General features: G+C 68.5%; 46 protein-coding genes (1 of these 46 running past the window's edge). 19 read left to right on the forward strand and 27 right to left on the reverse strand.

Features of this window, described 5'->3' with window-relative positions:
- From WS89_RS02135 to WS89_RS02155, 5 genes are all read left to right on the forward strand, one after another.
- Nucleotides 1-3132: transglutaminase family protein (locus WS89_RS02135; RefSeq protein ID WP_059789356.1), on the forward strand; the 3132-nt coding region annotated here is incomplete at its 5' end.
- A 202-nt stretch (nt 3133-3334) separates the two neighbouring features.
- Nucleotides 3335-5941: a circularly permuted type 2 ATP-grasp protein gene (locus tag WS89_RS02140; protein ID WP_059789357.1), complete on the forward strand. Its 2607-nt coding sequence runs from the start codon at nt 3335-3337 to the stop codon at nt 5939-5941.
- Nucleotides 5935-7023: a transglutaminase family protein gene (locus WS89_RS02145; protein ID WP_059789358.1), complete on the forward strand. Its 1089-nt coding sequence runs from the start codon at nt 5935-5937 to the stop codon at nt 7021-7023. The genes WS89_RS02140 and WS89_RS02145 overlap by 7 nt, the downstream gene beginning before the upstream one ends.
- A 177-nt stretch (nt 7024-7200) precedes the next feature.
- Nucleotides 7201-7473, forward strand: coding sequence for a hypothetical protein (locus tag WS89_RS02150; protein WP_059500877.1), 273 nt, complete (start codon nt 7201-7203; stop codon nt 7471-7473).
- Nucleotides 7474-7547: 74 nt separating this feature from the next.
- Entirely contained in the window at nt 7548-8444 is an 897-nt protein-coding gene (locus WS89_RS02155; protein WP_257128099.1) for a hypothetical protein, read from the forward strand.
- A gap of 10 nt (nt 8445-8454) precedes the next feature.
- Here WS89_RS02155 and pip read toward each other — a convergent pair whose 3' ends face one another.
- Complete coding sequence (gene pip / locus WS89_RS02160) at nt 8455-9387, reverse strand: prolyl aminopeptidase (RefSeq protein WP_059789359.1); 933 nt, start codon at nt 9385-9387, stop codon at nt 8455-8457.
- Between the two features lie 332 nt (nt 9388-9719).
- Between pip and WS89_RS02165 the strand changes: the two genes are divergently transcribed.
- Nucleotides 9720-10871, forward strand: a complete 1152-nt coding sequence (locus tag WS89_RS02165; protein WP_059789360.1) for an acyltransferase family protein — start codon at nt 9720-9722, stop codon at nt 10869-10871.
- Between the two features lie 29 nt (nt 10872-10900).
- Here the strand turns inward: WS89_RS02165 and WS89_RS02170 are convergent, their stop codons facing one another.
- The 10 genes from WS89_RS02170 to WS89_RS02215 all read right to left on the reverse strand — a co-directional run bounded on the left by WS89_RS02170 (nt 10901) and on the right by WS89_RS02215 (nt 21244).
- Nucleotides 10901-11719, reverse strand: a complete 819-nt coding sequence (locus WS89_RS02170) for a hypothetical protein (protein ID WP_059789361.1) — start codon at nt 11717-11719, stop codon at nt 10901-10903.
- Nucleotides 11720-11841: 122 nt separating this feature from the next.
- Complete coding sequence (locus WS89_RS33565; protein WP_136471266.1) at nt 11842-12255, reverse strand: hypothetical protein; 414 nt, start codon at nt 12253-12255, stop codon at nt 11842-11844.
- Nucleotides 12256-12388: 133 nt separating this feature from the next.
- Nucleotides 12389-13393: a hypothetical protein gene (locus WS89_RS34475; protein ID WP_257128100.1), complete on the reverse strand. Its 1005-nt coding sequence runs from the start codon at nt 13391-13393 to the stop codon at nt 12389-12391.
- 621 nt (nt 13394-14014) lie between these two features.
- Nucleotides 14015-15079, reverse strand: coding sequence for a 2-aminoethylphosphonate aminotransferase (locus tag WS89_RS02185; RefSeq protein ID WP_059789362.1), 1065 nt, complete (start codon nt 15077-15079; stop codon nt 14015-14017).
- Nucleotides 15079-16260 carry a phosphonopyruvate decarboxylase gene (aepY, locus tag WS89_RS02190; protein WP_059789363.1) on the reverse strand — a complete coding sequence of 394 codons (1182 nt, stop codon included), beginning with the start codon at nt 16258-16260 and terminating at the stop codon, nt 15079-15081. Before aepY ends, WS89_RS02185 begins: the two co-directional genes overlap by 1 nt.
- Entirely contained in the window at nt 16257-17945 is a 1689-nt protein-coding gene (gene aepX / locus WS89_RS02195; protein WP_034205044.1) for a phosphoenolpyruvate mutase, read from the reverse strand. The genes aepY and aepX overlap by 4 nt, the downstream gene beginning before the upstream one ends.
- The gene (locus WS89_RS02200) at nt 17942-18709 is read right to left on the reverse strand and encodes a phosphocholine cytidylyltransferase family protein (RefSeq protein ID WP_034205043.1); all 768 of its coding nucleotides are present in this window, start codon (nt 18707-18709) and stop codon (nt 17942-17944) included. Before WS89_RS02200 ends, aepX begins: the two co-directional genes overlap by 4 nt.
- A 35-nt stretch (nt 18710-18744) precedes the next feature.
- Entirely contained in the window at nt 18745-19746 is a 1002-nt protein-coding gene (locus tag WS89_RS02205) for an HpnL family protein (RefSeq protein ID WP_059789364.1), read from the reverse strand.
- Nucleotides 19743-20552 (reverse strand): HalD/BesD family halogenase, encoded by an 810-nt coding sequence (locus WS89_RS02210; protein WP_059500745.1) that lies wholly within the window; start codon nt 20550-20552, stop codon nt 19743-19745. Before WS89_RS02210 ends, WS89_RS02205 begins: the two co-directional genes overlap by 4 nt.
- Nucleotides 20549-21244: a CDP-alcohol phosphatidyltransferase family protein gene (locus WS89_RS02215; protein WP_034205040.1), complete on the reverse strand. Its 696-nt coding sequence runs from the start codon at nt 21242-21244 to the stop codon at nt 20549-20551. The genes WS89_RS02210 and WS89_RS02215 overlap by 4 nt, the downstream gene beginning before the upstream one ends.
- 654 nt (nt 21245-21898) lie before the next feature.
- Here WS89_RS02215 and WS89_RS02220 point away from each other — a divergent pair.
- The gene (locus WS89_RS02220; protein ID WP_059500744.1) at nt 21899-23413 is read left to right on the forward strand and encodes an acetyl-CoA hydrolase/transferase family protein; all 1515 of its coding nucleotides are present in this window, start codon (nt 21899-21901) and stop codon (nt 23411-23413) included.
- Nucleotides 23414-23443: 30 nt separating this feature from the next.
- On the opposite strand, the gene WS89_RS02225 is transcribed toward WS89_RS02220, so the two are convergent.
- Complete coding sequence (locus WS89_RS02225; RefSeq protein WP_059789365.1) at nt 23444-24973, reverse strand: DHA2 family efflux MFS transporter permease subunit; 1530 nt, start codon at nt 24971-24973, stop codon at nt 23444-23446.
- 135 nt (nt 24974-25108) lie between these two features.
- Between WS89_RS02225 and WS89_RS02230 the strand changes: the two genes are divergently transcribed.
- From WS89_RS02230 to WS89_RS02240, 3 genes are all read left to right on the forward strand, one after another.
- Complete coding sequence (locus tag WS89_RS02230) at nt 25109-25549, forward strand: MarR family winged helix-turn-helix transcriptional regulator (RefSeq protein WP_027782799.1); 441 nt, start codon at nt 25109-25111, stop codon at nt 25547-25549.
- A 71-nt stretch (nt 25550-25620) separates the two neighbouring features.
- The gene (locus WS89_RS34825) at nt 25621-26673 is read left to right on the forward strand and encodes a tetratricopeptide repeat protein (RefSeq protein ID WP_306454011.1); all 1053 of its coding nucleotides are present in this window, start codon (nt 25621-25623) and stop codon (nt 26671-26673) included.
- Between the two features lie 68 nt (nt 26674-26741).
- On the forward strand, nt 26742-27167 hold the full coding sequence (locus WS89_RS02240) for a helix-turn-helix domain-containing protein (protein WP_059789367.1): 426 nt from the start codon (nt 26742-26744) through the stop codon (nt 27165-27167).
- 140 nt (nt 27168-27307) lie between these two features.
- Here the strand turns inward: WS89_RS02240 and WS89_RS02245 are convergent, their stop codons facing one another.
- A complete protein-coding gene (locus tag WS89_RS02245) occupies nt 27308-28189 on the reverse strand; it encodes a helix-hairpin-helix domain-containing protein (RefSeq protein ID WP_059789368.1) in 882 nt (293 codons plus the stop codon).
- 182 nt (nt 28190-28371) lie between these two features.
- A complete protein-coding gene (locus WS89_RS02250) occupies nt 28372-29907 on the reverse strand; it encodes a sigma-70 family RNA polymerase sigma factor (RefSeq protein WP_059789369.1) in 1536 nt (511 codons plus the stop codon).
- A gap of 297 nt (nt 29908-30204) precedes the next feature.
- Here WS89_RS02250 and WS89_RS02255 point away from each other — a divergent pair, with 297 nt between their 5' ends.
- Both WS89_RS02255 and WS89_RS02260 read left to right on the forward strand, forming a co-directional pair.
- Entirely contained in the window at nt 30205-30633 is a 429-nt protein-coding gene (locus WS89_RS02255; protein WP_059789370.1) for a hypothetical protein, read from the forward strand.
- 33 nt (nt 30634-30666) lie between these two features.
- Entirely contained in the window at nt 30667-31632 is a 966-nt protein-coding gene (locus tag WS89_RS02260; protein ID WP_059789371.1) for an SH3 domain-containing protein, read from the forward strand.
- 120 nt (nt 31633-31752) lie between these two features.
- Here WS89_RS02260 and ilvD read toward each other — a convergent pair whose 3' ends face one another.
- From ilvD to WS89_RS02285, 5 genes are all read right to left on the reverse strand, one after another.
- On the reverse strand, nt 31753-33612 hold the full coding sequence (gene ilvD, locus WS89_RS02265) for a dihydroxy-acid dehydratase (protein ID WP_059500736.1): 1860 nt from the start codon (nt 33610-33612) through the stop codon (nt 31753-31755).
- Nucleotides 33613-33929: 317 nt separating this feature from the next.
- Nucleotides 33930-34952: an Ldh family oxidoreductase gene (locus tag WS89_RS02270; RefSeq protein WP_059789372.1), complete on the reverse strand. Its 1023-nt coding sequence runs from the start codon at nt 34950-34952 to the stop codon at nt 33930-33932.
- Complete coding sequence (locus tag WS89_RS02275; protein WP_059789373.1) at nt 34945-36537, reverse strand: aldehyde dehydrogenase (NADP(+)); 1593 nt, start codon at nt 36535-36537, stop codon at nt 34945-34947. The genes WS89_RS02270 and WS89_RS02275 overlap by 8 nt, the downstream gene beginning before the upstream one ends.
- Nucleotides 36538-36608: 71 nt before the next feature.
- Complete coding sequence (locus WS89_RS02280; protein WP_059500733.1) at nt 36609-38234, reverse strand: APC family permease; 1626 nt, start codon at nt 38232-38234, stop codon at nt 36609-36611.
- A gap of 226 nt (nt 38235-38460) precedes the next feature.
- Nucleotides 38461-39381, reverse strand: coding sequence for a dihydrodipicolinate synthase family protein (locus WS89_RS02285; protein WP_059789374.1), 921 nt, complete (start codon nt 39379-39381; stop codon nt 38461-38463).
- Between the two features lie 251 nt (nt 39382-39632).
- On the opposite strand from WS89_RS02285, the gene WS89_RS02295 reads away from it, so the two are divergent.
- The 4 genes from WS89_RS02295 to WS89_RS02310 all read left to right on the forward strand — a co-directional run bounded on the left by WS89_RS02295 (nt 39633) and on the right by WS89_RS02310 (nt 43393).
- Nucleotides 39633-40565, forward strand: a complete 933-nt coding sequence (locus WS89_RS02295; RefSeq protein WP_059789703.1) for a 4-hydroxyproline epimerase — start codon at nt 39633-39635, stop codon at nt 40563-40565.
- A complete protein-coding gene (locus WS89_RS02300; RefSeq protein WP_059789376.1) occupies nt 40562-41689 on the forward strand; it encodes an NAD(P)/FAD-dependent oxidoreductase in 1128 nt (375 codons plus the stop codon). Before WS89_RS02295 ends, WS89_RS02300 begins: the two co-directional genes overlap by 4 nt.
- 205 nt (nt 41690-41894) lie before the next feature.
- Nucleotides 41895-42128, forward strand: a complete 234-nt coding sequence (locus tag WS89_RS02305) for a 2Fe-2S iron-sulfur cluster-binding protein (RefSeq protein WP_012338331.1) — start codon at nt 41895-41897, stop codon at nt 42126-42128.
- The gene (locus WS89_RS02310) at nt 42125-43393 is read left to right on the forward strand and encodes an NAD(P)/FAD-dependent oxidoreductase (RefSeq protein ID WP_059789377.1); all 1269 of its coding nucleotides are present in this window, start codon (nt 42125-42127) and stop codon (nt 43391-43393) included. The genes WS89_RS02305 and WS89_RS02310 overlap by 4 nt, the downstream gene beginning before the upstream one ends.
- A 70-nt stretch (nt 43394-43463) precedes the next feature.
- On the opposite strand, the gene WS89_RS02315 is transcribed toward WS89_RS02310, so the two are convergent.
- The 3 genes from WS89_RS02315 to WS89_RS02325 form a co-directional block, all read right to left on the reverse strand.
- Nucleotides 43464-43742 (reverse strand): hypothetical protein, encoded by a 279-nt coding sequence (locus WS89_RS02315; RefSeq protein WP_059783792.1) that lies wholly within the window; start codon nt 43740-43742, stop codon nt 43464-43466.
- Nucleotides 43743-43838: 96 nt separating this feature from the next.
- On the reverse strand, nt 43839-45167 hold the full coding sequence (locus tag WS89_RS02320) for a cytochrome-c peroxidase (protein WP_082741786.1): 1329 nt from the start codon (nt 45165-45167) through the stop codon (nt 43839-43841).
- 53 nt (nt 45168-45220) lie between these two features.
- Entirely contained in the window at nt 45221-46684 is a 1464-nt protein-coding gene (locus WS89_RS02325; protein ID WP_059789379.1) for a metallophosphoesterase family protein, read from the reverse strand.
- Nucleotides 46685-46846: 162 nt separating this feature from the next.
- Here WS89_RS02325 and WS89_RS02330 point away from each other — a divergent pair, with 162 nt between their 5' ends.
- Nucleotides 46847-47695 carry a class I SAM-dependent methyltransferase gene (locus WS89_RS02330; RefSeq protein ID WP_059500726.1) on the forward strand — a complete coding sequence of 283 codons (849 nt, stop codon included), beginning with the start codon at nt 46847-46849 and terminating at the stop codon, nt 47693-47695.
- Nucleotides 47696-47796: 101 nt separating this feature from the next.
- On the opposite strand, the gene WS89_RS02335 is transcribed toward WS89_RS02330, so the two are convergent.
- The 5 genes from WS89_RS02335 to WS89_RS02355 form a co-directional block, all read right to left on the reverse strand.
- Nucleotides 47797-48108, reverse strand: coding sequence for a hypothetical protein (locus WS89_RS02335; RefSeq protein ID WP_059500725.1), 312 nt, complete (start codon nt 48106-48108; stop codon nt 47797-47799).
- Nucleotides 48105-50126 (reverse strand): BCCT family transporter, encoded by a 2022-nt coding sequence (locus WS89_RS02340; RefSeq protein ID WP_059500724.1) that lies wholly within the window; start codon nt 50124-50126, stop codon nt 48105-48107. Before WS89_RS02340 ends, WS89_RS02335 begins: the two co-directional genes overlap by 4 nt.
- Before the next feature lie 308 nt (nt 50127-50434).
- Nucleotides 50435-51622 carry a porin gene (locus WS89_RS02345; RefSeq protein WP_059500723.1) on the reverse strand — a complete coding sequence of 396 codons (1188 nt, stop codon included), beginning with the start codon at nt 51620-51622 and terminating at the stop codon, nt 50435-50437.
- Nucleotides 51623-51748: 126 nt separating this feature from the next.
- Nucleotides 51749-54169: a glycoside hydrolase family 31 protein gene (locus tag WS89_RS02350; RefSeq protein ID WP_059789380.1), complete on the reverse strand. Its 2421-nt coding sequence runs from the start codon at nt 54167-54169 to the stop codon at nt 51749-51751.
- Nucleotides 54170-54196: 27 nt separating this feature from the next.
- On the reverse strand, nt 54197-55468 hold the full coding sequence (locus WS89_RS02355; RefSeq protein ID WP_059500721.1) for an MFS transporter: 1272 nt from the start codon (nt 55466-55468) through the stop codon (nt 54197-54199).
- Nucleotides 55469-55937: 469 nt separating this feature from the next.
- Here WS89_RS02355 and WS89_RS02360 point away from each other — a divergent pair, with 469 nt between their 5' ends.
- Both WS89_RS02360 and WS89_RS02365 read left to right on the forward strand, forming a co-directional pair.
- Nucleotides 55938-56882, forward strand: coding sequence for a MurR/RpiR family transcriptional regulator (locus WS89_RS02360; protein WP_059500720.1), 945 nt, complete (start codon nt 55938-55940; stop codon nt 56880-56882).
- Nucleotides 56879-57671, forward strand: partial view of an isoaspartyl peptidase/L-asparaginase family protein gene (locus WS89_RS02365; protein ID WP_059789381.1) — the 5' portion only. It continues 206 nt past the right edge of the window; 793 of the gene's 999 nt are visible here — the first part of the coding sequence; the start codon lies at nt 56879-56881; its stop codon lies off the right edge, out of view. Before WS89_RS02360 ends, WS89_RS02365 begins: the two co-directional genes overlap by 4 nt.

The following is a 57671-nucleotide window of genomic DNA, read 5'->3' on the forward strand; positions in this document are numbered from 1 at the left end:
GAGCAATACCCGTTCAGCTATGACGACGCGCTGAAGACCGAGCTCGCGCCGTATCTCGCATGCGATCCGCAGACGAGCGCCGCGCCGCTGTTTCGCGCGTATCTCGACGGCGTGGACCGCACGCCGGCCGGCACCGTGAACTTCCTCGTCGCGCTGAACCAGCGGCTTCAGCGCGACATCGGCTATCTCGTGCGGATGGAGCCCGGCGTGCAGACGCCCGCGCAGACGCTCGAACTCGCGTCCGGCTCGTGCCGCGACAGCGCCTGGCTGCTCGTGCAGCTGTGCCGCCATCTCGGCATCGCCGCGCGCTTCGTGTCGGGTTACCTGATTCAGCTCACCCCCGACGTGAAATCGCTCGACGGCCCGAGCGGCACGTCGGTCGATTTCACCGACCTGCACGCGTGGTGCGAGGTCTACCTGCCGGGCGCCGGCTGGATCGGCTTCGATCCGACGTCGGGCCTGCTCGCCGGCGAGGGGCATATTCCGCTCGCGTGCACGCCGCAGCCGACGAGCGCCGCGCCGGTGGAAGGGCTGATCGACGAGTGCGAAGTGTCGTTCGAGCACGAGATGAGCGTGACGCGCGTGTACGAGTCGCCGCGCGTGACGAAGCCGTATACGGAGTCGCAGTGGGATGCCGTGCTGGCGCTCGGCACGCAGGTCGACGGCGCGCTGGCCGCCGGCGACGTGCGGCTCACGCAGGGCGGCGAGCCGACCTTCGTGTCGATCGACGATCGCGACGGCGCCGAGTGGAACACCGATGCGCTCGGCCCGACCAAGCGCGGCTACGCGACCGAACTCGTGCAGCGGCTGCGCGCCGAATACGGAGACGGCGGCTTTCTGCATTTCGGGCAGGGCAAGTGGTACCCGGGCGAGCAACTGCCGCGCTGGGCGCTGTCGATCTTCTGGCGCGCGGACGGCCAGCCGGTATGGCACGATCCGTCGCTGTTCGCCGACGAGCGCGAGCCGTTCGCGTATACCACCGACGACGCGAAGCGCTTCATCGATGCGCTCGCCGCACGGCTGAACCTGACCGGCGAATTCATCCGGCCCGGCTACGAGGACGTCTGGTACTACCTATGGCGCGAGCGTCGGTTGCCCGTCAACGTCGATCCGTTCGACGCGCGCCTCGACGACGAGCTCGAACGCGCGCGGCTGCGCAAGGTGTTCGAGCAGCAGCTCGACAGCGTGGTCGGCTATGTGCTGCCGATCAAGCGCATGGAGGATGAGCCGGGCCGCGATGGGCCCGGCCTCGACGGGCCGCGCTGGCAGACGGGCCCGTGGTTTTTCCGTGACGAGCGGATGTATCTGGTGCCCGGCGATTCGCCGATGGGCTATCGGCTGCCGCTCGATTCGCTGCCGTGGACGGCCCGCGCCGACTATCCGTACCTGGTCGAACGCGATCCGTTCGCGCCGCGCGATGCGCTGCCGGACGCCGCCGCGATCCGCGCCCGCTACGCGGGCACGGCCGACGCGCCGCGCTATCTGGCCGGCGTGCATCGCGAAGCGTCCGCGCCGACCGTGATGCAGTGGCGTGCCGACGGCGCGGCCGCGAGCGGGCGGCCGGGCGCCGTCGACCCGCATCGCCGCCCCGAGCGCTTCGAATCGGCCGCGTGGATCACGCGCACCGCGCTGTGCGTCGAAGTGCGCAACGGCATCCTGTACCTGTTCATGCCGCCGCTCGCCGCGCTCGAGGATTATCTCGACTTGCTCGGCGCGATCGAGTCGACCGCGCACGCACTCGGCGTGAAGCTCGTGCTCGAAGGCTATCCGCCGCCGCGCGACGCGCGACTGAAGCTGCTGCAGGTGACGCCCGATCCCGGCGTGATCGAGGTGAACATCCATCCGGCCGCGAGCTTCGACGAACTCGTCGACCAGACCGAATTCCTGTACGACGCCGCGTGGCAATCCCGGCTGTGCAGCGAGAAATTCATGGTCGACGGGCGGCACGTCGGCACCGGCGGCGGCAACCATTTCGTCCTCGGCGGCGCGACGCCGGCCGACAGCCCGTTCCTGCGCCGCCCGGACCTGCTCGCGAGCCTGATCGCATACTGGCACAACCATCCGTCGCTGTCGTACCTGTTCTCGGGGCTGTTCATCGGGCCGACGAGCCAGGCGCCGCGTGTCGACGAGGCGCGCAACGACCAGCTCTACGAGCTCGACATCGCGTTCGCGGAGATCCAGCGCAACAAGCTGCTGTTCGGGCAGGACATGCCGCCGTGGCTCGTCGACCGCGTGCTGCGCAACCTGCTGATCGATGTGACGGGCAACACGCACCGCAGCGAGTTCTGCATCGACAAGCTGTATTCGCCCGACTCGTCCACCGGCCGGCTCGGCCTGCTCGAACTGCGCGCGTTCGAGATGCCGCCGCATGCGCGGATGAGCATCGTCCAGCAACTGCTGCTGCGCGCGCTGGTCGCCCGCTTCTGGGCCGCGCCGTACACGACGCCGCTCACGCGCTGGGGCACCGCGCTGCACGACCGGTTCATGCTGCCGGCATTTCTTCAGATGGATTTCGGCGACGTGCTGGCGGAGTTGCGCGACGCCGGTTTCGCGTTCGATCCGGCGTGGTTCGCGCCGCACTTCGAATTCCGTTTTCCGTTGTTCGGGCAGATCGCGGTGAACGGGATGCAGCTGTCGCTGCGCGGTGCGCTGGAGCCGTGGCACGTGATGGGCGAGGAGGGCGCGATCGGCGGCACGGTGCGCTACGTCGATTCGTCGGTCGAACGGCTCGAAGTGCGCGTGACGGGGTTGAACGACAACCGGCACGTCGTGACCGTCAACGGCCGCGCGCTGCCGCTGCAGCCGACCGGCACCGTCGGCGAGTACGTCGCGGGCGTGCGCTACAAGGCGTGGTCGCCGCCGTCGGCGCTGCATCCGACCATCGGCGTGCATGCGCCGCTCACGTTCGACATCGTCGATACGTGGCTGCAACGCTCGCTCGGCGGCTGCCGGTATCACGTCGCGCATCCGGGCGGCCGCAATTACGCGACGTTCCCGGTCAATGCGTACGAAGCCGAGAGCCGCCGGCTCGCGCGCTTCGTCGAGATCGGGCATACGCCGGGGCGGATGGATGTCGCGGCCGCCGCGCCGAGCCGCGAATTCCCGTTCACGCTCGACTTGCGGCGGCCGTGATCGATCGATGACAGGGCGGACGACGATGCGGGGTTCGCGACCTCCCGGTGGCCGCGCCGGAATGCTAGGATGCGGGCAGATTGCGGCCGTGCGCCGCGGTAGCTCGCCGCCGGTGCGGCGGCGCGCATGTGCGGTTGCACCCTGACGACGGAACGACATCGTGCCGCCCATTGACCTTGATCATCTCGCCGCTCTCGACGCGATGCCCACGCTTTTCGATTCCGGCGCCCAGCCGGACGCCGCCGAACTGGCCGCCGCGCTCGCGGCGCCGGCGGCCGCCGGCCGTTACGACGAACTGCGCGGCAGCGCGGCCGGCCTGAACGCGCCCGCGCTGGCACCCGCGTGGCGCAATTTCTTCACGTCGATCGGCAGCGACGGCGTGGCCGACCTCGACCGCCGCGCCGACGCGCTGCACCGGCGCATGCGCGAGAACGGCCTGTTCTACCAGTTGCACGAGCAGCGCGCCGGCGACGGCGCGGTCGGCCCGTGGTCGCTCGACCTGCTGCCGCTGATCGTCACGCCCGAGGACTGGGTCGCGATCGAGCGCGGCGTGCTGCAGCGCGTGCGGCTGCTCAACGCGACGCTGGCCGACCTGTACGGGCCGCAGACGATCCTGCAGCGCGGGCTGTTGCCGCCCGCGCTCGTCACCGGCCACCCCGGCTACCTGCGTGCGATGCGCGGTGCGTGCGTGCCGGGCGATACCTGGTTGCACGTCGTCGCGTTCGATCTCGCGCGCGGCCCGGACGGCCAGTGGCGGATCGTCGCGCAACATACGCAGGGGGCGGCCGGGCTCGGCTACCTGCTCGAGAACCGGCTGATCGTGTCGCGGCTCTTTCCGCGCGGGTTTCGCGGGCTGCGCGTGCAGCGGCTTGCATCCGCGTACCGTGCGCTGCTGCAGAGCATGCAGTCGCTCAGCCCCGCCGCGAAGAATTCGCGGATCGTGCTGCTGACGCCGGGGCCGCACAGCGCGACCTATTTCGAGCACGCGTATCTCGCGCGCTATCTCGGCCTCACGCTCGTCGAAGGCGGCGACCTGACCGCGCGCGACAACCGCGTGTTCCTGAAGACGCTGAGCGGCCTCGAACCCGTGCACGGCATCCTGCGGCGCGTCGACGACGCGTGGCTCGATCCGCTCGAATTGCGGCCCGACTCGATGCTCGGCGTGCCGGGGCTGTTGCAGGCCGTGCGCGCGGGCAACGTGCTGCTCGCGAACGCGCCGGGCTCGGGCTTCCTCGAATCGCCGGCGATGCTCGGCTTCATGCCGCGTCTCGCCGAAGGCTTGCTCGGCGAAACGCTGACGCTGCCGGCCGTGCATTCGTGGTGGTGCGGCGAGGCGGCCGCGTGCGACGACGCGCTGCCGCAGCTCGCGCGCGGCATCGTCAAGGCCTCCTATCCACCCGACGTGCAGGAAGGCGGCGCATTCGAACCGGTGATCGGCGCGCGGCTTACGCAGGCGCAACTGGCGGAATGGCGCGCGCGGATTCTCGCGCGGCCCGACCATTACACGGTGCAGGCGGATCTGCCGCTGTCGCAGGCGCCGACCTGGCCGCGACCCGATGCGCCCGACGGCAACGGCAGCGCGCGCATCGTGCCGAAGCCGCTGCTGCTGCGCGTCTTCGCACTCGCCGACGGTGCGCAGCGCTGGCGGCTGCTGCCGGGCGGGCTGTCGCGGGTCGGCACGCGCGACACGCTGTTCAACGCGCCGATGCCGCGCGGCGGCAGCACCGTCGATACGTGGGTGATGACCGAGGGCATCGTCGATTCGACGACGCTGCTGCAGACGCACCTCGGCCCCGACGATCTCGTCGAGCGGCCGCGCGCGATCGCGAGCCGTGCGGCCGAGAACCTGTTCTGGCTCGGCCGCTACACCGAGCGCGCGACCAATCTGATGCGCCTGGCGCGCGCCGCGCTCGAACGGCTGCGCGGCGAAGACGACGTCGACAGTCCCGCGCATCTGGAGCTGATCGATACGTTGTGCCGCGATACGGGACTGATCGCCGCCGATGCGCCGAATGCCGTCGATGCACCGCGCGCGTTCCAGTACGCGCTCGCGACGTCGCTCACGCGCGGCGCCGACCGCACGTCGGGTATCGCGTCGTGCCTGTTCGGGATGCGCGGCGCGGCCGCGGCGATCCGCGAGCGGCTGTCGAGCGACCAGTGGCGGCTGATCGACGACGCGACGCAGCTGTTTGCCGACAGCGCCGACCATCCGGAAGCCGAGGAGCAGCTCGGCAACGAAGCGCTGCAGCTGCTCGAGCGGCTCGGGCTGCTGCTCGGCGCGATCACCGGCGCGCAGACCGACAACATGACGCGCGACGACGGCTGGCGGCTGCTGTCGATCGGCCGGCAGATCGACCGGCTGGACTTCCTGTGCAGCGTGCTGAAGTTCGCGTTCGACGAGGGCGCGGTGCACCGGCAGGACGGCTTCGAACTCGTGCTCGAACTGTTCGACAGCACGATCACGTTCCGCTCGCGCTTTCAGCGCGGCTTCGACGTCGCGCCGCTGCTGTCGCTCGTCGTGCTCGATACCGACAACCCGCGCTCGCTCGGCTGGGTCGTGCAGGCGCTGCGCGGCCGGCTGACGAAGGTCGAGCGCAGCGAGGGCTACGCGCTGTCCGAGCTGGCCGAGGCGATTCCGGACGTTCCCGCGTGGTCGCTGCACGAGCTGTGCGAAACCGATGAAGATGGCCGGCACGGCAAGCTGCTCGCCGCGCTCGACACGACCGCGAAGGCCGTGTGGGAGCTGTCGAACCGGATCGGCGAGCGCTATTTCAGTCACGTGCGCGAGGCGGGCAGGACGCTATGGTGACGACGAAACACGCGGCGAAGACGCCGCCCACGCCCGGTTCCGAAGTCGCGCAGCCGGCAGCGGTCACGCCGCCGGCGCCGGCCAGATTGACCAAGCCGGGTTCGTCGAGCGCGCCGATCACGCCGGCTGCCGCCGCACCGGGCCGACTGCTGCGCGTCACGCACGACACCGAATACCGCTACGCGGCACGCGTCGAATCCGCGCAGCACCAGGCGCGCCTGCAGCCGCTCGCGACGCCGCGACAGCAGGTGCTGTCGTTCGCGTTCGACATCGAACCTTCACCGGAAACGATCTGCACCGAGATCGATGCGTTCGGCAACGCACGCGCGTCGTTCGCGCTGAACCAGCCGCACGACGCGCTGCTCGTGCGCAGCCGCAGCACGGTGCGGGTGAGCGCGCCCGTGTGGTCGCGGGGCGCGCGCGGCGCACCGCCGCCCGCGATCGCGAACCCCGAGGCCGAACACGCAACGGCGTGGGAGGCCGTGCGCGACCGCTTGCGGTTCCGCGCGGGGCAACCGTACGACCCGGCGAGCGAGTTCGTGTTCGCGTCGCCGCACGTCGCGTGCGACCCCGAACTCGCTGCGTACGCGGCCGCGAGCTTCACGCCGCAACGGCCGCTCGTGCAGGCTGCGTGGGACCTGATGCGGCGCGTGCATGCCGATTTCGCGTATACGCCGAACAGCACCGACATCACGACGTCGGCGCTCGACGCGCTGCGGTTGCGCAAGGGTGTCTGCCAGGATTTCGCGCACGTGATGATCGGCGCACTGCGCTCGCTCGGGCTGGCCGCGCGGTACATCAGCGGCTACCTGCTGACGCAGCCGCCGCCCGGCCAGCCGCGGCTGATCGGCGCCGACGCGTCGCATGCGTGGGTCGACGTGTACGACCCGGCGTGGCCCGAGGACGGCGGCTGGTTGCAACTCGATCCGACCAACGATCGTGCGCCGGGCGACGACTACGTGATGCTGTCGGTCGGCCGCGACTACGCGGACGTGACGCCGCTGCGCGGCGTGATCCGCGGCGGCGGGGCGGATCAGGAGCTGAGGGTCGGCGTGACGGTCGAGCCGCTCGACGCGGCCTGAAGGGCCGCCGGGCGTGGCTCGCGCGCTTTAAGTCTTCGTTAATACTGCACGCCTAGCATGGTGATGCCGGCGAACGGCCCGGACCCCGGTCCGGTGCGCCGGCGGCACGCGCGGGTGCGTCGACGTCACGGCGCCGCGCCGTCGCGCGGCGCCATTTCCATGCAACGGCGGCAGATCATGATCAAGCACTTCGACTACACGCTCGGTAGCGAGACCATCGAGCTTTGTGCGAGCTTCGGCGCGGGCCCGGCGTTCCGCCGCGTGCTCGTGAGCCGTGCGGATTCGATGGAGACGCTGGTGGTGCTCGATGCGCGCGGGCTGTCGGGCCTGTTGAAGGTGGCAACCGAGGAGCCGGAAGGGCTGCTCGACGACGCGATCCGCAAGGTCGGCGACGAACAGCTCGTCGAGCGGGCGATCAGCGGCAGGACGATCGTCGAAGCCGCGTTGTAATGCAATAGGCGGCTGCGCGAGCGTCGAATCGAGGAGTATGCTGCGGGTCCGATTCGCTCATTCTTGCATGTTCGATGTCCACGACCCATGCCGCCAATCCCGATTACCGCCGCTATACGACGATTCGCGTGATCGCGTATCACGGCATCCTGCAAAACATCACCGCGCTGTTGGCCTTCGTCCCATTCGCCAGGGTGGTCCTGCGCGACCAGTCGCTGGCCGCGCTTTCGTCCTGGTCCTGGCAGCTTTGGGCTGTGCAGGGTGTGTCGTTCGCAGCGATGCTTGCAAGCGTCGTGGGGCACGTCGCGCTTGCGTTGCGTCGCAGTTGGGGGCGAACGCTGAACGTGGCGGTCTGGATCGCGTTGAGTGTCGCGATACTGATGCTGTCGTCGTGGATCATGGTGGTCATTGCGCTGCCGCTGGGTCTTGCGACGTTCGTGCTGATGTACAACCGGACGAGCAATGACTTTCTGAGCCTGCCGCACGCCACGACAACGCCGACGGCTCGGCGTTTCGCGTCCGTCGGCCTGCTGGCTGCGTCGTCCACGCTGCATTACTGGGCGATCGCGTACGCGACGATGCGCACCGGCACGTTTGGCTACGTGTTGCCGAATACGCCGCCGATGGACTTGCTGATTGCGGCCGCGGCAACGCTGCTCCTCGGCACCGCCGTTGCGCCGCGTGGGCAGCGCGCATGGTATTGCGGCATGTCGTTGATGACGTCCGCCGTCGCGATGCTGTTCATGCTGTTGAGCTACGTGCCGGTGGCGACGTCGCTGATTCGCTACATGCCGCACGAATATTCACGTGTGACGATTCCGTGGAGTCTGATCACGCGGTACGCGGTTCTCACGTTCTGCGTTGCGCTGGTGTTGATTCGCGTGACGAAGCCCCCGAAACGTAGTGACTGGGAACAGGGCCTCAATCCCGACGCGCCTGCGGATTCGACGCGCCGGGAAACGACTCGCTGATACCGAGCCGTTAGCTCGCGAACCGGTCCGTCGCCGCGACCAGCGCTTCCAGAATCCCCGGTTCGTTGTATGCATGCCCGGCGCCGGGCACGATCTCGAACGTCGCATCCGGCCATGCCTTCGCCAACTCCCATGCGGTACGTGCAGGCGTCGCGACGTCGTAGCGGCCCTGCACGATCACGCCCGGAATGCCGGCGAGCCGATGCGCGTCGCGCAGCAACTGGCCTTCCTCGACGAAGCCCTTGTTCACGAAGTAGTGGTTTTCGATCCGCGCGAATGCGAGCGCGTAGTGGCCGTCCGCGAAGTGTGCGGCGAGCGTGGGATTGGGCAGCAGCGTGATCGTGCGGCCTTCCCAGACGCTCCACGCGCGTGCGGCTTCGAGCTTCGCGGCTTCGTCGTCGCCGGTCAGTCGACGATGGTAGGCGGCCATCAGATCGCCGCGCTCGGCCTCCGGAATCGGAGCGAGGAAGTCTTCCCAGTGATCGGGGAACAGCCACGATGCACCTTCCTGGTAATACCACAGCAGTTCGGCGCGACGCATCGTGAAGATGCCGCGCACGATCAGCGCGCTCACGCGTTCGCGGTGGGTTTCCGCATACGCGAGCGCCAGCGCGCTGCCCCACGAGCCGCCGAACACCAGCCATTGCTCGGCGCCGACCATCTCCCGCAGGCGTTCGATATCGGCGACCAGATCCCACGTCGTGTTGTTCTCGAGGCTCGCATGCGGCGTCGAGCGTCCGCAGCCGCGCTGGTCGAACAGCAGAATGTCGTAGCGCTCGGGATCGAACAGGCGGCGATGGTCGGGGCCGCAGCCGGCGCCGGGGCCGCCGTGCAGGAACACGGCGGGCTTGCCGGCCGGGTTGCCGCAGCGCTCCCAGTAGATGCGATGGCCGTCGCCGGTGTCGAGGTGGCCGTGGGCGTAGGGTTCGATCGGTGGATACACAGGTAGGCTCCGGGTAAGGGGCGACAGCGGGCGGACGAAGCGCGGGCCGATGTGCGGGCAGGGTACGGTACTGCGGATGTTGCTGCGCCGCAAAATTCGTTGCGTGGGCATCGGACCGGCCACCGCCGGACAAGGCTTGTCATTATGCCCATTCACCGCGTCGGACGTTGGCCCCTTGTGGCGGGGCGTCCTCCGCTGGCCGTATTTGCGCTCCGGATTTTTGAAGCAATTTCATTCCGATATTTTTCATACAAAATCCCGGCGGCGGCTCGGCGGGCCAATCGGGCGCCGGCCGATTCCCGTTCCTTTACCGTGCCAACGGACACCAGCCGATGAACCATCGCGTCACGCAGTTGACCGGGTTGCGCGCCGTCGCGGTCGCGATGGTCGTCGTCGGTCATGCCGAGCATGTGCTGCCCGGCGGCTATACGGGCTGGTACGCGCCGTTGCGGCTGATCGCCGACGGCAGGCTCGGCGTGCTGATCTTCTTCGTGCTGAGCGGTTTCCTGATCACCAACGTACTGCGCGCCGAGTTCGCGCGCACCGGCGGCGTCGCGCTGACGTCGTTCTACGTGCGCCGCGCGTTGCGGATCTGGCCGGCTTGCTACGTGTATCTCGCGGCCGTTGCGATCGTGGCCTTCACCGGCTGGTTCGACGTCGATCGCCGGCAATGGCTCTATGCGGCGCTGCACCTGTGGAATTACTCGGCGTGGTTCGGGCTGACCGGCGACAACGCGTTGCATCCGGACGGTGCGTGGTACCTCGGCCATTTCTGGTCGCTCGCGCTCGAGGAGCAGTTCTACTGGTTCTGGCCGCTGCTGTTCGTGTTCGGCATGCGCCGCGCCGGCACGCGCTGGCTGGCCGCGCTGATCCTGATCGTGCCGCTGGTGCGTGCGACCACGTATTTCGTCGCGCCGGCGCTGCGCGGGCAGCTCGGGATGATGCTCCACACCGGGGTCGATCCGATCCTGATCGGCTGCTATGCGTCGCTCAACCGCGAACGGCTCGAAGCGTGGGTCGGCTCGTGGCGCGGCGAGGCGCGCATCGTGACGGCGCTCGTGTTCGTCGTGCTGCTCGGCATGCCGCTCGCCGAACATCGGCTCGGCGGTTTCTGGAATGCGACGTACGGCGTGACGCTCGAAGCCGCGTTGATCGCGATCGTGATCGTCGTGCTGAATTTCCGCAGCGAGTTCTGGTGCGCGCGCTGGTTGCGCGCCGGGCCGGTGGTGTTCGTCGGCACGATTTCGTTCAGCCTCTATCTGTGGCAGCAGCCGTTTGCGAATCCGAATCTGCCGGTCGCGCATGCGTTTCCGCTCGGCATCGTGTGGGCGCTGATTGCCGCGACCGCCAGCTATTTTCTCGTCGAGAAGCCGTTCCTGCGGCTCAAGGATCGCTATTCGGCGCGCGAGGCGCGACGCGTGCGGGACGACGCATTGCGGATGCCGGCGCCGACCGATGCGATCGGGCCGAAGGTGGTGGAGTAGGTGGGCGGGGCAGTGTCGCGCCCACGGCGTTACTTGAAGCGTTTCATCGCGGCCGGCGAATACCAGAAGTTCCGGAACATGTCGATTCCATAGGACTTGCCGTCGTAGTGGACGATCGTGCGCGCGGTGCGCTTGCCCGTATCCGAGTAATCGCCGTTCTTGCGTTGCGTCTGCGCGATGTGCGCCGTGATCGACAGGTCGGCGAAGCCGTGGCTCGACGTTTTCTCGATGGCGATCGTCATGCGGGCCTCTTCGCTGCGCGCATCGCCTGCACCCGGGCCGCACGCGTCGCCTTCGACGCTGACCCAGCCGTACAGATTCGTACCGAACACCGGGCGGATACGGCTGCCTTCGCGCACCCACAGCGTCAACTCTTCACTGGCGTTGGCATCCGGGCAGCTCGGCCCGCGTGCACTGCTGGTAAACACCACGCCGAACGCGCGCACGTCGGGCGACAAACGGTAGGGCGCCGTGTCGATGCGATAGCTGTTCTCGCCGATCTCGGTCGCCGCATCCTCCTCGACCACCGACCGATCGGCCGCCACGACCTTGCCGCCCTCGACGAGTGCGATCACCTGCAGCTTTTTGCTTTCGTCGGGATTCTTGCTTTTCGGCAGCGAATCGAACGCGACGGCCGCGATCGTCGTTTCCGGTGCGTTCGGCATGGCTTTGCACGCCGACGCGACGACGAGCCGGTCCGCATCGCGCGTGGCGATGCGTGCGCTCGCGATGCCGGCCCAGCGGGCGATGGCCGTGACGGTAGCGTCGCTGCAAGACTGGCTGTCGGCGGCGTGGGCGATGGGGGCGGCGGCGAGCGCCAGCAGCGGGGCAAAGAGCAGGATTCTCATTGTCGTGATAGGAGATGTTGTTTTCATTGATATGCGTGGGAGTCGCTTACCGACCCATTGCCGCCACTCGATCTGCTCAATAGCGTTCATTCACCGTCCCGACCGGCATGCGCAATTCCCGCTTAATTCTCAATGAGCGATTCGCTGACGAAGACGTTATAAGGCGTGATTTCCAGATTCAGACTTTCAGGGATGGGTATGCCGTTTCCGCAATAGTCGATTTCGACATCGGCTAGATGACCTGACTCGTCGGCAAAGAGCAGAATCTCAATCGACCCCCAACCTTCCGGTTCCCTCCGATCCCGGAAATCCGCTTCAAACACCATGCGATAAGGCTGTCCACTCGAAGCGACGGCTATGGGAGGAACTTTATCGGGCGTGGCCAGCGACAGGCCAAAACTGTTGCATCCACATTTACAGATTCTGAGTATCTCTGCATTCGCGAACTGCGCCGCAAGCGCGTCTCGATTTGGAAACGGGCAGTGCTCAAGGATAAACGAAACCCAATAGGCTGCCTGGTTCAGATCGTTTGGCATATTACGTCCTAGCATCGCGGCTTCCGGCTTCAACGCGTCAATTGTCAGCGATTCAAGCCGCTCTGTCGAACGTCTCAATGTGGCCGGTAGCCGCCCCCCATCATCGCCGCCGACAACTGGCCAGACCCTTTCCTTACAAAGAGGTAGCATCGAGGCAATCACTTCGACGGATCAAGACCCTCACCGCGCGCAAGAGGTGATGGTTTATCGTCGGAATCAGTGTTGCCGGAATCTGATGAGGGCCTGCGGTCCGAAAGTCGGCTGCATGCATGATGTGGACCAATCCGACGTTGAACTGAACGAACGCTTCAATGGTCTGGTCGTTCCGCATGGCAGCTTTCATTGCGTCCTCGTCGAACCAACGCGACGAATATAGTGTGAACGTCGGTGCGTCGACCGGCGGAAGCGCCCGGAAACCCGCATGGACAAGCCAGTCGAATTGCGCCCGGTTCACCTGGACGATATTAGGCGTGCCGTAAAGGCCGGTACCGCTGCGCTCGAGATGGTCAATCCACCAGTCGTTTTGCCATCGCTCGTAACCGAGCAACGCACCCTCTAAGCGCACCATGTTCTCGCAGCCGTCTCCTTCCCTGTTGAGATTCTGACGGAAAAATTCAAGAGCCGGGATGCGCCACTCCTCGCCTTTGAGCGTATACAGAATTTGTCCGATTCGACGCGCCGGGCGGCCTGGACGAGCCGGTACCTCGCTGATGATTTCCTGGGAATGCAAGACGCCTTGAGCCACATACTGGTCGAAGCGAGCCTTCAGTACGACCGACGGCGGCCATTCGCTGTTGAATTCAATGAACCCGAATGGTTTGCGCCCTTGCACCATCAAAGCCAGCTCGTAACCTGTATGGACAAGGTACGGTATGGGAATGCGAGTCGTCACATATTTCGTGAGAAAGGTTTCACGCGAACCGTGGTCGAACTCGATCGCGAAGGCGTCGCATACGGCGGCGACCTCTGTCGGCGTCAGAAGATAGCAGTCGTCAAGTTCCGCGTCCTCGGGCGCGTCCGGGTCGACCACTCGCCGCAGGTGATCAAGGTCATCGGTTTCGAATCGAACCTCGAGACATGGATACAGAAGATCCGGATCGATCGCGGACAGAATGAACGAGGTTCTCGGATATTTCATGGCAATTTCCGGTGCGTCAGCTCGAAGCTTTTTCGACGTACGCCAATCCTTTGAGCAAGACGAGACTGCCATGTCGTTGCTCGACGCGCGTGCTGATTGTCGACGATCTGCTGGATGATGTCGAATGGCCGGTCTTTGTTATCGATATGCGCCGGGTCGGGATCCTAAAGCCGGGGGATACTGATCGCTACCGCTCTCCAACTCCAGCAACTAGCCAAACGGTGAAGTTCTCGGGACCGGCTTCATCAGGCGGGGAACCCAGTCGATCACGAAAGCATTGGCCGTGGCAAAACCAAACCTGCGATTTTCGAGGTCCCTCAGCAGTTGTAACACTGAACCGCACGGATCAGTTTCGGTCTTCTCTATCGACTGCCCGCAAAAGCAGCATAGTCCCCAAACGATAGCCATAAGCGCTGAGAATCTCCATTAATTAGCATCGACGCTCCCAACGGAGAGTCGCCACCAAGGCAATGACAGGTCGATTGTCAACGATCGAGGCAACCCCGTCGACTGTCCGTTCATGGCCGAATGCCGACAACGTGTTCCACGCCCCAGGAATTTGCCAACGACAACAAAAAAGGCCCTTGCGGGCCTTTTTGTAGACGAAGTTGCGGACGACGTTTACCGCGTCAACGCCGTAAACCCATCCAGCAACCGCTCGACATCGGCCGCCTGAATTGCGCCCATCGTCGAGATGCGGAACAGCTCCTTCGACAGCCCGCCTTGCCCCGCATAAATCACGAAACCACGCGCCTTCAGTCCGTCATGCAGCGTCTCGTACGTGACGCCCTGCGGCAACCGATACGCCCGCAGCACGACCGACGACGCGCCTTCCGGCAGCACCAGCGGCATCCCGCGCGCAGCGAGCCCCGCCTGCGCCTGATCCGCAAGCGCCTTGTAATGCGCATGCCGCGCACGCCAGCCGCCAGCCTCGTCAAATTCGCGCAGCGCCTCGACGAGCGCGTAATACGCGTGCACGGACGGCGTAAACGGCGTATTCCGCTGATCCTGCAGCTTCGCAAGCCGACCGAGATCGAGATAGTAAGTCCGGCTCGCAGCCTTCGCGAGCGCGCTGCGACGCACGATCACGAACGCCGCACCCGGCACGCCGTGAAGGCACTTGTTCGCGGTCGCGGCAACGGCGTCGATGTCGCCGCCCGCAAAGTCGATCGCTTCCGCGCCGAAGCTGCTGACGCCATCCACGAGCATCTTCACGCCACGCGCGCGACACACTTCCGCAATCGCGCCGAGGTCGTTCAGCCGGCCCGTCGTCGTTTCATGATGAATCACGGCGACATGCGAGTACCCACCCGCATCGAGCTTCGCACCGATCTGCGCGAGATCGGGCGCCTGCATCCATTCATGCTTGAGCACGTCATGCGCGATCCCGTACTGCGTGGCGATCTGCGTGATCCGCTCGCCGTACACGCCGTTCTCGATCACGAGCAGCTTGCCGTCCTGCGGCACGAGCGCCGCGATCATGCTCTCGACGGCGGCGGTGCCCGAACCCGTCATCAGCACGGCGGCCCATTCGGCCGGATCGAGTTCGTACGCGGCGACGAGGCGCGCACGCGCTTCGTCCTGCAGGTCGAAGAACTCGCCTTCGCGATGGCACAGATCGGGTTGCAGCAGGCTGCGGCGCACGCGTTCGGTGAGCGTGACCGGGCCGGGGTTCAGCAGCAGCATCAATGAGCTCCTTCAACGTGGGCGTCGGTCTGCGCGGCGCCGATGTGCCGCATCAGACGGGTCTTGACCTCGACCGGCGTGACGGTCGGGCGGGGCAGGCCGTCGGGCACGCCCGTGCGGATCGCCACGCGAACGAATTGCGCACCATTCCCCGTTGCGGCCAGCGTCGCATCGAGCACGTCGAGCGTATCGCCTTCGACCGCCGATGCATACCCGCATGCGGCCGCGACACCCGCGAACGACACATGCTGCGACACCGTTGCCTGGCCGCCGGTCGATTCGTGCGCGCCGTTGTCGAGCAGCACGTGCGTGAGGTTGGCCGGGCCGTAGGTGCCGAGCGTCGCGAACACGCCCATGCGCATCAGCGCGGCGCCGTCACCGTCGACGGCCACCACGCGCAGGTCGGGGCGCGCGAGTGCGAGGCCGAGCGCGAGCGGCGTCACGCAGCCCATCGAGCCGACCATGTACAGTTGGTTCGGGCGATCGTCGAGCGCGTAGAGTTCGCGGCCGCAGAAGCCGGTCGACGCGAGCACGACGGTCGAATCGACCGGCGTATGCGCGATCACGCGCTGCAACGCGTCGTGGCGGGTCGGCCATGCATCGGCCGACCCGGCGCGCGACGACGATTGCGCGGCGACGTGCGCGCGCGGCTTCGCGGCCGGGTTCGCCTTCAGCTCATACGGCGCGACGCTGCCTTTCTGCATCACGAGCGCATACGGGCGGCCCGTCGCGTCCATGTGCGCGACTGCACGGTCGAGCGCCGGGCCGACCTGTTCGGGGTCGGTCGGGAACGTCTCCCACGGGATCTCCATCGTGTCGAGCATCGCGGGCGTGATCGGCCCCATCAGCGCGTGCTGCGGCTCGTCGGCCACGCCGGGCTGGCCGCGCCACGTGACGATCAGCAACTGCGGCAGCCGGAACGTCCAGGTCAGCGACGTGAGCGGGCTCACCGCGTTGCCGAGCCCCGAGTTCTGCATCATCGCGATCCCGCGCTTGCCGCCGAGCGTCGCGCCTGCGATCAGCGCGACCGCGTCGCCTTCGTTCGCGGCCGACACGTAGTGCAGCGTCGGGTCCTGCAGCACGTAATTGATGAACGGCGTCAGGTACGAGCAGGGCACGCCCGCGTACCAGTCGAAGCCGCGTTCGCGCGCGGCCTCGACGAACTGTGCCGCTTCGATCATTGCGCGCCCCCGTTGCCGGCGCCCGGTTCGGACAGCGGCGTCTGGCCGTGCGCGAAGTCGCCCGCGCGACGGAAGTCTTCCAGGTCGTTGACGCCACGCCAGTGGCCGTGCACGTACTGCACCTCGATCTTCTCGCCGGCGGCGATCAGTTCGTTCAACAGCGACGGAATGTCGAGCGTGTCGAAATCAGGACGCGCCTGCAGCGTCGCGAGCATCGCCTTCAGGCGGTCGACACCGGCGCCGCGCACGTTCAGCAGGCCGATCCAGCGGCCGTGCGGGGTGCCCGCGGCGACGTCGCTCGACACGCGTTGCAGGTAGGTCTTCTGGCCGAACAGGCCGCGATCGTCGGCCGCAGAGCAGAGGGCGAAGTCGCGCACGCTCTGGTTCGACGGCTCGGTCAGCGACGAATCGACCACCACGCTGAACTCGGCCTCGCTCTCCGCGAGGTCGCGCAGGATGTAGCTGCGGAACAACAGGTCGCCGTACGAGATCACGGTGTCGCCGGTCAGGCGTTCGGCCGCGCAGGCGAGCGACGCGAGCTCGCCCGTCTGCGCATGGCGTTCGTTGACGACGAGCTTGATGCCCGACGTGTCGATTGCATCGGCGCGGTAGCCGCCGACCACGGTGATGTCGTTCACGCCTTGCTTCTTGAAGCCGTCGACGAGCCAGCGCAACAGCGGCTTGCCGGCGACCGGCAGCATGACCTTGGGTTTGTCTTCGGTGACGGCTTCGAGGCCCTTGCCGCGGCTCGCGGCGAGCACGACCGCCGCGTTCGACGCGCGCGACGACGACGACAGGTAGATGCGCTCGGCCGCCGAGTACTCGTCGGCGTCTTGCAGGCGGAAGATCTCGTTGACCGACGCGACGCGGTCTTCGACGTTGATCAGCGTTTCGTTCTCGTGGATCTCGCGCGCGACGGCCTGCATCGCCGACGCGGACGCGCGGATCAGGTGGTTCGCCCAGATCACGGTGCTGATGCCGGCCTGGCGGAACACGTCGGTCGGCGTGCTGTAGTACTTGGTCGGCACGATCACGAGCGGCGCCTTGCCGCTCCATTCGCGCGCGAACTGCAGGATTTCGTCCGGGCGCGACAGCTTGCTGTGGATCAGGATCGCATCGGCGCCGGCTTCGGCATACGCGTTCGCGCGGCGCAGCGCCTCGTCCATCCCCCAGCCCGCGATCAGCGCCTCGACGCGCGCGACGATCGAGAAATCGGGATCGGTCTGCGAATCCTTGCCGGCCTTGATCTTGCCGCAGAACTCGTCGATCTCGGCGAGCGGCTGGCGCTCGCCGTCGATGAAGCTGTTCGTCTTCGGGAACTGCTTGTCCTCGATGCAGACGCCCGCGATGCCGCGCTGTTCGAGCTTCTTCACGAGGCGGCGCACGTTGTTGAAGTTGCCGTAGCCGGTGTCGCCGTCGAGCAGGATCGGCAGGTCGCTCGCGTCGGCCATGAACTCGAGCACGTCGACCACCTGGGTCCAGCTCGCTTCGTTGTTGTCGCGCACGCCGAATTGCGCGGAGATCGCGAGGCCCGACGCCCAGATCCCCTTGAAGCCGGCCTCGCGGACGATCCGTGCGGACAGGCCGTTGTGCGCTTCCATCAGGAATTCGAGATCGCTGCTGACGAGCATGCGGCGCAGGCGCGCGCTGCGCGATTCGGTGAAGTTGGGTTCGCGTGCGTTCATCGTGCGGCTCCGGCGGTGGTGCGTTGAATCAGGGGAAGAATGTCTTGCGTCGCGCGTGCGACGTCGTTCGGGAAGTCGATCTCGATCCACGGCGAGCCGGTGACGTCGGCGACGTCGAACGAATGGCCGCCTTCGAGCAGCAGGTCGCGCACGGCTTCCTCGTGCGGCATGTTCGCGCGGCCGCTGTCGACGTAGCCCGCGACGATCGTCGCGAGGCGGCGCGCGGTGCCTTCGGTGAAGCGGAAGAAGCCGACCGATTCGCCGATCGTGTCGTAGTCGAGGTCGACCGCGAGCTGCTTGCGCAGCTCGACCGGCACGCCGTTCTTCAGGCACAGCTTGACGGGCTCGTCGCCGGCCTCGAAGTCGCGATCGATCAGCAGGCGATCGACCGGCTTGTCGGCGTCGGCCACCAGCGCGTGCAGGATGTTCTCGTCGTACAGCACGTCCGCGTCCATCAGCAGCACGTCGCCGCCGCGCGTCATCGCATCGGCGACGGTATGCACGGTCAGCACGCTGCCGAGGTCGTAGCGGTCGTTGATCACGATCTCGGCCTGGCGGCCGAGGCGCTTCAGTTCCTGCTCGACCTTCTCGTGCTGAAAGCCGAGCCCGAGCACGATCTCGTCGACGCCCGCGGCGTCGAGCACGCGCAGATGGCGCTCGAGCAGCGAAACGTCGTCGAAGCGCAGCAGGCACTTCGGGAACTGCGCTTCGGGCGGTTGTTGCAGGCGCAAGCCGAGGCCTGCCGCAAGAATGATGGCTCGCATGGGTTCTCCAACCAAAAAGCCGGCGATCTGAACGATCAGTCGGCGAGCGGCTGCGGCGCATGGCGCCGCTGCCAGTTTCTTTCACTGAAATGCAGATAGAGCAGGCCGGGCAGGCCGAGCGCGAGTTCGCGCGCGCGCTTCGCGAGCGACAGCGCGAGCGCCGCGTCGGGCGGCAACCCAACCAGCGGCGCGAGCAGCAGGTAACCGCCTTCCTGCGCGCCGAGCGAGCCCGGGATCGCGAAGGCCGCCCCGCGAATCGCCTGGCCGACGCTTTCGAGCAGCAGCGCATCGAGCCAGCTCACCGGGTGCCCGAGGAAGTGCAGCGCGAGCCACACTTCCGCGGTGCCGACGATCCAGCCGGCGAGACTCAATGCGAAGGTCTTCGCGACTTTCGCGCGATCGCGGTACAGCGCCCCCACCGCGTCGTCGATCGCGTCGGCGCGCGTGGCGAGCGACGACCAGTCGCGCGGGCCGAGCAGCTTCGACGCGATGCGCAGCCCGCGGCCGAACAGCCCGCGCCGCTGCGCCGCGTAGAACGCGACGGCGAGCGCGCCGAGCACGCCGGTGGCGATCAGCGCGGGCGTACGCAGGTGCGCGACCGACTCGTGCGTCGCATACAGGCTGAACGCGGCGATGCCGATCAGCGCGAAGGCCATTTGCGCGAGCGCCTGCATCGTCGTGCTGACGGTCACGGCGGCGGCCGCATCGGCCATCCGCGTGCCGCGCTGCGCGAGGTGGCGCACCATCAGCACCGGGCCGCCGATCTGTCCGGCGGGCAGCAGGCTGTTCACCGATTCGCCGACCCAGCGCGCGCGCAGCGCGTTGCCGAGTTCGGCGCCCGGCTGCCCGCGGCGGAACATCACGGAGATCGCGACCGCGTCGATCGCGAGCGGCACGACGTGGAACGCCGCGACGAGCGCGAGGCCCCAGCCGGCCGCGAGGAACGTGGACGCTACCGCGCCGATGCCCTGCCAGGCCAGGAGTGCGATGAAGAGTGCGGTCCCGAGGGACAGCAGGATGAGGCCCGCGCGTGTCATGACCCGCTCGTGCGTCGCGTCGCCAGTTGCTTGAACACCTGGCGGAAACCGAAATACGCGATCGCGTCCTTCATGTTCGAGATGAAGCGCTTCCACGGCCGCATGCCGGGGTTCGTCACGTATTCGAACGTGAGCGACACGCGCATCTCGTTCTGGCCGAGCGGCGTGATGCGGTGGCGCAGCTTGTCGCCGTCGAACAGCACGATGCCGCCGTCGGCGATCTGCACGGAGCCCGGTTCGTCGGCGACGTCCGGGTTGCGCGTATGCAGCTCGTAGTCGAGCCGGCACGACGATTCGTCGATCACGCCGATCAGCAGCGTGTAGCGGCGGCCGTCGTAGTACGACGTGTCGTAGTGCCAGCCGATGTGGTCGCCGGGCTTCGTGTAGTAATACAGCGCGTACGCGTGCGGATCGTCGTCCGGCGACAGCATCAGCTTGTCGCCCGTGATTTTCTCGAGGAAGCCGATCAGCGCCTTCGACCGATACAGCTCGGCGATGTACGGCGCTTGCTCGTCGATCGTATGGCGGCTCACGCTGCCGCCCTGCTTGTGGCCGGGCAGGTAATTGCGGTTCAGGCTGGCCTGCATCGCGCGGGCGGCGTTCGCCAGCTTCGCGTGCGCGTCGGCCGGCAGAAACGCGTCGAGGTAGAGGAACGAGCCCTGGCGCGTGTAGTCGCCGCGCAGGCGGTCGAGGTCGAGCCGGCCGACGCAGTCGGCCACGGTGCGATCGGGATCGGCCGCGGCCGCGCGCACGGGCGCGGGGCGTGCCGGGCTCAGCACGGAATCGTCGCGCGTGCTAGGAGTCATTTGGAAGCCTGGATTTCGGTTGGGTTCTGCGCGGCCGGGTTCTGCGGGAGGTTGCCGCGCCGCACGATGCGCCACCAGTCGATCACGACCCAGGCGGCAAACAGCGGGGCGCCGATCGACGCCGCGAGCAGGAACGGCTCGACGCCGTCGACGAGCGTCACGATCGGCAGCAGGTACAGCACGTCTTCCGTCTCGAAGCCGCCGGCGAATGCCTGCTTGGTGCCGGCCTTGCCGGCGATCGATTCGATCCGCATGCGCAGGAAGAAGATCAGTGCGACGGCCGCGCCGGCCACCGCGCCGAGCAGCACCGGCGACGCGGCCATCTGGCCGCCCTGGGCGACGATGCCGACGCCCATGCTGACGAACAGCGCGACCGTGACGAGCGCATCGGCCGCCAGGTCGTAAAAATGACCGATCTTGCTGGACTTGCCGCTGATGCGCGCGAGTTCGCCGTCGGTGTGGTCGACGAAGTTCGACAGCACGATCAGGAACGCGCCTGCGTTGCTCCAGCCGAAGCCGCCGTGCGCGAGGCACCAGGCGCCGGCGAGGCCGATCAGCAGACGAACGGTGGTGAGGTGATTCGGAGTGACCGGCGTATCGACGAGCGGTCGGACGAGCGAGCGCGCGAGCCGCGCATCCCAGGTGCGTGGCGGGGGTGGCTCGGGGCGTGTGGCGGTTTTTCTTTGGTCCATCGGCGAAATATATACGGAATTGTAATTTGTTGCTTTTTATTCGATCAATGTCCTGACATACGGGAGTGTTACCGCGTCTTGAAGGCATCGGCCGGTCCAGAAACGCACGTGTGAACGGGGCGGCCATCCGGGCGGCCGACCTCGTCTTCCAGTGTGGTTTGCCGCGTGCGGCTGTCAAGGCCGGATGGGCCTCGCAGGCGGATCGCGCGGGTTTTTCGCGCCGGTTGGCCGACGTCGCGCAGCGCATGCGATCTTGATCTCCGTCAGGCCCGGAAAAGCCGCATCGGGCGACAATCGGCCGCGCCGGACGGGTATCGGCGATTGCCGAACCGGAGCTCGTCAATGTCGGTGAAATCTCGTCGATTGATGCGCGACGGTCGGCGATCGCGAACCAACGATTCGCCCCGATGCTTTCGCACGCCTTTCGCGTGCATTCGGCGTGGGCGGATCGCCTGTCACAGAACGCTCGTTCGATACCCGGCAAATTCGGCAAGGATCTTTTGCATCCAGCGGACATTTCGCGGCGATGGCCTCTGCGATACTCCGGCCGTGCCCGTGGTGCCGGGCCGCCCCTCGCGGCCCCAAGGGCTTCGCGTCGCTCAGGAGACACCCCCCGCGACGTCAACGACAGACCAAAGCGTCAGATAACCAGCCATGTCTTCATCACGCATCCTCGCTCCCGCCCTGCGTTCGCTCGTCCGCACCGCCGACGAAGCCGCCGCGCTGATCCGTCCCGGCATGACCGTCGCCATGAGCGGCTTCACCGGGTCGGGCTATCCGAAGGCCGTGCCGGCCGCGCTCGCCGCCCACATCGACGCGGCGCACGCGCGCGGCGAGGACTTCCGGATCAACGTGCTGACGGGCGCATCGACCGCACCGGAACTCGACGGCGCGCTCGCCCGCACCGACGGCATCTCGATGCGGCTGCCGTACCAGTCCGACCCGACGTTGCGCGACAAGATCAACGGCGGCGAAGTCGACTATCAGGACGTCCACCTGAGCCACGTCGCGCAATACGCGTGGTTCGGGCTGTACGGCGATCTCGACGTCGCGATCGTCGAAGTCGCGGGCATCCGCGAGGACGGCCTGCTGATTCCGTCCGCGTCGATCGGCAACAACAAGACGTGGCTCGAACGCGCGAAGCACGTGATCCTCGAAGTGAATGCGCGCCAGCCGCTCGGCCTCGACGGGATGCACGACATCTACTACGGCACCGCGCTGCCGCCGCACCGCAAGCCGATTCCGCTGACGAAGAGCGACGACCGGATCGGCGAGCCGTATCTGCGCTGCCCGGCCGACAAGATCGTCGCGATCGTCGAGACCGACGCGCCCGATCGCAGCAATGCGTTCACCGCGCCGGATGCGACCTCCAAGCAGATCGCGCTGCAACTGATCGACTTCCTGCGTCACGAAGTGAAGCGCGGCCGCCTGCCGGAAAACCTGCTGCCGCTGCAGTCGGGCGTCGGCAACATCACGAACGCGGTGCTCGCGGAACTGAGCTCGGCCGGCTTCTCGAACCTGACCGCGTACACGGAAGTGATCCAGGACGGCATGCTCGACCTGCTCGACGACGGCACGCTGAGCTTCGCATCGGCCACCGCGCTGTCGCTGAGCCCGGCCGCCGTGCAGCGCTTCGCCGACGAAATCGCGACGTTCCGCGAGAAGATCGTGCTGCGTCCGCAGGAGATCAGCAACCATCCGGAACTCGTGCGCCGGCTCGGCTGCATCGCGATGAACGGGATGATCGAGGCCGACATCTACGGCAACGTGAATTCGACACACGTGATGGGCACGAAGATCCAGAACGGCATCGGCGGCTCGGGCGACTTCGCGCGCAACGGCTACCTGTCGTGCTTCATGTCGGCAAGCACCGCGAAGGGCGGGGCGATCTCGCGGATCGTGCCGATGGCGAGCCACGTCGACCATACCGAGCACGACGTCGCGGTCGTCGTCACCGAGCAGGGGCTGGCCGACCTGCGCGGCCTGTCGCCGAAGCAGCGCGCGCGCAAGATCATCGCGAGCTGCGCGCACCCGGACTACCGGCCGATGCTCGAGGACTACTTCGAGCGCGCGTCGCGCGACAGCTTCGGCAAGCACACGCCGCATCTGCTCGCCGAGGCGCTGTCGTGGCACGAGCGCTACGTGCGAACCGGGACGATGAAGGCCTGACGCGGCCTCGGACGGGCGCATGCGCGCTCGTCAATCCATCGCCGCATGCGCGACGTCGACGCTCGCCGCCTTCTGCGGCGGGCGGATCAGCAGCAACAGAGGGATCATCAGCAGCGTCGCGACGAACATCAGTTTGAAATCGTTCAGGTACGCGATCATCGTCGCCTGCTGGTTGATCGTGCGGTCGAGCAGTGCGATGTCGACGCGGCTGCCGGCGATCGCCTGCACGGCCGGATCGAACGGCGTGACGTGGGCCGCGAGGTCGGCATGCGCGACCTGCGTATTGCGCGTCATCAGCGTCTGCACGATCGAGATGCCGATACTGCTGCCGATGTTGCGCATCAGGCTGTAGGTGGCCGTGCCGTCGGCGCGCAGCTCGGGCGGCAACGTCGAGAACGACAGCGCGCTCAGCGGCACGAACACGAGCCCGAGACCGAAGCCCTGGATCACGCCGGGCCACACGATGTCCGCTTCGGACAGCACGACCGTGTACTGCATCATCTGCCATAGCGCGAGCGCGGAAATCGATAGCCCCGCGAGCAGCAGCATCCGCGCATCCACGTATTTCAGCAGCCGCCCGACGAACAGCATCGCGATCATCGTGCCGGCGCCGCTCGGTGCGGTGACGAGGCCCGTCGTCGCGACCGGGTAGCCCATCAGGTTCTGCAGCATCGGCGGCAGCAGCGCGCGCGTCGCATACAGCACCGCGCCGACCACGAAGATGAACAGCGTGCCTGTTGCGAAATTCGGGTCGCGCAGCAGTTCCGACTTGAAGAACGACGCCTTGCCGACGCTCGCCGTATGCGCGAGGAAGAACGCGAAGCCGAGCGCCGCGACGAGCGCCTCGATGCGGATCTCGTACGAACCGAACCAGTCGAGCTGTTCGCCGCGGTCGAGCATCGCCTGGAACGCGCCGATCGCGAGCGCGAGCGTCGCGAAGCCGAACGCGTCGAATTTCACGTGCGGGCGCGGCGCGCGCGCCGGCAGGAAGGTCATCACGCCGGCGAGCGCGAATGCGCCGATCGGCACGTTGATGAAGAACACCCAGCGCCAGTTGTAGCTGTCGGTGAGCCAGCCGCCGAGCGTCGGGCCGAGGATCGGGCCGACCATCACGCCCATCCCCCAGATCGCCATCGCCTGGCCCTGTTTCTCGCGCGGGTTGATGTCGAGCAGGATCGATTGCGACAGCGGTACCAGCGCGGCGCCGAACACACCCTGCAGCAGCCGCGCGCCGACGATCTGCACGAGCGTCTCCGACAGCCCGCACAGCGCCGACGCAACCGTGAAGCCGGCGATCGACACGATCAGCAGCCGCTTCACGCTCAGCCGGTCGGACAGCCAGCCGGTGAGCGGTGTCGCGATTGCCGCGGCGACGATGTAGGAGGTCAGCACCCACGTGATTTCGTCCTGCGACGCGGACAGCGTGCCCTGCATGTGAGGCAGCGCGACGTTCGCGATCGTGCTGTCGAGGGTCTGGATCAGCGTGGCGAGCATGATCGACAGGGTCAGCATCGGCCGGTTCAGGGCGGACGAGGCGGGGGCGTCGGCGGCGGGGTTCAAGCGGGTGTCTCCGTGGGGCGGTCGCCGTGCGCGGCGATCCGGTATGGCGCAAATTATAAGCATGCTCATTATATAGCCGCTTATTGCCGAGTCGCCAGCGTCGGGTCGGTTCCGGCTTGACCCTATAATCGCCGCATGGACAAGACCTACGAGAACCGGATCGGTTACCTGATCGCCGACGTGGCCCGCCTGAACGGGCGCCTGTTCGACCGGCGCGCGAAGCGCATCGGGCTGACGCGGGCGCAAAGCCGCGTGCTCGCGTACCTGACGTGGAAGGGCGAGATGAACCAGGCGCGGCTCGCCGAATGGCTCGAGATCACGCCGATCTCGCTCACGCGGCTGCTCGACCGGATGGAAAGCTATGGGTGGATCGAGCGCGTCGCGAACGACGACGACCGCCGCGCGTTCGTGATCCGGCTGACCGACAAGTCGCGCGAGATCTTTCCGCAGATGCTGGAGGTGGGCGATACCGTCGCCGACGACGGGCTGCGCGGCTTCACGCCCGACGAGCGCGATACGCTGGTGCGCCTGCTCGGGCGCGTGCGCCGCAACCTGATCGACTGCGGCGGCGAGTGATGTCGGTGCGCGGTCGGGCGTACCGGTTGCAACCACAAAAAAGAGAACACTGAGAGATGACCGAGGCACGAATGGGCCGGAAAGCCCGTATTGCGATTCTCATCGCGCTCGCGCTGGTATTGATCGTCGGGGGCGGCACCGCCTGGCTCGGGCACGACGATGCGCCCGGGACGTTCGACGCGGCGATGGCGAAGGCGAAGCGCGGCGATCTGGACGGCGAATTCAGCGTCGCGCTGATGTACGAGCACGGCGACGGCGTCGAACGGAATCCCGCCGAAGCCGCGAAATGGTACCGGCGGGCCGCCGATCAGGGCGACGCGGCCTCGCAGAACAATCTCGGCACGCTGTACGAAACCGGTATCGGCGTCGAGCAAAGCCGGGCGGAGGCCGTGAGCTGGTATCGGCGCGCGGCCGCGCAGGGCAATGGGGATGCGTTGTGCAATCTCGGCCGCGCATACGAGGACGGCGAAGGCGCGCCGCAGGACAGCGCGGAAGCGGTGCGGCTTTACCGGCGCGCGGCCGAACAGGGCCTGCCGAGAGGGCAACTGTATCTGGGGCTGATGTACGACGCCGGGACCGGCGTGCCGCAGGATGTCGCGGAAGCCGCCAAATGGTATCGGCGCGCGGCCGATCAGGGCGAGCCGCAAGCACAGAACGCCCTCGGTTACCTGTACGACAGCGGGCGCGGCGTGATGCAGAGCGACACCGAGGCATTCAAGTGGTACCGACTCGCCGCGGAACAGGGCGACGCGAACGCACAGAACAATCTCGGCCTGATGTACGAAAACGGGCAGGGCGTGCGCAAGGACGACGCCGAAGCGGCGAGATGGTATCGGCTCGCTGCGGCCCAGGGTGCCGCGACATCGCTGTTCCGGCTGGGCGTGCAGTACTACGCGGGCAGCGGTGTCGCATCCGATCCGATCGCCGCGAATGCGCTGCTGAGCCTGGCTGCCGCCGCAGGCGAGACGCGCGCGCAGCAGTACCTCGATCAGGGCGCGAAGCTCACCGCGCCGGCCGATATCGAGAAAGCCGCCAGGCTGCGGGCCGAGATGAGCCGGCCGGGCAAACTGCTCGACGCGCTCGATCGCTACGAGGAAACGGCGCAACGCAGCGACGGCGGCTGATTCCACCGGGCTTGTCTGCGTGAAGTCGAGCGACTATCTTGCAACTTCAAGTTCACTTGAGGTCAAGCATGAGCCGACTGGACATCGCAGACGTGGCGCAGCGCACGGGATTGCCCGCGTCGACGCTGCGCTACTACGAGGAAAAGGGGCTGATCGTGCCGATCGGCCGGCACGGGCTGCGGCGGCAATACGACGCGTCGGTGCTGGAGCGCCTGGCGTTGATCGCGCTCGGCCGGGAGGCCGGTTTCTCGCTCGACGACATTCTCGCGATGGTCGGCGCCGACGGTCGGCCCGCGATCGATCGCGCGAAGCTCGATGGCAAGGCCGACGAGCTCGACCGCACGATCCGCCGTCTCGGCGCGGTGCGCGATGCGCTGCGGCATGCGGCCGTGTGCCCGGCGGCGAACCATCTCGAGTGCCCGTCGTTCCGGAAGCTGCTGCGTATTGCCGCGCATCGTCATCCGGCACGCCGCGCGAAGGCGGAAAGCGCGTAGGCGGCGAGCCTGCGCGACGGGGGCATAGCGGTAGCGATTCGACGGGAGGGTGGTGACGTGGCGAGTTCGACGTGCCGGATCGTCCAAAGGGGATGCCGTTGATGCCGCCTTCGACGTCGGCAACACCGTCGACACATGACTCACCCCGCGTAATACACGCGGCATTCCATCTCGCGCCCGCGCACGATCCGCTTGCCGACGAGCGCGCCGTACGTTTCGGTGAAGACGGTGCGCTGGTGCTCGCACTGCACGGCGTCGTAGAAGTAGAGCGAGACCCAGTCGGTCGAGCGCCCGGCTTCCGGCGTGCGCATCGCGGCATGCTGGCTCAGCACCGTGAAATGCCAGCCGCCCTTGGTCATGTGCATCACGGGCGGCGGCACGTAACCGTCCGCGTTCAGGCGCCGGTGCGTGAGCCTCGGCAGCACGCCGGCGGCCGCCTTGTTGCGGTACTGGCGATCGATGTAAAGCAGCAGTTCGACGGGCGGTTCCGTGCCGGGATCGGTGTTTTGCATGTGACCTTGCCAGCGCCGGCGGCGGCTCAGCACGTCGTCGAGTGCGGCGCGGATGCCGGCCGCGCGTCGCGGGCCGACGCCCGCGATCGTTTCTAGCTGGCCGTTGCGGGCCGCGCGTTCGAGCTCCTCCAGCGTGTCGATGTGCAGTGCGTCATGAATGCGCAGCGCGAGCGCGTGGCCGATGCCCGGCACCGCTTCGAAGGCCGATGCGCGCTCGGCATCGCCGCGCAGGCGATCGAGCTGGCGCCAGCGCCCCGTCACCAGCAGCTCGGCGATCGCCTGCGCGACGCCCGCGCCGATGTCGGGCAGCGCGCCGAGCGCTTCGACGCCGCCGGTTTCGAATACGCCGCGGATGTCGCGGTCGAGCGCGTCGACCGTATCGGCCGCCGCACGGTACGCGGCGACCCGGTACGGGTTCGCGCCCTGGTCGACAAGCCACTGCGCGGCCTCGCGCAGGCACGCCGCGATGGGCCGGTTTTCCTCGTACGTCTGACTGACGGTCGACTGCATGGCGAGGGACCCGGAAAGCACAAACGGAATGGGCGCGACGAGTGGCGCGCCGGTCGGCTGTCAACCATCGTCGCGACGCGCGATGAAGAAAGTTTGATGCGCGCCAATGACAAACGTAGCACAGGCGCGCAGCGTACGGTCGTGCCGGAACGCGGCATGACCGTGCGTTGCGCTCGGGGCGGTCAAGCGTCGAGAAACGACTGCGCGTTCTCGGCCTCGGCGGCCGTACGCAGCGCGGCGAGCGCCCGTTTCTCGATCTGCCGCACGCGCTCGCGCGACATCCCCGCATCCTGCGCGATCGCGTCGTAGGTGTCGGGCTCGGCGCCGCCGAGGCCGAACCGCCGGCGCAGCACGTCGGCCTCGGTCGGCGTGACCGACCGCAGCAGCGACCGCACGCATTCGCGCATGCGCGTGTCGGCCAGTTGCTCGAACGGGCTGGCCGAGGCCTGATCCTCGATCAATTCCACGAGGCCGGTGTCCGCGTCGGGCAGCGGCGTGTCGAGCGAGACCGGCTCGGCGGGCAGCGCAAGCACCGCGCGCAGTTTGTCTTCGTCGAGGCCGGTTTCGACCGCGAGCTCGGCCGGCGTGGCCCGCCGGCCCGTGCGCTGGCGAAAGCGCAGCGCATGCCGCTGCACGCGCTGGTACTGATCTCCGACGTGCACCGGCACGCGGATCGTGCGCGCGCGATCCGCGACCGCGCGCGCGATCGCCTGGCGAATCCACCAGGTCGCATAGGTCGAGAACTTGAAGCCGCGCCGGTATTCGAATTTCTCGATCGCGCGCATCAGGCCGAGACAGCCGTCCTGCACGAGGTCGGACAGGTCGACGCCGCGGTTCAGGTACTTGCGCGCGATCGACAGCACGAGCCGCAGGTTCGCCTCGAGCATCGCACGCGTCGCGTCGCGCACCTTCTGCTGGCCGTCGCTCAGTGCGGCTGCGAGCGCGCGCCGGGCGACCGCGTCGAAGCACGCCGCGTCGACCGCCGACGGATCGTGGGCGGCGGCCGCGAGTGCGCGTATCGTACGGCCCGCGTCGTCGGCGGCCGGCGCGACCCACGGGAGCGAACCGAGCAGGGCGGCCACGTGGTTGCGCGCGTCGCGGTATTCGGCCGAACGGCTGCCATGCGCATGCAATGCGCCGCGCAGCGTTGACACCGCTGGGTGCAGCGCATCGTAGCGGGCGGGCGCGGGCGCACCGGCGTCGTCGTCATCGGGCGAGCCGGTCGAGCCGGCGCTGCCCGTCGCGCGATGACGCTCGAGCAGCGCGTCGACCGCGGGCGGATAGCCGGCGATCGCGTGCAGTACCTGATGGCGGCCCGTTTCGATCTCGCGGGCGAGCACGATTTCGCCTTCGCGCGTGAGCAGCGGCACCGCGTGCATGCGCCGCATGTAGAGCGCGAGCGGATCGGTCGACGCGCTCGTGCCGCGCGCGAGGTCGCCGAGCATGGCTCGGCCTTCGTCGAGCGCGTCGCGATCGACCTCGACCGGCGCCGCGCCGGCGAACGGCGCAGGCACGGCCGGCTCGTCGAGTACCGCGATGCCGATGTCGGCAAGCGCGGCGCGCACGACGTCGAGCGCGTCGGGGCTGTCGCTTTCGGGCGGCAGCGCGTCCACGAGGTCGGCGTGCGTCAGATAACCTTGCTCGCCGGCAAGCGCCAGCAACTGGATGATCGGATCGAGCGGTGTGTCCGCCCGGGAAGTGGGGCGTGGCGTAGTCATGTCGATGGCGGCGCGAGCCGCGTTCCTGTCTGGGCGGGCCGAAGCTCGCCGGTTTGCGGGTGCCGGTGGATCGCGGACGCCCGTCCGCGCCGGTCAGCCCGACATCGTTCAAGTTGAGGGCATTTGGCCCAACTTCAACGTTGGCGCCGCGGACGGGTCAGCACGCGGCGTGCCTGCTTCGCCGTCCGGGAGAGGAAACAAAAAGTAACCGATCATACGCGCGGAAATCTGCAGGGGACGTAAGCTAGAGTCAGGCGCGCGCCCGGCGGCGACGCGCGAATTCTGCCGGAGTACGAGATGAACCCCATTTTCGCCGCGAGGCCCGCCGCCGTCGCGCTGGCCGCACTGGCGCTTGGCGGCTGCTACTACACGAGCCCGTACGGTTACGCACCTTATTACGCGCCGGTGCCTGCCGCGGTGACGCAGCGCGACATTCCGGTCGCAACGGCCGCATCGGCGCCGGCCCAGTCGACCGTGCCGCAGGCGCAGGTCGACACCGACACGGCGGTTCCCGTGTATGTCGCCCCGGCCTACGTGCCGCCGCCGTATCCGTATCCGTATTACTACCCGGCGTACTACTCGGGCTGGTACGGGCCGCCCGTGACGATCGGCTTCTGGGGCCGCTGGGGCGGCGGATACTGGGGCGGGCGCGGCGGGTACTGGCATCGTCCGTGGGGCGGCGGTCATTGGGGCGGCGGTCACTGGGGCGGCGGCCATCGGCACTGACCGGCGAGCATCGGCGCGACGCGGGAGAGCATCATGAGGAACACGATTGTCCGAAGTCTGTGCGTCGTCCTGGCCGGCCTCGCGGTCGCACCGGGCGTTGCCGATGCGCAGAGCAGCGCTTACACGAATTCGCCGGCCGAGCTGTATGCCGGGCCTGCGCCCGATTATCCGGTGGTCGCGCAGATTCCGCCCGGCACCGCGCTGGACGTATTCGGCTGCCTGAGCGACTACACGTGGTGCGACGTCGCATTGCCGGGCGTGCGCGGCTGGATCGATGCGCAGTTGCTCGACTATCCGTACCAGGGGAGCTACGTGCCGTTGCTCGAATATGGCGCGATCATCGGCGTGCCGGTGACCGGGTTCGCGATCGGCGCGTACTGGGATCGCTATTACCGGCACCGCCCGTGGTATCCCGACCGCGATCGCTGGGCGCATCGTCCGGAGCCGAGGCTCGGCCCCGGCGGCGTGCCGCCGGCGCAAGGGCGTCCGCAACCGGGCGTGCCGATGCAGGTCGCGCCGGGCGGCCCGCCGCCCGTGCACGACACGCGGCCGTCGGCGACGCGCGGCGGCTGGAACGGCGCGAACCGCGTGCCGGCGCCGGCGGCACCGGCACTGACGCCGCAAACGCCGCCGACGCCGATGCCGGGCGGGATGGGTAACGCGCGTCCGGCCAGCCCGCCGACGCCGATGCCGGGTGGGGTGGGTAATGCGCGTCCGGCCAGCCCGCCGACGCCGATGCCGGGCGGGGCGGGTAATACGCGCCCGGCCAGCCCGCCGGCGCCGACGCCGATGCCCGGTGGGGCGGGTAATACGCGTCCGGCCAGCCCACCGCCGGCGGTGCTGCGCCCGCCGCCTGCGCCCGGCGGAGAGGGCCGTGCGATGCCGCCGCCGGTACGCCAGGGTGGCGGGGGCGGCGGTTATGCACGGCCGCAAGGCGGCGGAAACGGTGGCGGCAACCACGGCGGCGGGGGCGGCGGCCCCGACGAACTCCGTCACTGACAGGGTCGGCGCCGCGGGTGCTCCGGGCGCCGGACGAAAAAAAACCGCTCCGGAGAGCGGCTTTTGGATCGGGCAAGCGGAGCGAGGTAAGGCGCTACCGGTCGCCCGTAGCCCGCGGCATCAGTCGTCGAGCAGCGACAGATCGCGCACGGCGCCCTTGTCGGCCGACATGACCAGCTTCGCGTACGCCTTCAGCGCCGCGGACACCTTGCGCGGACGCGGCTGCGCGGGCTTCCAGCCCTTCGCGTTCTGTTCTTCGCGGCGGCGCGCCAGCTCTTCGTCCGACACCAGCACGTCGATCGTGCGATTCGGAATGTCGATGCGGATCCGGTCGCCGTCGCGCACGAGGCCGATCGCGCCGCCCGCTGCCGCTTCCGGCGAGCAATGGCCGATCGACAGACCCGACGTGCCGCCCGAAAAACGGCCGTCCGTCAGCAGCGCGCACGCCTTGCCGAGCCCCTTCGACTTGATGTAGCTGGTCGGGTAGAGCATTTCCTGCATGCCCGGGCCGCCCTTCGGGCCTTCGTAGCGCACGATCACCACGTCGCCGGCCTTGACCTTGTCGTTCAGAATGTTCTCGACCGCTTCGTCCTGCGATTCGGTCACGTGCGCCGAGCCTTCGAACACGAGGATGCTCTCGTCGACGCCGGCCGTCTTCACCACGCAGCCGTCGAGCGCGATGTTGCCCGTCAGCACGGCGAGGCCGCCTTCCTTCGAGAACGCATGCTCGTACGAGCGGATGCAGCCTTCGGCGCGGTCGAGGTCGAGGCTCGGCCAGCGCGTGTCCTGGCTGAACGCGACCTGCGTCGGGATGCCGGCCGGGCCGGCCAGGTAGAACGTGCGCACGGCTTCGTCCTGCGTGCGGACGATGTCCCACTGGTCGAGCGCATCCTTCAGCGTCGGCGCGTGCACGGTCGGCACGTCGGTGTGCAACTTGCCCGCACGGTCGAGCTCGCCGAGGATCGCCATGATGCCGCCTGCGCGGTGCACGTCCTCGATGTGGTACTTGTTCGTGTTCGGCGCGACCTTGCACAGCTGCGGCACGGTGCGCGACAGGCGATCGATGTCCTTCATCGTGAAGTCGATGCCGGCTTCCTGCGCGATCGCCAGCAGGTGCAGGATCGTGTTGGTCGAACCGCCCATCGCGATGTCGAGCGTCATCGCGTTCTCGAACGCCTTGAAGCCGACCGAGCGCGGCAGCACGCGTTCGTCGTCCTGCTCATAGTGCTGGCGGGTCAGCTCGACGATGCGGCGCCCGGCGCGCTTGAACAGCTGTTCGCGATCGGCGTGCGTGGCGACCACCGTGCCGTTGCCGGGCAGCGACAGGCCGAGCGCTTCGGTCAGGCAGTTCATCGAGTTCGCGGTGAACATGCCCGAGCACGAGCCGCAGGTCGGGCACGCCGAGCGTTCGACTTCGGCGACGTCGGCATCCGAATACGACTGGTCGGCCGCGATCACCATCGCGTCGACGAGGTCGAGCTTCTTCAGCTCGACGGTCTTGGTGACCGGGTTCGCGAGACGCGTCTTGCCGGCTTCCATCGGGCCGCCCGACACGAAGATCACCGGAATGTTCAGGCGCATCGCGGCCATCAGCATCCCCGGCGTGATCTTGTCGCAGTTCGAGATGCACACCATCGCGTCCGCGCAGTGCGCGTTCACCATGTATTCGACCGAGTCGGCGATGATGTCGCGGCTCGGCAGCGAATACAGCATGCCGTCATGGCCCATCGCGATGCCGTCGTCGACCGCGATCGTGTTGAATTCCTTCGCGACGCCGCCGGCAGCCTCGATCTCGCGCGCGACGAGCTGGCCGAGATCCTTCAGGTGCACGTGCCCGGGCACGAACTGGGTGAACGAGTTGACGACCGCGATGATCGGCTTCGAGAAATCGTCGTCTTTCATGCCGGTGGCGCGCCACAGCGAGCGCGCACCTGCCATGTTGCGGCCGGCGGTAGAGGTTTTGGAACGGTAAGTGGGCATGGTGATGGCTGAAGAAATATCGCGGGAAAAGGGTGGGGGCTCGGGAATAAAGGCCCCTCTCGCGCCCGTGCGAACAACCTCTTGAGCTGCGCCCTGGGCAAACTTCGCGATTATCCCACAGCCGCCGGGCCGGCGGCGCCGGCGGGAGCGGGCGAGCGGCGCGCCGCGCCGGGGGCGGCAGAATGCACGAAGGCCACCAAGCCCACCAAGCCCACCAGGCACGACACCCGATGCAAACCATTGCCGGCGCAACCGGGCGGCGGCTTCATCGCCCGTCCCGCCGACGATGAAGCCGCACCGTGCCGCCCGATCGCGCATCAGTCGAGCAGCGTCAGGATCTCGTCGTACAGCGCCTTCGGAATCCGCACGCCGTTCGCGATGCTACGCGCGCGGGCGTCGAAGCGCCGTTGCGACGGCAGCCGCGCGCCCTGCGCGACGATCGATTCGAACATCCGCTCACCGCGCGCGAGCCCCGCGTCGAGATCGTCGCCGAGAAACACCTTCGGATCGAACGCGATCACGAGTTCGCCATGGCAGGGCGTCGCGCCGACGCCTTCGTCGAAGTCCATCGATTCCCGGCTCGTCATGTCGCCGATCAGCGCCCCGCCGAGCAGCTCGACCATCGCCGCCAGCGCCGAACCCTTGTGGCCGCCGAACGTGCGCATCGCGCCTTGCAGCGCGGCCTTCGGGTCGGTGGTCGGCTGGCCGTCCGCGTCGATCGCCCAGTGCGACGGAATCGCCTTGCCCTGTTTCGCGTGCAGCTCGATGTCGCCGCGCGCGATCGCGCTCGTCGCGAAATCGAACACGAATGGCTCGCCGTCCGGGCGCGGCCACGCGAACGCGATCGGGTTGGTGCCGAACACCGGCTCGCGGCCGCCTTCCGGCGCGACCCAGCTATGGCTCGGGTTCATCGCGATGCCGACCAGCCCTTCGGCGGCGATCGCCTCGACCTCGGGCCACAGCGCGGAGAAGTGATAACAGTGGTTGATCGCCATCGCGGCGATGCCGTGCTGCTTCGCCATCTCGACGAGCACCGGCAACCCGGTCTCGAAGCTCAGCAGCGAGAAGCCGCGATGCGCGTCGACCGCGACGATCGACGACGACAGCCGGCGCAGCGTCGGCACGGCCTGCGGATCGACCTTGCCCTTCTTCAGCGAGCGCACGCACACGAGCAGCCGGTACACGCCGTGCGAGTGGCACTCGTCGCGCTGGCCCTGCGCGATCACGTTGGCGATGGCCCGCGCATGCGCGTCGGACATCCCGTTGTGCGTCAGCACGCGCAGCGCGAGCGCGTGGACTTCGTCGAGCGACAGGACGACTTCGGCGGTGCGCTCAGACATGGCTCACCTCGCGCGGCGCGGGCACGCCGTCGATGCGTTGCGGCACGTGCAGCGGATTGCTGCTGCGGATCGCGTCCGGCAGCAGCGCGTCCGGCACGTCCTGGTACGACACGGGGCGCAGGAAGCGCTCGATCGCGCGGGCGCCGACCGACGTCGTGCGCGTGTCGGACGTCGCCGGGAACGGGCCGCCGTGCACCATCGCGTGGCCGACCTCGACACCCGTGCCGAAACCGTTGACGAGGATGCGACCGGCCTTGCGTTCGAGCGTCGGGCGCAGCGCGGCGAACAGCGTCGCGTCGCCGTCGGCGAGATGCGCGGCGATCGTCAACTGGCCTTCGAGCGATTTCAGCACGCGATGCAGCGTGTCGGCGTCCGGGCAGCGCACGATCAGCGACGCAGGGCCGAACACTTCGTCGCGCAATTCGCGGTGCGCGACGAATGCGTCGGCGGACGTCGCGAACAGCGCCGCGCGGGCCTGGTGACGGCCGCCTTCCGCGCCTTCGGCCAGCAGTTCGACCGCATCGTGGGCGCGCAGCGCCGCGACGCCTTGCGCATAGCTCGCGTGGATATGGGGTGTCAGCATCGTTTGTGCGGCCGCCGCGCGCACCGCATCGGCCGCCGCGGCTTCGAACGCGCGCAGCGCGGGGCCGTCGATCGCGAGTACGAGGCCCGGGTTCGTGCAGAACTGGCCGGCGCCGAGCGTGAGCGACGCGACGAGCTGCGGTGCGATGGTGTCGTGACGGGCCTCGAGCGCGGCGGGGCACAGCAGCACGGGATTGATCGAGCTCATTTCCGCATAGACGGGGATCGGCTCGGCTCGCGCGGCCGCGATATGCATCAGCGCCACGCCGCCGCGGCGCGAGCCGGTGAAACCGACGGCCTTGATGCGCGGATCGGCGACCAGCGCCTGGCCGATCTCGCGCGACGCGTCGAACAGCAGCGAGAACACGCCGGCCGGCATCCCGCATTCGCGCGCGGCCTGCTGGATCGCACGGCCGACGAGCGCCGACGTGCCCGGATGCGCGGAATGCGCCTTGACGATCACCGGGCAGCCGGCCGCCAGCGCCGACGCCGTGTCGCCGCCGGCCACCGAGAATGCGAGCGGGAAGTTCGATGCGCCGAACACGGCCACGGGCCCGACCGCGACGTTGCGCAGGCGCAGGTCGACGCGCGGCAGCGGCTTGCGCTCGGGGCGCGCCGGGTCGATACGCGCGTCGAGAAACCCGCCGTCGCGCACGAGCGACGCGAACAGCGCGAGCTGGCCGACCGTGCGGCCGCGTTCGCCTTCGATGCGCGCGCGCGGCAGCCCCGTTTCGACGACGCAGCGCTCGATCAGGTCGTCGCCGAGCGTCATGATGTGGCGGCCGATCGCGTCGAGGAACGCGGCGCGGGCGTCGAGCGACGTTTCGCGATACGTGTCGAACGCATCGTCGGCGAGTGCGCACGCCGTTTCCAGGTCGTGCAGGCTCGCGCCGCCGAACGCCGGTTCGAGCGGTTCGCCGGTGGCGGCGGCGAGCGCGTGGAAGGTGCCGTTCTGTCCGGCGACGGCCGATTGGCCGATCAGGAGCTGACCTGTGAGTTGCATGGTTTTCCTCGGGAAAAACGGGGCCGGGCGTGCTGCGCCCGGCCGATGGAAGGGGAAAGGGCGCGGGCGCGTCAGTCCTCGTCGTCGTCGAGTTGCAGCTTGTCGGCGCGCACGCCGGTGTGGGCGCCCCAGTAGTAGATGACGAGCGCGACGGCCGCGACGACGACCGTGTCGTACGGATGCGCGAGCCGGCCCGTGCCGCCGAAGCCGCCGAGATACGACAGCACGATCATCGACGCATAGAACGCGATCAGCCACGCGGACGAACGCACTTGCTCGGCAAGGCTCAGGTGCGCGGTCGGCACCCAGCGGCGGCACGCGAGATAGATCGCGAACATCGCGATCTGCAGGCCGAGCAGCCAGGACACCGTGCTCCAGCCCGACCAGTAGACGATCAGCGCGGCGATCACGAACGACGCGGGGCCGGTGATGCCGAACGCGCTGGCGCGGAACGGCCGCGGCAGGTCGGGCGCGGTGCGGCGCAGCGCGGCGACCGACACGGGCGCGACCGCATAGCTGAGCACCAGCGCGGCCGACACGATGTTGATCAGCGCTTCCCACGACGGGAACGGCAGCGTCCAGAAGATCGCGAGGCCGAAGGTGAGCCACAGGCCCGCGCGCGGGATGCCCGACGCTTCGTCGACGCGCGTGAACACCTTGAAGAACGTGCCCGTCTTCGCCCAGCCGTAGACGACGCGCGGCGTCGCGTTCATGTAGATGTTGCCGCAGCCGCTCGGCGAGATCATCGCGTCGGCGACGACCATCACCGCGAGCCAGCCGACGCCGAGCGCGAGGGCGATGTCGCGGTACGGCAGCGAGAATGCCTTGCTCACGTCGTGCCAGCCGGCGGCGAGCATCGCCGTCGGGATGCTGCCGATGAACGCGAGTTGCAGCAGCACGTAGATCAGCGTCGACAGCAGGATCGACAGGATCAGCGCGATCGGGATCGTGCGCTGCGGATTGCGCACTTCGCTCGCGACCGACACGATCGGCGTGAGCCCGAGATACGCGAAGATGATGCCGCCGGCCGACACGGCCATCTCGATGCCCGGCATGCCGAACGGCGCGAAGCCGTGCACGGTCAGGTTCGCGGGCTTGAAGAACACGAACAGCACCGCGATCACCGACAGCGGCACGATGAACTTGAAGAGGCTGATGATGTTGTTCGCCTTCGCGAACGTCTTCACGCTCGAATAGTTCAGGTAAAAGAAGAAGCACAGCAGCGCTGCCTGCACGAGCCAGCCGAGCGTGGTCGGGTCGCTCGACCCGACGACCGTCAGGCCCGGAAACCATGCGGCCGCGTACTGGCGCGCGGCGACGACTTCGATCGCGATCAGGCTCGAGAACGCGATCAGCGTGATGAAGCCCATCAGGTAGCCGAGCAGCGGGCCGTGCGAGAACACCGGGTAGCGCACCACGCCGCCGGCGCGCGGCAGCGCGGCGCCGAGTTCGCAGTAGACGATGCCGAGCAGCAGCACCGCGAAGCCGCCGAGCAGCCACGAAAAGATGCCGGCCGGGCCCGCGATCGTCGACACGTGACTCGCGGCGAACAGCCACCCCGAGCCGAAAATGGCGCCGAGACCGATGAACGTGAGATCGGTCAGCGACAACTGTTTCTTGAACTTGCCGTGACCCGCGCCGGGGTGCGCGGAACGGGAAAGCGGGACGGACGGGTGAGCATTGCCTTGGCCTGGCATGGGCGTGTCTCCTGGGGAATGTCGGTGCAGGCGCACGTGGCGCGCGCTCCGACGGAGCAGCGCACACGCCTGCCGGCCGGCGTCGCCCGGTTCGAACGACCGGGGCGGGCCGCGGCCCGTTCACGCGCGGCGCGGGCTGGCGCCGGGGCGAACGGGCCCGCGGGCCATGCCGGACCGCGGACGGCGACGCACCGGGCAAACCCGCGCGCCGCCGCAGGGGCGTCGATCAGAGAGCGACGTCGGGCAGCGCAGGGCGCGTTTCAAGCGCCTTCGCGACGATGGCCTTCACTTCCGCGAGCGTGTCGCCTTGCAGCGCGAGGCGCGGCGGACGCGTGACCGCGCTGCCGCGGCCGACCAGTTCTTCGCACAGCTTGATGCACTGCACGAGGTCCGGGCGTGCGTCGAGGTGCAGCAGCGGCATGAACCAGCGATACAGCGCGAGCGCTTCGTCGAAGCGCTTTTGCTTCGCGAGGCGGAACAGCGTCTCGCCTTCCTTCGGGAACGCGTTCGACATGCCCGACACCCAGCCTTCGGCGCCGACCGCGATGCTCTCGACCACGACGTCGTCGAGGCCCGCGAACAGCACGAAGCGATCGCCGACTGCATTGCGCAGGTCGATGAAGCGACGCGTATCGCCCGACGAATCCTTGAAGCAGACGATGTTCTCGCAATCCTGCAGCGCGATCAGCACGTCGGGCGTGACGTCGTTCTTGTAGATCGGCGGGTTGTTGTAGACCATCACCGGCAGGTCGGTGCTCGTCGCGACCGCCCGGAAGTGCGTGGCGGTTTCGTGCGGCTTCGCCGAGTACACGAGCGCGGGCATTACCATCACGCCGTCGACGCCGACGCGCTGCGCCTCCCGCACCGTGTTGCGCGCGAATTCGGTCGTGAATTCGGCGATGCCGGCGATCACCGGAATCTTGCCGCCGGCCGCGTCGCGTGCGGCCTCGATGACCTGGAGCTTCTCGCTCGTCGACAGCGACGTGTTCTCGCCGACCGTGCCGCAGACCACGAGGCCCGACACGCCGTCGTTCACCAGGTTCTTGACCACGCGGTGCGTGGCGTCGATGTCGAGGGAAAAGTCCGGCTTGAACTGGGTGCTGACGGCCGGGAAAACCCCGGTCCACTGAATGGCTTTGCGGCTCACTGAAATCTCCTACGTTCGTATCGGTCGGCCGACGGGTGTGTCGGTGTGGCAACCAGTATCGCCGCGCAAACGCCCATCACGCTTGAGTCGTATCGCGGAGCAAAATGACGAAATCGGCACAACGGCCGGCGGGGGCGCGAAGGGCGTATCGCACTATGCCGATTTCGTCGTCGTCCTCATCGAAAAGCCACAAGCGGACGGACGCGCGACGGAGGAAGCTATGCTCCTTTCCCCACTTCGGACAGCTCATGATGAAGCGCATCCAGATCATCGATTCGCACACGGGCGGCGAGCCCACTCGGCTCGTCGTGTCCGGTTTTCCGTTGCTCGGCAACGGCACCATGGCGGACCGACGCGACGTGCTCGCGCGCGAGCACGACCGTTACCGCACCGCGTGCATCCTGGAGCCGCGCGGCAGCGACGTGCTGGTCGGCGCGCTGCTGTGCGACCCGGTAGCGGCCGACGCAGCGGCCGGCGTGATCTTCTTCAACAATAGCGGTTATCTCGGGATGTGCGGGCATGGCACGATCGGCGTCGTGCGCACGCTGCATCACATGGGACGCATCGCGCCCGGCGTGCACCGGATCGAGACGCCGGTCGGCACCGTCGAGGCGACGCTGCACGACGACCTGTCGGTCAGCGTGCGCAACGTGCCCGCGTATCGCCACGCGCAGGGCGTCGAAGTTGACGTGCCGGGATACGGCCCCGTGAAGGGCGACGTCGCGTGGGGCGGCAACTGGTTCTTCCTGGTCAGCGACCACGGGCAGCGCGTCGCCGGCGACAACGTCGCGGCGCTCACCGCGTATGCGTCGGCCGTGCGCGAAGGGCTCGAACGCGCGGGCATCACCGGCGCGAACGGCGGCGAGATCGATCATATCGAGCTGTTCGCCGACGATCCCCGGCACGACAGCCGCAGCTTCGTGCTGTGCCCGGGCCTCGCCTACGACCGTTCGCCGTGTGGCACCGGCACGAGCGCGAAGCTCGCGTGCCTCGCGGCCGACGGCAAACTCGCGCCGGGCGCCGTGTGGCGGCAGGCGAGCGTGATCGGCAGCGTGTTCCACGCGAGCTACGAGCTGGCCGACGGCGGCATCGTGCCGACGATTCGCGGCAGCGCGCATCTGAGCGCGGAAGCGACGCTGCTGATCGACGAAGACGATCCGTTCGGCTGGGGCATCGGGTCGTGAGCGAAACGAAGACCGACGTCGTGGTGATCGGCGCCGGCATCGTCGGTGCGGCGTGCGCGCACGAACTCGCGCAGCGCGGGTTGCGCGTGCTCGTCGTCGACGACGCGAGCGGCGGCGCGACCGGCGCGGGCATGGGGCACCTCGTCGCGATGGACGACAATGCGGCCGAGCTCGCGCTGAGCCATTACTCGATCGAACTGTGGCGTGCGTTGAGCGGCGAGATGCCCGACGGCTGCGCATACCGCAACTGCGGCACGCTTTGGCTCGCGGCCGATGCGCACGAGATGGATCTCGCGCGCGCGAAGCAGGCGACGCTCGCCGCGCACGGCGTGGCCGGCGCGCTGATCGACGCGGCGGCGCTCGCGCAACTGGAGCCGATGCTGCGCGCGGGCCTCGGCGGCGCGCTGAAGATTCCGGGCGACGCGATCCTCTATGCGCCCGTCACCGCGAACTGGCTGCTGCAGCGCGCGCCGCGCGTCACGCTGCGCCGCGAGCGGGCCGTCGCGGTCGATGGCCCGAACGTGACGCTCGCGAGCGGCGACGTGCTGCGCGCGGAGCGTGTGGTCGTCGCGAACGGCGTGGCGGCGCGCACGCTGCTGCCCGAATTGCCGCTTCGCCCGAAAAAGGGCCATCTGCTGATTACCGACCGCTATCCGGGCCAGGTGTCGCACCAACTCGTCGAGCTGGGCTATGCGGCGAGCGCGCATGCGAGCGACGGCACGTCAGTCGCATTCAACGTGCAGCCGCGGCCGACCGGCCAGTTGCTGATCGGCTCGTCGCGCCAGTTCGACACCGAGGATGCGCAGGTCGAGCCGCCCGTGCTCGCGCGCATGCTGCGCCGCGCGGCCGGCTACCTGCCGGATCTGGCCGACCTGAACGGCATCCGCGCATGGACGGGTTTTCGCTGCGCGAGCCCCGACGGCCTGCCGCTGCTCGGCGAGCACCCGGCGCGGCCGGGCGTATGGCTCGCGGTCGGGCACGAAGGGCTCGGCGTGACGACCGCGCCGGGCAGTGCGCGGCTCGTCGCCGCGCTGATGGCCGGCGAGCGGCCGTCCATCGATATCGAACCGTATTTGCCGGGACGCTTCCTGACCGCGTCCCCCGTAGCCGGAGCGCTGACATGAAACGACCCCCACGCGCACTTCGTTCGCCGTTGGCCGGAGTGGGCGCTTCGGCGCTTACTCCGGTTCCATGCAAGGCGCCCCCCACGGGGGCGGTCAGCCTCTTTGGGGCGGTCCGGCGGAGGCTGACATGAAACGACCCCCACACTCACTTCGTTCGCTGCCCCCCAAGGGGGCGGTCAGCCTCCTTGGGACGGCCCGGCGGAGGCTGATCATTCATCTGGACGGCCGCGCGCTGACGGTGGCCGACGGTGCGACCGTCGCGGCCGCCGTCGCGGCGAGCGGCGACGACACGACGCGCGTGTCGTGCACGGGCGCGGCGCGAGCGCCGTTTTGCGGGATGGGTATCTGTCAGGAATGCCGGATGACGATCGACGGCCGGCGCCGGCTGGCGTGCCAGACGCTGTGCCGCGACGGCATGCAGGTGGAGCGCACGCGATGACACAGGAACGATTGAGCGTCGACGTCGCGATCGTCGGCGCGGGGCCGGCCGGGCTGTCGGCCGCGCGGGCCGCCGCGCGCAGCGGCGCGACCGTTGCGATCGTCGACGACAACCCGCGCGCGGGCGGGCAGATCTGGCGGCAGCCGGCTGCGGCCGCACCGACGCCGGCCGCGGCCGAACGCCTCGCCATCCTGCGGCAGCCGAACGTCACGCATCTCGCGGCGACGCGCATCGTCGCCGAAACGCAGCCGGGTACGCTGCTGCTCGAGGACGACGAGCGCGGGTTGCTGCTCGATTTCCGGACGCTGATTCTCTGCTGCGGCGCCCGCGAGCTGCTGCTGCCGTTCCCGGGCTGGACCCTGCCCGGCGTGACCGGTGCGGGCGGCTTGCAGGCGCTGATCAAGTACGGGCTCGACGTGCGCGGGCAGCGCACGGTGATCGCGGGCAGCGGGCCGCTGCTGCTGGCGAGCGCGGCCACGGCCCGGCAGGCCGGCGCACGCGTGTCGCACGTGCTCGAACAGGCCGCATGGAGCGACGTGGCCGGCTTCGGCGCGGGGCTGTGGCGTTGGCCGTCGAAGCTCGCGCAGGCCGCGAAGCTCGTCACGTCGGCGTATCGGCCCGCTGCGCACGTCGTCGAGGCCTTCGGCGACGTGCGGCTCGAACGCGTGCGGATTCGCCAGGGCGATCGCGAATTCGACGTCGACTGCGACCGGCTCGCGTGCGGCTTCGGCCTCGTGCCGAACACCGTGCTGCCGCGCCATCTCGGCTGCCGGGTCGAGAACGGCGCGGTGGCAGTCGACGCGCATCAGCGTACGAGCCGCGACGGGTATTTCGCGGCGGGCGAATGCACGGGCGTCGGCGGCAGCGAACTGGCAATGGTCGAAGGCGAAATCGCGGGCTACGTGGCGACCGGGCAGACCGCACAACTGGCCGAGCTCGTCGCACGGCGCGCGCACTGGCAGGCTTTCGCGGATGCCGTTCGCGAGCGCTTCGCGATCCGGGAGCCGATCCGCCGGCTCGCGCGGCCCGACACGCTGCTGTGTCGTTGCGAAGACGTGCGCTTCGACGCGGTCGCACGGGAGCCGGGCTGGACGGCCGCCAAACTGCAGTCGCGTTGCGGGATGGGCGCGTGCCAGGGCCGCGTGTGCGGTGCGGCCGCGCAGGCACTGTTCGGCTGGGCGCCGCCGGCGCCGCGCACACCGCTCGTGCCTGCACGGGTCGGCACGCTGATGCTCGACGGTACGGGCTCCTGCGGCGGCGCATGACGCGTGCGGACTGGCGAATACAGGAGTGCGCCGGCCGGACGCGATACCGAAGCGGCAAGCCGCCGCCGTTTCATCGGCCGACTGCGTGCGTGGCGAGGTGCTGGCGGATCAGCGACAGGTAGCGATCGCCGACCGAGAAATCGCGGGCCGCGCGCGGCCGGGCCGGGGCCGGCCGCAGCGTGGCCGGCGCGCTCATGCCCAGATACCGGCACACGGCGGACGGAAAGGGCTTGCGCGTATGCCCGAGCTGACGCGCCGCGCGCTCGACGCGGGCATCGCCGACCTGGGCACGAAGCCACGCCAGCACTTGGCGATCGGTGTCGTTGACGATACGGACCAGATGTTCCATCGCGCGCCTCACTGTTCATAAATACAGTACTGTAAATATAACCAGTAGTTGCGGTAACTGCAAGCGGTGGCGCGCCGACCGGCCGTTCGGCCAGGGTCAGCGCCCTGGTGCGGCGGTGCGCGCGATCCGCGCGTCGGGCGCGGCCGACGCGGCACGGCCGGTATAGCGCGCGTCGGTCAGCGTGCCGAGGAACGCGACGATGTCGTCGATTTCCGCGTCGGTCAGCGCGGGCGGCGTGCCGGGCCGGCGGTTCATCGGCGTCGAGTTGACGTTGATGTTGCCGCGATAGGCGGCCGGCACGTCGTCGAACGTCCTGGCGCCGTGATACCAGAAGCCGGGATCGGTCGAGCGCGTGTTGTAGAACGCGACCGCGTCGCGCAGCGTCGTGAACACGCCGTTGTGCATGAACGTCTGCTTGACCGCGACGTTGCGCAGCCCGGGCGTGCGCAGGTAGCCGCACCATTGCGTCGGTTCGGGCCAGCGCAGCCGTCGCGCCGTGTCGCACAGCCCGTTGTCGAAATGGCGCGGATCGCGGTTCGCCGGCAGCGCGCGGTTGCGCGGCACCGCGATCGCGTCGTAGCCGAAATCGGTGAAGAGCGAGCGTTCCGGGCGGCTCGACGTGTCCGACAGCGTATGGCAGGTCATGCAATTGCCCTTGTCCGGATTCCGGAACAGCGCGAGGCCGCGCATCTCGGCCGGCGCGAGCGGCGTGCGCGTGCGCAGGAACGCGTCGAAGCGCGACGTGAACGGCGCCATCTCGTCGCTCTGCAGATAGGCTTCGACGGCTGCGCCCAGCGCGCGCACCAGTTGCTCGGGATCGCGCCGCACCGGCGCGCCGAAGCGCGCGGCGAGATCGGGCGCAAGTTCGGTGGCATCGACCTTGCGCAGCAGCGCGGCCGGCGACCGGTTGTTCATCTCGTTCGGATCGAACAGCGGCCCGCGGATCTGCTCGGCGAGCGTATCCGCGCGGCCGTCGCTGAACAGGCCGCCGAACGGCGACGGAGCCGGCGCATCGTCGTCCTGGTAGAAGTGGCGGCGCGGCACGTAGCGCACGTACAGCAGCGACGGCGCATTGCGTCGGCTGAAGCGCCCGGGCCGGCTGCCTTCCGGCACGCCGGGCCCCGCGAGCGATGCGGCCGACAGCGTTGGCGCGAACGCGCGGCCCGGATCGTGGCAGCCCGCGCACGACATGCCGCGCGGCTCGGATAGCCGCGGATCGAAGAAGATCCGGCGGCCGAGCGCGACGAGCGTCGGGTCGGGCGCGAAGCGGGCGGTGGCCGCGTCGATCTTGCTCGTCACCTGCGGCGTGCCGTTGCCGATCGTGTCGACGACGCGCGAAGGCGGCGCGCCGGGAAGCAGGACCGTTTCGGCCGGCGCGGCGTGGGCCGCGAGCGTCAGGCCTGCGAGCACGGTCGCGGCAAGCATGTGCAGCGTCTGCCGGCCGCGCCCGCCGTGGCCGTCGCATCGAACTGCTTCCGTCACGGCGCGATGAACCCCGTCTTGTCGCAGGCGAGCGTCGTGCCCGACTGGTCGCACGACGCGAGCCGCTTGCCGGCCGCCGAATACGCATGGAACACCCAGCCCGTCGCCGGTGCCGGTTTGCGCTCCATGATCAGGAAACCGAAGCTGTTATTGTGCGACAGCCGCTCGATCACGGCACCCGGCGCGGGCGTCAAGCCGGCCGGGAACGGGTCAGGCAGCGCGACGTCGAGGTTGTCGCCGCCGTTGCCGGACACGATCGTCGCCGGATGCCCGGACGAGAAGTTGATCGCCTGGAAATCGTGCACGTGGCCGTGCAGCGCGACGTGCACGCCCGGCGGGTAGTACGCCTGCGCGTTGAGGCTCGACATCACCGACTGCAGCGCGAGGTTGCCCGGCGCCGGCGTGCTGCCGGCGATCGGCGCGAACGCGAGGATCGGGTGATGGTTCGTGAAGATCGTCGTCGTCATGCCGGGCTTCGACGCGAGCGATGCGACCGTCTGGAACTGCTTCTGGTAGATGCCGAACTGCGCGTCCGTCGTCTTCAGCGGGGTGCGGCCGACCTTCGCGGTGTCGAACACGATCACCTGCGAGCCGCCGCCGAGCGAAACCGCGTAGGGTTCCGAATAGTTCGCGTTGTTGTCGTTGGCCGGATCGTCGCACGAACGTGCGGCCGAATACGGGCGCGGGTCGAGGAAGCGGAACCAGCCCTGGCCCGCGCGCGCGCATTCCTCGTGATTGCCGCGCACGACGACCCACGGCGCCTTCGCGAGCAACGGCGCGGCCGGGCGGAACAGGTCGGCCTGCCACGTATCCCAGCCATAGCCCCACGGACTGTCCTTGCAGCCGGCGATGTCGGGCGGGCATGCGTTCTCGCGATAGTGGTAGTCGCCGACGTGCAGCACGAGATCGGGCGACAGCTTCGCGACGCTGGCCGCGATCGTGTCGAGCGGCCAGACCGCGGCGTCGTTGCACGCCTGCCATGCGTTGTCGGCCTTCTTCATCCGGCAGCCCGTGTCGGCGATGATCGCGATGCGCTGCGGCTGCGCTTTCGGCAGCGGCAGCGTGCGGCCCGCGACGCTGGCCGCCTGCGCGCCGGCGGGCAACGTCGCCTCGCAGACGGACACCGGGAAGCTCGACGGTTTCGAATCGGCCGGGTCGCTGGCGGTCGGCCGCTGGGCGACGGTCGCGGCGCCCGCGCGCAGCGTCATGCGCGACAGCTTGCCGTCGACGGTCAGTTGCGGGCACGGCGAATCGCCGGCCGACGCAGGCGTGTAGTTCGTGATGGCGCGCGCGATCGCCTGGTTGGCATCGCCGATCTCCACCCATGCGGCCTGGACGTTGACCGACGCGCTGGCCGGATCGTCCGGCGTATCGATGTGATTCGAGCACGCGGACAACGCGGCGAGGGCAACAAGAGGAGCGCAGCGCACGAGCAGCGCGCGCGTGATGAATCGTCGCATGGGAGGGGCGGCACCGTAGGAAAGTCGTCAACGATACGCAGCGCGAATGTAAGAAATATGAAAAACGGGGCGTGACGGGGCGCACGCCGGCGGCCTTGACTTCAAGCCGGCTTGAAGTGGCACAGTCCGGTCCGTCATCAATGAATCGGAAGGGGATCGACGATGGAAGCCAACCGGCCCAACGAAGCGCAATCGGCGCTATGGAACGGTCCGTCGGGGCGCGCATGGGTCGATGCGCAGGCGTCGCTGGACCGGATGTTCGCGCCGTTCGAAACGCTGCTGGCGGATGCTGCTGCTGCGGCGTCTGCAAGCAGCGTACTCGATGTCGGCTGCGGCACGGGGGCGGTCACGCTCGCGATCGCGCGGCGGCTCGGTGCGAACGCGCAGTGCACGGGCATCGACATTTCGGCGCGGATGATCGACGCCGCCCGGGCGCGCGCTGAACGCTGCGGCCTGCACGCCCGCTTCGTGTGCGCGGACGGGCAGACGCATGCGTTCGAGCCGGCGAGCGTCGACCTGATCGTGTCGCGCCTCGGCGTGATGTTCTTCGACGATCCGGTGCGGGCGTTCGCGAACCTGCGGCGGGCGGCGCGCCCGGGTGCGCAGATGCGGTTCGTCGCGTGGCGTGGCGCGGCCGACAATCCGTTCATGACGACGGCCGAGCGGGCGGCCGCGCCGCTGCTGCCGAACCTGCCCGTGCGGAAGCCCGGCGCGCCGGGCCAGTTCGCGTTCGGCGACCGGCAGCGGATCGCATCGGTGCTGTCGGACAGCGGCTGGGCCGACGTTGCGATCGAGCCGGTTAACCGGGCGTGCGTGCTGCCGGAGTCCGCGCTGGACGACTACATTGCCCGGCTGGGCCCGGTAGGCCTTGCATTGCTGGAGACGGACGACGCGACGCGGCGGTGCGTGATCGACACGATGCGCGCGGCGTTCGAGCCGTACGTGCATGGCGCCGACGTGCGTTTCGATGCAGCGTGCTGGCTCGTGACGGCGCGCGCGCCGAGCGCATGATGGGTAGCGTGACGGCAGCGGATCAGGGCGGGGTTGGCTGCCGGTCGGCCCCGCACGTGACCGTGCCCGCGTGACGAAGCCGGTGGCGCGACGCGCGGGCGTCAGCGTTTCCGCGCGCGCAGCATCAGCCACGCGCAGCCACCGGCAACCAACGCGAGTCCGAGCAGGACGGCCTCGGCGCCGAGCGCGAAACCGGGCGGCATTTCACCGCTGTTCGGTACTGGCGACAGGTTGCCGCCCATCGCGACGGCGCCGCCGGCGAGCAGCGCCGCGCAGACGATCCAGTAGACCTTGCCGAGCGGCGCCGCGGCACGGATCCGCCACAGCGCGATGCCGGCGCCGCCGAGGTACAGCACGGCGAGCGTGCCGAGTGCGATGACGTCGACAGCGCGGCTTTGCAGCAACCCGCTCACTCGGCCTCCGTCGCGTGCCCCGGCGCGCGGCTCAGCAGGTGCGTGCGTGTGTCCGCGGCGAGCGACACGTAGCGTTCGTACTGGCGCAGCACGTCGGCGATCACTTCGTCGCCGCGCAGGTATTCGACGTCGTAGCCGAGCCGGCCATCCTCGAAGAACGTGACGATCCCGTACACGTGCGCCCGCGCGGCTTCCGGCTCGGCCGCCTCGCGCATCAGGAACGCGGCCGCGGATTTCGCGGTGACGCGCACGCCATACACGAAATCGCGGTGTTCGGCGGTCGGTACGGTGAGCCGCACCGCATCGTCGCCGTCGCGCTGCACGTGCGCATCGACGCCGCTCGCGCGCAGCTCGTCGGCGACCTTGCGCAGCGCGGGCTCGACCGTCTCGGCGACGAACTGGCGCGCCTCGGCCTCGGTCGTCTGCCGCAGGATGTGCGTCAGGCGATGGCGCCAGTGCTGGCCGGTCCAGAAGCTCGCCGCGGGCGCGATGTCCTGCGAATAGTGCGCACGGTCGGCCGCGAGCCCGCGCCACAGCCCGTAGCACAGCGCGAGCATGATGAGGGCGACCGGCAGCGCCGCGATCAGCGTCATCGCCTGCAGCGCGCCGAGCCCGCCCGCGACGAGCAGCACCGCGGCCGTCACGCCGAGCAGCGCGGCCCAGAACAGCCGCTGCCAGACCGGCGAATGCGCGTTGCCGCGCGTCGCGATCTGGTCGATCACGAACGCGCCCGAATCGGCGGACGTGACGAAGAACACCGCGATCAGCACGATCGCGACGATCGACAGCAGTTGCGGAAACGGCAGGAAATCGAAGAAGCGGAACAGCAGCGCATCGACGTTGGTCGCCGTCTGCGCGAGCGCGCCGGCCGCGCCGTGCGTGTCGAGCCAGATCGCGCTGTTGCCGAACACGGTCATCCACACGAGGTTGAACGCGGTCGGCACGAGCAGCACGCCGATCACGAACTGGCGGATCGTGCGGCCGCGCGAGATGCGCGCGATGAACATGCCGACGAACGGCGACCACGACACCCACCACGCCCAGTAGAGAATCGTCCAGCCGCCGAACCAGCCTTCCTCGCGCGGCGGCGCGTAGGCGTACGTGCGGAACGACAGGTCGACGAGGCTCGACAGGTACTGCCCGATGTTGTCGCCGAGCGCGCGCAGCAGGAATGCCGTCGGGCCCGCGACCACCACGAAGGCGAGCAACAGGAACGCGAGCAGCAGGTTCAGCTCGGACAGCCGGCGCACGCCCTTGTCGAGGCCGGTCGCGGCCGACACGCCTGCGAGGATCACGACCACCGCGACGAGCCCGATGCGGAACAGGTTGCTGCCCGTGTCCCACCCGGCGGCCGTATGCAGGCCCGCGCTCAGCTGCATCACGCCGTAGCCGAGGGTCGTCGCGATCCCGGCGACCGTGCCGACGAGCGCGAACGCGTCGACCGTGTGACCGATCCAGCCGTTAATGCGCTCGCGCAGCACCGGATACAGCCCCGAGCGCAGCGTGAGCGGCAGGTTGTAGCGGAAGCCGAAGTACGCGAGCACGAGCCCCATCAGCCCGTAGATCGCCCACGCATGGAAGCCCCAGTGGAAGAACGTCATCAGCATCGCCTCGCGTGCGGCGGCGGGCGTGCCGGAATCGACGGTCGGCGGCTTCAGGAAATGCTGCATCGGCTCGCCGACGCCGAAGTACATCAGGCCGATGCCCATGCCGGCCGCGAACAGCATTGCCGTCCACGACACGAAGCTGAATTCGGGTTCGGCGTCGTCGGGGCCGAGCCGGATATTGCCGAAGTCGCTGGCGGCGATCAGCACGAGAAACACGAGGAAGCCGGTGACGGCGAGCACGTAGAACCAGTCGAACCGTGCGATGACCCATTGCTGGCCGGCGGAGAACAGCGCGCCGGCTTCGCTCGGGTGCAGTGCGCACACGACGAGTAGCGCGCCGATGACGGCGAGCGCGGGCAGGACGACCTGCGGCTTGAATGTCGTGCGGGGCGAGGGACGGGAATCCGGCATGGCGGGCATCCAGTTGTGGGCGCAACGAAGCGCGACGCCGCCCGGCGCGCACGTCGCGCGTCGGACCCTGATACGGCGTGCGTCGAGTGTACCGCGGTGTCAGGACTGCAAGAAGGGGTATGCAGAAGGGATGAACCTGACGGATTGTAAGGTATCGCGGCGATCGAGAAAACCCGCGCGATGGGCGCGGCGGGCCGGCGAGGAGGGGAAAACGCCGCGGCGAACGCGTATCGGGCGCCCGGACGGCGCGTGCGGCAAGCGCATCGTCCGGGCCGGAGACGGCGCGCGGAAGGCGCCGTCGGCCAGGTTTAGAACGTGACGGCGATCCCGGCCATGCCGACGAACTGGCCGTGCGTCGTCGACGGCGTGAGCTGCTGCGAATCGCCGACGATCGGCGCCGCGTCGACGATGTGGCCGGCGCCTTGCGCGCCGAGCGTCCGCCCGCTCGAATGCGTGTACGCCTGCAGCGCATAGAGCGTCGTGCGTTTCGACAGGCTGTACGACTCCTTCAGCGAATACTGCTGATAGCGGGCCGCATTCGCGACGCCGTTCGCCTTCGACGCGAGCGTATACGCGAATGCGCCAGCCACCGAGAACGTCGGCGTGAAGCGATACGCGGCAAGCGCGCCGTAGGTGTTGAACACGGCCGTGTCGGTGAAGGTCGAGCCGTTGCCGGGCAGATACTTCACGTTCGAATAGTTGAGCCCCAGCGTCAGGTCGCCGAGCGTGTAGTTGCCGGCCGCCGCGACCTGCTCGACGGCTTTCGCGGTGAGGTAGCCCTGATTCAGCACGGATACCGCGAAGCTGCCCGACGATGCGGTGGCCGGATTCAGGAAGCCCGCGGACGAGCCCGAGCTGTTGATCCGCAGGTAGCCGGCCGCGATCCCGATCGGCCCGTTCGCGTAGCGCAGCGCGGCGCTGAACGTGTTGCCCTTGCCGGTCGCGCCGGCAATGCCGCCGAATGCGTACATCGCGCTCGCGCTCAGCCCGGCGAAGGTCGGCGACGTATAGGTGACCGAGTTGTTCACGCGAATCGTCGTGTCGAGGCCGTCGATGTCGCCCGGATGCGCGCCGGTGGCGCCCGTCAGCCAGCTGCTCGAGGCGTACGGGCCGACGAACAGGAAGTAGGGCGTGTACTGGCGGCCGGCCGTGACCGTGCCGTAGCGAACGTTGCGCAGGCCGACGAAGGCCTGGCGGTTGAATATCGTGCCGGCGGCGGCCTGCGCGCCCGTATTCAGGTTGAAGCCGGCCTGCAGGTCGAAGATCGCGTGCGTGCCGCCGCCGAGATCCTCGTCGCCGCGCAGTCCGAACTTCGACGCATACAGGTTGCCGTCGCGCATGTAGACGTTCGAGTGTCCCTGCTGGTTGTTGACGTACGCGAGCGAATCGTCGACGACACCGTACAGCGTGACGCTGCTCTGCGCGTGGGCGGCGGTCGTGCCGAGCGATGCGGCCGATAAAATCAGGATTGCATAACGGTTGGCGGATGCTTTCATTGTCGATCTCCGGGTCTCTTCATCTTTTCAAGGGGCGGGAGGTTGAATGCCTCCTCTGTGGCAGGGGGCGGGCCGCGCGAACGGCCCGCCCGATCGGGTTTGCTTCGGCTTGGGCGGTTCGGCGGTTCAGTGGTCGAACGCGACGACGAGGCGGCGCCACGCACCGTCCCGCGCATCCTGCTCGACTCGCGCACCGCGCACGGCAACCGGGCCTTGCAGCGACGCGGGCAGCAGAAACTCGACACGATCGGCCGGGCGCGCCGGGCGGCCGTCCCAGCGGACCGACACGCCGAGCACGCCCGACGCCTCGCGGCCGGTCTCGATGCGCCACAGGCCGTATTCGCCGTCGCGCCATGCTTCCGTCTCGCCGTCGTCCTCGACGCATTCGCCGTACGCGACGCCGTCCTCGATCCGCGGTGCGACGAGGAAGCCGCGCGTATCGGCGCGCGCACCGAAATGCTGTTGCGCGACGTTCAGCGGCAGCACGCGGCCTTCGCGCAGCAGCATCACCGGCGTGTCGAGCGGCGCGGGCAGCGTCACGTTCGCGCCGCCGTCGAACGACTGCGCGCTCGCGCAGCACGTCCAGCGTGCGCCCGCCGGCAGGTAAACCGTGCGTTCGGTCAGGCCGGGATCGACGACGGGCGCGACGAGCAGCGCGTCGCCTAGCATCATGTCGTCGCATGCGTCGTAGCAGCGCGCATCGCCGGGGAAATCGGCGAAGGTCGGCCGCAGCACGGGCTCGTAGCGCGTGGTCGACAGCCACAGCAGGTGATAGAGGTACGGCAGCAGCCGGTAGCGCTGCTTGATCAGCGACGCGATCTGCGCGGTGATCTCCGGGTACATCCACGGTTCGTTGACGGTGCCGTCATCGTTCCACGAATGGATGCTGAAGCGCGGCATGAAGATGCCGAACTGCACCCAGCGCAGCAACAGTTCGGGCGATGGCGCGGGGCCGGAGAAGCCGCCGATGTCGTGGCCGATGTTCGACACGCCCGATAGCGCGAGCCCGAGGCCCATTTTCAGGTTGTAGCGCAGCGTTTCCCACGACGTGTAGTTGTCGCCGGACCACGTCTGCACGTAGCGCTGCATGCCCGCGCCGCCGGAGCGCGACACGAGGAACGGCCGGCGCGCCGGCGCATGCGCGCGCTGTGCGTCGCGCGACGCGCGCATCATCAGCATCGTCTGGAGCACCTTGGCTTCGCGTGCAGGAAACGGCTGGCCGAAGCCGTGCGCGATCGCGTCGGGCGACCAGATCTCGTATTCGTTGTTGTCGTTCCAGGTCGATTCGATTCCGTATTCCAGCAGCGCCGACGTGACCTGCTCGCACCACCATCGGTAGGTGTCGGGCTGCGTGAAGTCGAGATACGCGCCGACTTCGTCCCAGAACTGTACCCATGCGGGTTCGCCGGATGCCGAGCGGATCAGCAGCGCGCGCTGCGCGGCTTCTTCGAAGGCAGGATGGTCGCGCAGCAGGCACGGCTTGATGTTCGCGCACAGGCGGATGCCGTGGTCGCGATAGTGCTGCACGAAGCCCTTCGCGTCGGGAAACTTGTCGCGGTTCCAGTTGAACACGTAGCGCTTCGCGCCGATCGACGTATAGCCCGACGACAGGTGGAACGAATCGCACAGGATGCCGTGCGCGTCGCACTGCTCGACGAACTGGTTCATCTGCTGCTGGGCGTCCGGCGCGTCGGTGTAGCTCATCGTCGAGCCCGAATAGCCGAGCCCCCATTTCGGCGTGCGCGCGGGGCGCCCGGTCAGCCACGTGAAGCGCCGCGCGGCCGCGAGCGGCGTATCGGGCGACGCGATGAAGTAGTAGTCGAGATCGCCGTGCTCGGCGACGAAATAGCGATAGGGCCCGTGATAGTTGTCGAGCTCGCGGCCCATGTCGAACGAGCAGTCGGACAGCGTGTCGTAGAACAGCCCGAACCCCTGGCACGCATCGGGCGACCACGTGATGTAGAACGGGATGTGCTTGTACAGCGGGTCGGTGTGCTTCGCGCTGTAGCCCATCGCGTCGATGTTGCGCATCTCGAAGCGTGCGCCCGTGCGGTCGAGTTCGCCTGCGCGTTCGCCGAGGCCGAATACCTTGTCGCCGCGCTCGCGGGCGACGTAGTGATACGCGCGTTCGTCCCACCAGCCGAAGTTGTACGCCTGTGTCGGGCGGTCGGCGAGTGCGACGCGCCATGCGCCATCCGCGCCGCGCATCGACCACGCGCAATGGCCGCCTTGCCGGCGCACCGCGAGGCGGATCTGCGCGGTTTCGATGCGCACGCCGTCGTCGTCTTCCACGAAGTCGTAGTGGGGCAGCGCGAAGCCGCTCAGATCGAGGCGGTCGCGCCCGTCGAGCGGCACGTCGTCGAGGCCGGGCGCGATCGTCCACGTGCGCGGGTTGCGCGCCGTCGCGTCGGGCAGCACGCGCACGCGCACGATATCGTCCTCGAGCACGAAGATTTCGAGAGTCGCGCCCGTATCGGAGGCGAGCAGCACGCGGTTCGCGTGGTGACTGGCGACGCGGAACACGGGCGGATGAAGGAGCGAAGTCATGAATGCGATTCCTGGTGAAAACGGATGTCACGCGTGCTGCGCGAGCAGGCGTTCCTGCTTCGACTGCCCGCGGATCAGCACCGCGAGCAGCGTGACGCCGACGATGTCGAACAGGCCGAGGCACGCGAACAGCGGCGCATAGCCGATCTTGTCCGCGAGCGCGCCGACCAGCAGCGAGAAGCCGAGGCCGCCGATCCACGCGGCCATCCCGGCGAAGCCGCTCGCGGTGCCGACTTCCTCGGGATCGAACACGTCGGCCGACAGCGTGTTGACGAGCGCGGAGATCATCTGGTGCGCGAAGCCGCCGACGCAGAACAGCGCAATCGCCGTGTACGGCGACGACACGAGGCCGATCATCGCGGGCCCGAGCATCAGCACCGCGCCGAGCGCGACGCCGGCGACGCGCGACCACACGAGCGGCAGCTTGAAGCGATTGGCGAGATACGGCGACAGATAGCCGCCCGCGATGCCGCCTGCGTCGGCCGCGAGAAACGGCATCCACGCGAATACCGCGATCTGCGTGAGCGGCATGTGGCGCTCGGTCGCGAGGTACAGCGGAATCCAGAAGCTGAAGGTCTGCCACGCGGGTTCCGCGAAGAAGCGCGGCAGCGCGATCGCCCAGAAGCGGCGCGCGGTGACGACGTCGCGGATGCGGCGCTTCGACACGGGCGGCATCGTGGCCTGGCCGTCGCGGATCAGCGTGCGCTCCCGCGGCGTGATGCGCGGATGATCGGCCGGCGACCGGTACTGCGTGTACCAGAGCGCGGCCCACACGAACCCGAGCGCGCCGGTGACCATGAACGCGGCCTGCCAGCCGAACCGCATCGACAGGAACACGACGAGCGGCGGCGCGATCGCGGCGCCGAGCGACGTGCCCGCGTTGAAGTAGCCGACCGCGACGGATTTCTCGCGATCGGGAAACCATTCGGCCACGGCCTTCATCCCGGACGGAATCGCGGCGGCCTCGAACAGGCCGAGAAAGCCGCGCAGGATGCCGAGCGAGAGCCAGCCGGACGCGAAGCCGTGCGCGACGCCGACCACCGACCACAGCATCGCGAACAGCGCGAAACCGAGCCGCAGCCCGATCAGATCGACGATGAACCCGCATACCGGTTGCATGATCGTGTAACCGATCTGGAAGGCGCCGACGATGTACGAATACTGCTGCGTCGAGATCGCGAACACCTGCTTGAGCTCGGGCGCGAGCACCGCGAGGGAATTCCGTGCGAGGTAGTTGAGGATCGTGCCGAGACATACGAGCACGATGATCCACCAGCGCAACGCCTTGACTGTCTTCACTGCTGTCTCCTGTCAGGGAGGGCGGGCGCGCGGCGCCCACCTGGTCCATGAGGGCCATCCGTCCGGATGGCTTGTTTCGTTTTGTTCGTACGATGTCCGATCTTGATGTGCGCCGGTTTTACCGGTTTATATCGAAATCATGGTGTTCGAGCGAACATTTCGTCGTCTTTAAGCTGCAATGTTATCTGACGACTGATCATTTTCGAACATCCTATGTTCGATTGCGAATCCGGTCAACGTGAATCTGCATTCGAACGAACGTACTCGGGGTTTTCCCGATGAACGGTGGCGACCGGGCGCGCGGCAGCGCAGGCGGTTGCCCGTCGAAGGCCCGTGCGGCGGCCCGGACGATCGTCCGGACGGTCGACGTACGCCGCAGGGGGCGTGACAACCCTGATGAAAATTTATTTCTTTTCGGGAGATGGATTGTGTAAATTGATTTTCATCGAACCTTGCAACAACCCTTCGCATGACGCCTCTCGTTCCGCCCGATGTCAGTCACGACGAACCCGCGATCGCCGAGCGGATCGCGTCGGCGATGCCGTCGATGACGCCGATTCACCGGCGCATGGGCGAATTCGTGCTCGCGAACCCGTTTCGCGCCGCGACGATGCGGATCGACGAGCTCGCGCAGGCGGTGAATGCGTCGATCGCGACCGCGAACCGTTTCGCGAAGGCGCTCGGTTTCGACGGCTATCCGGCGATGCGCGCGGCGCTCGTGCGCGGCTTCGAGGCCACGCTCGGGCCGGTCGAACGGCTGCGTTCCGCGCAGGAGCAGGAGTCCGGCGTGCGCGGCGCGGTCTGGATCGACGCGGTGTTCGACCAGGCTGCCGCCAACATCGAGAACACGCGCGCGCAACTGGACGCAGCCGATGTCGAGGCGGCGGTCGAGGCGATCGTCGGCGCGCGGCGCGTGCTGATTCTCGGCGCCGGGTCGAGCGCGTTTCTGGCCGGATTGATGGAGCACGGACTGTCCGTCTGCCATGACAGCGTGCAATCGCTCGCGCTGCTCGGCGGGCCGTCGCATGCGGCGCGACGCCTGTACACGGCCGATTCGCGCGATCTCGTGATCGCGCTCGCGTTTCCGCGCTACGTGAAGGACACGATCGAGCTGGCCCGTCGTGCGGCGGCGCGCGGCGCGCGCGTGCTCGGCATCTCCGACGGCCCGCAATCGCCGCTCGCGTCGTTCGCGTCGCTGAACCTGTACGTCAAGGCCGAGCGGCGTTTCGCGGCCACGTCGGAAGCCGCCGTGCTGACGATGATTGAGGCGCTGATCGACGCGGTCGCGCTGCGCACGCACCGGTCCGCGAAATCCGCCGCCGAGATGACCGAATTCCTGCTGCCGTGGCTCGTGCAGCCGCAAGCGGCGTTGCCGGCCGCCAACCCTTCTTTCCCCCGTCCGAAAAAATCATGACTTCACCCGCGATCGTCGCGATTCACGGCGGCGCAGGCACGATCCTGCGCGAAGCGATGGATACCGACACCGAACGTCGATACCGCGACGAACTCACCGCGATCCTGCAGGCCGCGCAACAGGTGCTGGCCGAGGGCGGCAGCGCGCTCGACGCCGTCACCGTCGCGGTGCGGATGCTCGAGGATTGTCCGCTGTTCAACGCCGGGCGCGGCGCCGTCTATACGGCGGAAGGCAAGCATGAACTCGACGCGGCGGTCATGGACGGCGCGACGCTCGGCGCCGGCGCGATCTGCTGCGCGACCCGCGTGCGCAATCCGGTGCTCGCCGCGCGGCGCGTGATGGAGGCGAGCGAGCACGTGCTGTTCGCCGGCGCGGGCGCCGATGCGTTCGCGGCCGCGCAGGGGCTCGAACTCGCCGATCCCGGCTACTTCGACACCGAGTCGCGGCATGCGCAGTGGGTGAAGGCGCGCGCGGCGGCCGGCGCGATGCTCGACCACGATGCGGCGACGTTCGTGTTCGGCCAGTCGCAGCAACAGCCGCAGCCGGCCGAGCCGCTCGATCCGGACCGCAAGCACGGCACGGTCGGCGCGGTCGCGTGCGACCTGAACGGCCACATCGCGGCGGCGACGTCGACGGGCGGCATCACGAACAAGCAGCCGGGGCGCGTCGGCGATTCGCCGATCATCGGCGCCGGCTGCTACGCGGACGACGCGACCTGCGCGGTATCGTCGACGGGCACCGGCGAGATATTCATGCGGCTCGCGACGGCCTACGACGTCGCCGCGCAGA

This window comes from Burkholderia sp. MSMB1072, from assembly GCF_001524725.1.
GTDB lineage: Bacteria > Pseudomonadota > Gammaproteobacteria > Burkholderiales > Burkholderiaceae > Burkholderia.

What these genes read in the sequence shown, in the direction of transcription:
- WS89_RS02215 (WP_034205040.1), bottom strand. Translation starts at nt 21,244, where the DNA reads ATGGACCAAAGAAAAACCGCCACACGCCCCGAGCCACCCCCGCCACGC.
- aepX (WP_034205044.1), bottom strand. Translation starts at nt 17,945, where the DNA reads ATGAACGCACGCGAACCCAACTTCACCGAATCGCGCAGCGCGCGCCTG.
- WS89_RS02295 (WP_059789703.1), top strand. Translation starts at nt 39,633, where the DNA reads ATGAAGCGCATCCAGATCATCGATTCGCACACGGGCGGCGAGCCCACT.
- WS89_RS02345 (WP_059500723.1), bottom strand. Translation starts at nt 51,622, where the DNA reads ATGAAAGCATCCGCCAACCGTTATGCAATCCTGATTTTATCGGCCGCA.
- WS89_RS02310 (WP_059789377.1), top strand. Translation starts at nt 42,125, where the DNA reads ATGACACAGGAACGATTGAGCGTCGACGTCGCGATCGTCGGCGCGGGG.
- WS89_RS02150 (WP_059500877.1), top strand. Translation starts at nt 7,201, where the DNA reads ATGATCAAGCACTTCGACTACACGCTCGGTAGCGAGACCATCGAGCTT.
- aepY (WP_059789363.1), bottom strand. Translation starts at nt 16,260, where the DNA reads ATGATCGAAGCGGCACAGTTCGTCGAGGCCGCGCGCGAACGCGGCTTC.
- WS89_RS02255 (WP_059789370.1), top strand. Translation starts at nt 30,205, where the DNA reads ATGAACCCCATTTTCGCCGCGAGGCCCGCCGCCGTCGCGCTGGCCGCA.
- WS89_RS02330 (WP_059500726.1), top strand. Translation starts at nt 46,847, where the DNA reads ATGGAAGCCAACCGGCCCAACGAAGCGCAATCGGCGCTATGGAACGGT.
- WS89_RS34475 (WP_257128100.1), bottom strand. Translation starts at nt 13,393, where the DNA reads ATGAAATATCCGAGAACCTCGTTCATTCTGTCCGCGATCGATCCGGAT.
- WS89_RS02200 (WP_034205043.1), bottom strand. Translation starts at nt 18,709, where the DNA reads ATGCGAGCCATCATTCTTGCGGCAGGCCTCGGCTTGCGCCTGCAACAA.
- WS89_RS02275 (WP_059789373.1), bottom strand. Translation starts at nt 36,537, where the DNA reads ATGCAACTCACAGGTCAGCTCCTGATCGGCCAATCGGCCGTCGCCGGA.
- WS89_RS02140 (WP_059789357.1), top strand. Translation starts at nt 3,335, where the DNA reads ATGCCCACGCTTTTCGATTCCGGCGCCCAGCCGGACGCCGCCGAACTG.
- WS89_RS02145 (WP_059789358.1), top strand. Translation starts at nt 5,935, where the DNA reads ATGGTGACGACGAAACACGCGGCGAAGACGCCGCCCACGCCCGGTTCC.
- WS89_RS02325 (WP_059789379.1), bottom strand. Translation starts at nt 46,684, where the DNA reads ATGCGACGATTCATCACGCGCGCGCTGCTCGTGCGCTGCGCTCCTCTT.
- WS89_RS02350 (WP_059789380.1), bottom strand. Translation starts at nt 54,169, where the DNA reads ATGACTTCGCTCCTTCATCCGCCCGTGTTCCGCGTCGCCAGTCACCAC.
- WS89_RS02280 (WP_059500733.1), bottom strand. Translation starts at nt 38,234, where the DNA reads ATGCCAGGCCAAGGCAATGCTCACCCGTCCGTCCCGCTTTCCCGTTCC.
- WS89_RS02320 (WP_082741786.1), bottom strand. Translation starts at nt 45,167, where the DNA reads ATGCTTGCCGCGACCGTGCTCGCAGGCCTGACGCTCGCGGCCCACGCC.
- WS89_RS02340 (WP_059500724.1), bottom strand. Translation starts at nt 50,126, where the DNA reads ATGCCGGATTCCCGTCCCTCGCCCCGCACGACATTCAAGCCGCAGGTC.
- WS89_RS02210 (WP_059500745.1), bottom strand. Translation starts at nt 20,552, where the DNA reads ATGACTCCTAGCACGCGCGACGATTCCGTGCTGAGCCCGGCACGCCCC.
- WS89_RS02205 (WP_059789364.1), bottom strand. Translation starts at nt 19,746, where the DNA reads ATGACACGCGCGGGCCTCATCCTGCTGTCCCTCGGGACCGCACTCTTC.
- WS89_RS02155 (WP_257128099.1), top strand. Translation starts at nt 7,548, where the DNA reads ATGTCCACGACCCATGCCGCCAATCCCGATTACCGCCGCTATACGACG.
- WS89_RS02270 (WP_059789372.1), bottom strand. Translation starts at nt 34,952, where the DNA reads ATGTCTGAGCGCACCGCCGAAGTCGTCCTGTCGCTCGACGAAGTCCAC.
- WS89_RS02315 (WP_059783792.1), bottom strand. Translation starts at nt 43,742, where the DNA reads ATGGAACATCTGGTCCGTATCGTCAACGACACCGATCGCCAAGTGCTG.
- WS89_RS02240 (WP_059789367.1), top strand. Translation starts at nt 26,742, where the DNA reads ATGAGCCGACTGGACATCGCAGACGTGGCGCAGCGCACGGGATTGCCC.
- ilvD (WP_059500736.1), bottom strand. Translation starts at nt 33,612, where the DNA reads ATGCCCACTTACCGTTCCAAAACCTCTACCGCCGGCCGCAACATGGCA.
- WS89_RS02360 (WP_059500720.1), top strand. Translation starts at nt 55,938, where the DNA reads ATGACGCCTCTCGTTCCGCCCGATGTCAGTCACGACGAACCCGCGATC.
- WS89_RS02230 (WP_027782799.1), top strand. Translation starts at nt 25,109, where the DNA reads ATGGACAAGACCTACGAGAACCGGATCGGTTACCTGATCGCCGACGTG.
- WS89_RS02250 (WP_059789369.1), bottom strand. Translation starts at nt 29,907, where the DNA reads ATGACTACGCCACGCCCCACTTCCCGGGCGGACACACCGCTCGATCCG.
- WS89_RS02170 (WP_059789361.1), bottom strand. Translation starts at nt 11,719, where the DNA reads ATGAGAATCCTGCTCTTTGCCCCGCTGCTGGCGCTCGCCGCCGCCCCC.
- WS89_RS02165 (WP_059789360.1), top strand. Translation starts at nt 9,720, where the DNA reads ATGAACCATCGCGTCACGCAGTTGACCGGGTTGCGCGCCGTCGCGGTC.
- WS89_RS02245 (WP_059789368.1), bottom strand. Translation starts at nt 28,189, where the DNA reads ATGCAGTCGACCGTCAGTCAGACGTACGAGGAAAACCGGCCCATCGCG.
- WS89_RS33565 (WP_136471266.1), bottom strand. Translation starts at nt 12,255, where the DNA reads ATGCCAAACGATCTGAACCAGGCAGCCTATTGGGTTTCGTTTATCCTT.
- WS89_RS02260 (WP_059789371.1), top strand. Translation starts at nt 30,667, where the DNA reads ATGAGGAACACGATTGTCCGAAGTCTGTGCGTCGTCCTGGCCGGCCTC.
- WS89_RS02220 (WP_059500744.1), top strand. Translation starts at nt 21,899, where the DNA reads ATGTCTTCATCACGCATCCTCGCTCCCGCCCTGCGTTCGCTCGTCCGC.
- WS89_RS02185 (WP_059789362.1), bottom strand. Translation starts at nt 15,079, where the DNA reads ATGCTGCTGCTGAACCCCGGCCCGGTCACGCTCACCGAACGCGTGCGC.
- WS89_RS34825 (WP_306454011.1), top strand. Translation starts at nt 25,621, where the DNA reads ATGGGCCGGAAAGCCCGTATTGCGATTCTCATCGCGCTCGCGCTGGTA.